47 protein-coding genes and 4 tRNA genes (1 of these 51 only partly in view) are annotated in these 56259 nt (G+C 69.9%); 20 read left to right on the forward strand and 31 right to left on the reverse strand.

The features are described 5' to 3' along the window. The first annotated feature begins 367 nt into the window (after nt 1–367). Nucleotides 368–694 (forward strand): type II toxin-antitoxin system RelE/ParE family toxin, encoded by a 327-nt coding sequence (locus tag GGD88_RS12065; protein ID WP_184435787.1) that lies wholly within the window; start codon nt 368–370, stop codon nt 692–694. 344 nt (nt 695–1038) lie between these two features. Beyond that, the gene (locus tag GGD88_RS12070; RefSeq protein WP_221237128.1) at nt 1039–1314 is read left to right on the forward strand and encodes a helix-turn-helix domain-containing transcriptional regulator; all 276 of its coding nucleotides are present in this window, start codon (nt 1039–1041) and stop codon (nt 1312–1314) included. Between the two features lies 1 nt (nt 1315). Here the strand turns inward: GGD88_RS12070 and recO are convergent, their stop codons facing one another. From recO to GGD88_RS12125, 11 genes are all read right to left on the reverse strand, one after another. Next, on the reverse strand, nt 1316–2068 hold the full coding sequence (recO, locus tag GGD88_RS12075) for a DNA repair protein RecO (protein ID WP_184435791.1): 753 nt from the start codon (nt 2066–2068) through the stop codon (nt 1316–1318). 4 nt (nt 2069–2072) lie between these two features. Next, nucleotides 2073–2246: a hypothetical protein gene (locus GGD88_RS12080; RefSeq protein WP_184435793.1), complete on the reverse strand. Its 174-nt coding sequence runs from the start codon at nt 2244–2246 to the stop codon at nt 2073–2075. Between the two features lie 22 nt (nt 2247–2268). Then, nucleotides 2269–3231 carry a GTPase Era gene (era, locus tag GGD88_RS12085; protein WP_184435795.1) on the reverse strand — a complete coding sequence of 321 codons (963 nt, stop codon included), beginning with the start codon at nt 3229–3231 and terminating at the stop codon, nt 2269–2271. Beyond that, the gene (gene rnc / locus GGD88_RS12090; protein ID WP_184435796.1) at nt 3228–3944 is read right to left on the reverse strand and encodes a ribonuclease III; all 717 of its coding nucleotides are present in this window, start codon (nt 3942–3944) and stop codon (nt 3228–3230) included. The genes era and rnc overlap by 4 nt, the downstream gene beginning before the upstream one ends. Beyond that, nucleotides 3941–4678, reverse strand: coding sequence for a signal peptidase I (lepB, locus tag GGD88_RS12095; RefSeq protein ID WP_184435797.1), 738 nt, complete (start codon nt 4676–4678; stop codon nt 3941–3943). Before lepB ends, rnc begins: the two co-directional genes overlap by 4 nt. Before the next feature lie 115 nt (nt 4679–4793). Further along, nucleotides 4794–5564, reverse strand: a complete 771-nt coding sequence (locus GGD88_RS12100) for a pyridoxine 5'-phosphate synthase (protein ID WP_184435798.1) — start codon at nt 5562–5564, stop codon at nt 4794–4796. Between the two features lie 141 nt (nt 5565–5705). Further along, complete coding sequence (locus GGD88_RS12105) at nt 5706–7862, reverse strand: RelA/SpoT family protein (protein ID WP_184435799.1); 2157 nt, start codon at nt 7860–7862, stop codon at nt 5706–5708. A 163-nt stretch (nt 7863–8025) separates the two neighbouring features. Further along, nucleotides 8026–8472 carry a DNA-directed RNA polymerase subunit omega gene (rpoZ, locus tag GGD88_RS12110; RefSeq protein ID WP_184435800.1) on the reverse strand — a complete coding sequence of 149 codons (447 nt, stop codon included), beginning with the start codon at nt 8470–8472 and terminating at the stop codon, nt 8026–8028. Nucleotides 8473–8644: 172 nt separating this feature from the next. Continuing rightward, nucleotides 8645–10228: a TRAP transporter large permease gene (locus tag GGD88_RS12115; protein ID WP_184435801.1), complete on the reverse strand. Its 1584-nt coding sequence runs from the start codon at nt 10226–10228 to the stop codon at nt 8645–8647. Beyond that, nucleotides 10225–10770, reverse strand: coding sequence for a TRAP transporter small permease subunit (locus GGD88_RS12120; protein ID WP_343056351.1), 546 nt, complete (start codon nt 10768–10770; stop codon nt 10225–10227). The genes GGD88_RS12115 and GGD88_RS12120 overlap by 4 nt, the downstream gene beginning before the upstream one ends. 291 nt (nt 10771–11061) lie before the next feature. Then, nucleotides 11062–12168: a TRAP transporter substrate-binding protein gene (locus tag GGD88_RS12125; protein ID WP_184435802.1), complete on the reverse strand. Its 1107-nt coding sequence runs from the start codon at nt 12166–12168 to the stop codon at nt 11062–11064. Nucleotides 12169–12470: 302 nt separating this feature from the next. On the opposite strand from GGD88_RS12125, the gene GGD88_RS12130 reads away from it, so the two are divergent. Beyond that, nucleotides 12471–13211, forward strand: coding sequence for an SAM hydrolase/SAM-dependent halogenase family protein (locus GGD88_RS12130; protein WP_343056352.1), 741 nt, complete (start codon nt 12471–12473; stop codon nt 13209–13211). Nucleotides 13212–13328: 117 nt separating this feature from the next. Continuing rightward, nucleotides 13329–14156, forward strand: a complete 828-nt coding sequence (locus tag GGD88_RS12135; protein WP_184435803.1) for an MBL fold metallo-hydrolase — start codon at nt 13329–13331, stop codon at nt 14154–14156. Between the two features lie 33 nt (nt 14157–14189). On the opposite strand, the gene GGD88_RS12140 is transcribed toward GGD88_RS12135, so the two are convergent. Together GGD88_RS12140 and GGD88_RS12145 are read right to left on the reverse strand one after the other, a co-directional pair. After that, the gene (locus GGD88_RS12140) at nt 14190–14867 is read right to left on the reverse strand and encodes an OmpA/MotB family protein (protein WP_184435805.1); all 678 of its coding nucleotides are present in this window, start codon (nt 14865–14867) and stop codon (nt 14190–14192) included. Nucleotides 14868–14886: 19 nt separating this feature from the next. Continuing rightward, a complete protein-coding gene (locus tag GGD88_RS12145; RefSeq protein ID WP_184435807.1) occupies nt 14887–15690 on the reverse strand; it encodes a motility protein A in 804 nt (267 codons plus the stop codon). 441 nt (nt 15691–16131) lie between these two features. On the opposite strand from GGD88_RS12145, the gene GGD88_RS19170 reads away from it, so the two are divergent. Beyond that, entirely contained in the window at nt 16132–19374 is a 3243-nt protein-coding gene (locus GGD88_RS19170; protein WP_184435809.1) for an EAL domain-containing protein, read from the forward strand. A gap of 43 nt (nt 19375–19417) precedes the next feature. Here the strand turns inward: GGD88_RS19170 and GGD88_RS12155 are convergent, their stop codons facing one another. Then, a complete protein-coding gene (locus GGD88_RS12155; RefSeq protein WP_184435811.1) occupies nt 19418–19873 on the reverse strand; it encodes a rhodanese-like domain-containing protein in 456 nt (151 codons plus the stop codon). A gap of 128 nt (nt 19874–20001) precedes the next feature. Between GGD88_RS12155 and trmFO the strand changes: the two genes are divergently transcribed. Further along, entirely contained in the window at nt 20002–21378 is a 1377-nt protein-coding gene (gene trmFO, locus GGD88_RS12160) for a methylenetetrahydrofolate--tRNA-(uracil(54)-C(5))-methyltransferase (FADH(2)-oxidizing) TrmFO (RefSeq protein WP_184435813.1), read from the forward strand. Nucleotides 21379–22094: 716 nt separating this feature from the next. Here trmFO and GGD88_RS12165 read toward each other — a convergent pair. The 4 genes from GGD88_RS12165 to GGD88_RS12180 form a co-directional block, all read right to left on the reverse strand. Continuing rightward, nucleotides 22095–24740, reverse strand: coding sequence for a valine--tRNA ligase (locus tag GGD88_RS12165; RefSeq protein WP_184435815.1), 2646 nt, complete (start codon nt 24738–24740; stop codon nt 22095–22097). 126 nt (nt 24741–24866) lie between these two features. After that, the gene (locus tag GGD88_RS12170; RefSeq protein ID WP_184435817.1) at nt 24867–25511 is read right to left on the reverse strand and encodes a DUF2497 domain-containing protein; all 645 of its coding nucleotides are present in this window, start codon (nt 25509–25511) and stop codon (nt 24867–24869) included. Nucleotides 25512–25581: 70 nt separating this feature from the next. Then, nucleotides 25582–27003: a TolC family outer membrane protein gene (locus GGD88_RS12175; protein ID WP_184435819.1), complete on the reverse strand. Its 1422-nt coding sequence runs from the start codon at nt 27001–27003 to the stop codon at nt 25582–25584. 348 nt (nt 27004–27351) lie between these two features. Further along, entirely contained in the window at nt 27352–28005 is a 654-nt protein-coding gene (locus GGD88_RS12180; RefSeq protein ID WP_184435821.1) for a protein-L-isoaspartate O-methyltransferase family protein, read from the reverse strand. Nucleotides 28006–28314: 309 nt separating this feature from the next. On the opposite strand from GGD88_RS12180, the gene GGD88_RS12185 reads away from it, so the two are divergent. Both GGD88_RS12185 and GGD88_RS12190 read left to right on the forward strand, forming a co-directional pair. Next, nucleotides 28315–28388 (forward strand) — tRNA-Cys (locus tag GGD88_RS12185). Between the two features lie 42 nt (nt 28389–28430). Beyond that, nucleotides 28431–28505 (forward strand) — tRNA-Asn (locus GGD88_RS12190). A gap of 303 nt (nt 28506–28808) precedes the next feature. On the opposite strand, the gene guaA is transcribed toward GGD88_RS12190, so the two are convergent. Continuing rightward, nucleotides 28809–30359 (reverse strand): glutamine-hydrolyzing GMP synthase, encoded by a 1551-nt coding sequence (gene guaA / locus GGD88_RS12195; RefSeq protein ID WP_184435823.1) that lies wholly within the window; start codon nt 30357–30359, stop codon nt 28809–28811. Between the two features lie 120 nt (nt 30360–30479). Next, a complete protein-coding gene (gene gloB, locus GGD88_RS12200; RefSeq protein ID WP_184435825.1) occupies nt 30480–31250 on the reverse strand; it encodes a hydroxyacylglutathione hydrolase in 771 nt (256 codons plus the stop codon). Nucleotides 31251–31388: 138 nt separating this feature from the next. On the opposite strand from gloB, the gene GGD88_RS12205 reads away from it, so the two are divergent. Next, on the forward strand, nt 31389–32177 hold the full coding sequence (locus GGD88_RS12205) for a class I SAM-dependent methyltransferase (protein WP_184435828.1): 789 nt from the start codon (nt 31389–31391) through the stop codon (nt 32175–32177). A gap of 17 nt (nt 32178–32194) precedes the next feature. On the opposite strand, the gene GGD88_RS12210 is transcribed toward GGD88_RS12205, so the two are convergent. The 4 genes from GGD88_RS12210 to GGD88_RS12225 all read right to left on the reverse strand — a co-directional run bounded on the left by GGD88_RS12210 (nt 32195) and on the right by GGD88_RS12225 (nt 39065). Beyond that, nucleotides 32195–33664 carry a TrkH family potassium uptake protein gene (locus GGD88_RS12210; protein WP_184435829.1) on the reverse strand — a complete coding sequence of 490 codons (1470 nt, stop codon included), beginning with the start codon at nt 33662–33664 and terminating at the stop codon, nt 32195–32197. A 217-nt stretch (nt 33665–33881) separates the two neighbouring features. Continuing rightward, nucleotides 33882–35798, reverse strand: coding sequence for a glycogen debranching protein GlgX (gene glgX / locus GGD88_RS12215; RefSeq protein WP_246423726.1), 1917 nt, complete (start codon nt 35796–35798; stop codon nt 33882–33884). Nucleotides 35799–35808: 10 nt separating this feature from the next. After that, a complete protein-coding gene (glgB, locus tag GGD88_RS12220; protein ID WP_184435831.1) occupies nt 35809–38046 on the reverse strand; it encodes a 1,4-alpha-glucan branching protein GlgB in 2238 nt (745 codons plus the stop codon). Between the two features lie 566 nt (nt 38047–38612). Then, nucleotides 38613–39065 (reverse strand): DUF2934 domain-containing protein, encoded by a 453-nt coding sequence (locus GGD88_RS12225; protein WP_184435832.1) that lies wholly within the window; start codon nt 39063–39065, stop codon nt 38613–38615. Nucleotides 39066–39509: 444 nt separating this feature from the next. Here GGD88_RS12225 and GGD88_RS12230 point away from each other — a divergent pair, with 444 nt between their 5' ends. From GGD88_RS12230 to GGD88_RS12260, 8 genes are all read left to right on the forward strand, one after another. Next, the gene (locus tag GGD88_RS12230; RefSeq protein WP_184435833.1) at nt 39510–40004 is read left to right on the forward strand and encodes an SUF system Fe-S cluster assembly regulator; all 495 of its coding nucleotides are present in this window, start codon (nt 39510–39512) and stop codon (nt 40002–40004) included. A gap of 86 nt (nt 40005–40090) precedes the next feature. Beyond that, nucleotides 40091–41545, forward strand: a complete 1455-nt coding sequence (gene sufB, locus GGD88_RS12235; RefSeq protein ID WP_184435834.1) for a Fe-S cluster assembly protein SufB — start codon at nt 40091–40093, stop codon at nt 41543–41545. 110 nt (nt 41546–41655) lie between these two features. After that, nucleotides 41656–42420 carry a Fe-S cluster assembly ATPase SufC gene (gene sufC / locus GGD88_RS12240; protein ID WP_184435836.1) on the forward strand — a complete coding sequence of 255 codons (765 nt, stop codon included), beginning with the start codon at nt 41656–41658 and terminating at the stop codon, nt 42418–42420. Between the two features lie 104 nt (nt 42421–42524). Then, on the forward strand, nt 42525–43829 hold the full coding sequence (gene sufD / locus GGD88_RS18860; RefSeq protein WP_246423727.1) for a Fe-S cluster assembly protein SufD: 1305 nt from the start codon (nt 42525–42527) through the stop codon (nt 43827–43829). Then, nucleotides 43826–45154, forward strand: a complete 1329-nt coding sequence (locus GGD88_RS12245) for an aminotransferase class V-fold PLP-dependent enzyme (RefSeq protein ID WP_246423728.1) — start codon at nt 43826–43828, stop codon at nt 45152–45154. The genes sufD and GGD88_RS12245 overlap by 4 nt, the downstream gene beginning before the upstream one ends. Before the next feature lie 50 nt (nt 45155–45204). Next, entirely contained in the window at nt 45205–45603 is a 399-nt protein-coding gene (locus GGD88_RS12250; protein ID WP_184435840.1) for a DUF59 domain-containing protein, read from the forward strand. Nucleotides 45604–45668: 65 nt separating this feature from the next. Then, nucleotides 45669–46052, forward strand: a complete 384-nt coding sequence (locus tag GGD88_RS12255; RefSeq protein WP_184435841.1) for a HesB/IscA family protein — start codon at nt 45669–45671, stop codon at nt 46050–46052. A gap of 111 nt (nt 46053–46163) precedes the next feature. Continuing rightward, nucleotides 46164–46871: a hypothetical protein gene (locus GGD88_RS12260; protein WP_184435843.1), complete on the forward strand. Its 708-nt coding sequence runs from the start codon at nt 46164–46166 to the stop codon at nt 46869–46871. A gap of 152 nt (nt 46872–47023) precedes the next feature. Here GGD88_RS12260 and GGD88_RS12265 read toward each other — a convergent pair whose 3' ends face one another. The 3 genes from GGD88_RS12265 to lipB all read right to left on the reverse strand — a co-directional run bounded on the left by GGD88_RS12265 (nt 47024) and on the right by lipB (nt 48993). Further along, nucleotides 47024–47533 (reverse strand): PaaI family thioesterase, encoded by a 510-nt coding sequence (locus GGD88_RS12265; RefSeq protein WP_184435845.1) that lies wholly within the window; start codon nt 47531–47533, stop codon nt 47024–47026. Nucleotides 47534–47640: 107 nt separating this feature from the next. Then, nucleotides 47641–48138, reverse strand: coding sequence for a chemotaxis protein CheW (locus GGD88_RS12270; RefSeq protein ID WP_184435847.1), 498 nt, complete (start codon nt 48136–48138; stop codon nt 47641–47643). A 144-nt stretch (nt 48139–48282) separates the two neighbouring features. Further along, nucleotides 48283–48993, reverse strand: coding sequence for a lipoyl(octanoyl) transferase LipB (gene lipB, locus GGD88_RS12275; RefSeq protein ID WP_184435849.1), 711 nt, complete (start codon nt 48991–48993; stop codon nt 48283–48285). A gap of 186 nt (nt 48994–49179) precedes the next feature. On the opposite strand from lipB, the gene GGD88_RS12280 reads away from it, so the two are divergent. The 3 genes from GGD88_RS12280 (at nt 49180) to GGD88_RS12290 (ending at nt 50170) form a co-directional block, all read left to right on the forward strand. Further along, nucleotides 49180–49266: transfer RNA gene (locus GGD88_RS12280), tRNA-Leu, on the forward strand. A 116-nt stretch (nt 49267–49382) separates the two neighbouring features. Further along, nucleotides 49383–49459, forward strand: a tRNA-Pro gene (locus GGD88_RS12285). 246 nt (nt 49460–49705) lie between these two features. Next, nucleotides 49706–50170 (forward strand): bacteriohemerythrin, encoded by a 465-nt coding sequence (locus tag GGD88_RS12290; protein WP_184435851.1) that lies wholly within the window; start codon nt 49706–49708, stop codon nt 50168–50170. 32 nt (nt 50171–50202) lie between these two features. Here the strand turns inward: GGD88_RS12290 and GGD88_RS12295 are convergent, their stop codons facing one another. The 4 genes from GGD88_RS12295 to GGD88_RS12310 all read right to left on the reverse strand — a co-directional run. Continuing rightward, nucleotides 50203–51165, reverse strand: coding sequence for an NAD(P)H-binding protein (locus GGD88_RS12295; protein ID WP_184435853.1), 963 nt, complete (start codon nt 51163–51165; stop codon nt 50203–50205). Between the two features lie 116 nt (nt 51166–51281). Further along, entirely contained in the window at nt 51282–52250 is a 969-nt protein-coding gene (locus tag GGD88_RS12300) for a transglutaminase family protein (protein WP_184435855.1), read from the reverse strand. Then, the gene (locus tag GGD88_RS12305; protein ID WP_184435857.1) at nt 52247–54973 is read right to left on the reverse strand and encodes a circularly permuted type 2 ATP-grasp protein; all 2727 of its coding nucleotides are present in this window, start codon (nt 54971–54973) and stop codon (nt 52247–52249) included. The genes GGD88_RS12300 and GGD88_RS12305 overlap by 4 nt, the downstream gene beginning before the upstream one ends. 121 nt (nt 54974–55094) lie before the next feature. Continuing rightward, a protein-coding gene (locus tag GGD88_RS12310; protein ID WP_184435859.1) for a malonyl-CoA decarboxylase crosses the window boundary here: on the reverse strand, nt 55095–56259 show its 3' portion. Its footprint extends 311 nt past the window's final position; 1165 of the gene's 1476 nt are visible here — the last part of the coding sequence; its start codon lies off the right edge, out of view; it ends in the stop codon at nt 55095–55097.

Consider the following 56259-nt stretch of genomic DNA (forward strand, 5'->3'; position numbering starts at 1 on the left):
AGTGGCTGGATGATCGACCATTCCCGGTCGGTGAGTTCGTAGCGTCGGCGCGTCATTCAAGGCTCCCTTCGTTCGGAAGCCTTGAATCATGACACTCCGGAAAAACCAAGCCGATTTATGAGTTTACGCCCTAGAGCCGGTTGCGATCAGTCTCAGTCTGCATCATGCCGATGATCAGGTTGCGCGCGTGACTCCGCCCTCGGAAGGGCAGGTCACCGATGTGACGAATAGCGACCCGTTACATTGGGTACATGAAGACATCTGCATTATACATCATAAGAATATACGGTTTAATCACCGCAGATTCATATTATCGGCAGAATTATGATCGAAATGAATTACGCTCAAGGCGTAAAAGCAAAGCCTCATGGGTTATGAGATTCTGAACTACCTTACGGACCCAAATGGACGTGACCCTTTTTATGATTGGTTCAGTGGATTGAAGGACAGGCAGGCCCAAAAAAAGATTGCACGTCGCCTTAATCGCCTGGAGCTGGGTAACTTCGGTGACTGCGAGCCATGTCGGGACGGTGTCTGGGAACTTCGTTTCGAAGGGGGGTCAGGTTACAGGGTGTACTACGCGATTCCGGAGGCGGGCACGGTGTTGCTCCTTTGCGGTGGTGACAAGTCCTCCCAGGATAGGGACATCGACAGAGCATGCCGATACTGGCGAGAGTGGCAACAGCGCGCGTAGGACGGATCGCACAGACTCAATAGAAAGTGGTTTATGGTTTGCCTTATACTGGCCGGCCTTGTCGCGCCAGCCGGCCGACGGAGAGGTCCGTCCTTCCATCGGCCGGTATTAGCGCTGATCGCTCGAAATCGGAACCACCGGGGTGGGGCCGATTTCGAGCGTGACTCGGCGCGATCTGTTGGTTTCAGAGCGGAACGCCCGAATTCGAAATCACCATGCGATTCCGTATTCGGGCGTTCCGCTCTAGACCCATAAACGAGAATGCCGCCAGCGTCTTTTGTCTGGATCAGTGTACTAGCAGGGTGAGGGAGACCGTGGTGAGAAGCCGACCCCATGACGAGGCCATGGCCGAGATGTTCCGCGCGGACCCGGCATTCGCCGTCGAGCTGCTGAACGATATTTTGGCCGACGGGGATCAGGCCGAGCTGCTGATCACCTTGCGGCAGATGTCCAAGGCTTTCGGCGGTGTGCCCCGGATCGCCGAGCAGGCCGGATTGAACCCGACCCAGCTCTATCGAACGCTCTCCGAGCGCGGCAATCCCGAACTGCGCAGTCTGCAGGCGATTCTGCAGGCCATGGGGCTGCGTCTCGCCGTGCAGCCACTGGACCGCGCTTCTTGACCTATGCGGGGCGCTCCGTGCGCTCCACCATCCGCGCGGCCAGCCGCACCCGGGCTGCCGGCAGCGGCTGGCCGCGCGGGTCGAACACGTGGCGCGCCAGGAAGAACCCGGCGAGGCGCAGCCCGTCCGCGACACCGGCGGGCGTCATGTCGGCGGGGGCTCCCGTGCGCAGGAAGGCGGGCAGCGGCAGCAGGCGGTCGCGATAGGGCTCGCCCGCGGATGCCGAGACCGCCCGCCCGCTCTTGGGCGAGACATAGACGAGATCGTCGTTGGTGCCGGTCGCGGCACAGGCCGACAGGTCGAGCCCGTAGCCCAGATCGGCCAGCAGCCCCAGTTCCCATAGGACGTACGCGGCCTCGCATGGGGTCGGGGCACCCTCGGCCAATCCCGCCAGCAGCGCCACCGTGTCGGCATAGACCTGCGGCACCGCCTCGCGCTCGGGCAGGGTGGCATCGGCGACCGCGCAAGCGGCGGCGAGCACCGCCAGGCGTCCGGGATCGGCCATCACCCGGGCCGCCACGGCGTCCATCATTTCCGCTGTCGACGTGCCCAGGTGGTTGGGCAGGCGTGCCCGCCAGGTGGCGCGCACCCGGTTGCCCGGCTGCCACAGCCCACGCGCCGCCTTGCCGGTGCCGCCGCGCACCAGCCCGCGCTGGCGGCCGTGCGTCGCCGTCAGCACCGCGGCCACCAGGCTGGTCTCGCCGTGGGGCCTCGCGGACAGCACGATGGCCTCGTCGCGCCACTCGACCGCCATGGCCCTACCCGACGACCAGGGCGAGGGCGAACACCCCCATGCCGGCCAGGACGCCGCCGAACCCGGTGAAGATCAGCACCGGCGGCAGCCAGCGCGGCAGTCGCCAGACATGCTGGCCCACCAGCACGACCAGGCTGACGGCGCCAAGGGCGAGCAGGATCAGGGCTGTTGCGTTCATGGGGACCCCCGATGCCGTGCGATCAGGCGTCGTAATCCAGACCCCAGTCGGTGTAGTGGCGCCGGTCCTCCCACAGCCGCTCGTGCACCTTGACGTAGAGGAACAGGTGCACCGGCCGCTCCAGCAGGTCCGCCATCTCCTGGCGGGCCGCCGTGCTGATCGCCCGGATGCGCGTCCCGCCCTTGCCGAGCACGATAGCGCGCTGGGTGTCGCGCTGCACATAGACCACCTGGTCGATGCGCACCGAGCCGTCCGGCCGCTCCTGCCAGGACTCGGTTTCGACCACCGTAGCGTAGGGCAGTTCCTGGTGGAGCTGGTGGAAGATCTGCTCGCGGGTGATCTCGGCCGCCCACAGCCGCTGGGGCAGGTCGGAGACGTCGTCCTCTGGGAACATCCAGGGGCCAGGCGGGACCGTGCGGGCGAGATGGTCCATCAGGTCGCCGGTGCCGTCGGCCTTCAGGGCGGAGAGCATGAACACGGCCGCGAACACGCCGGTGGCGTCCAGGTCCGCGGCGAGCGCCAGCAGCGACGGCCGCTTCACCAGGTCGACCTTGTTGAGCGCCAGCAGGCAGTCGGTGCGCCCCTGGCCGTTCAGGCCCTCGATAATGCGGCGGGTGTCGTCGTCGACACCGCGCTGGGCATCCACCACCACCAGCACCTGATCGGCGTCGGCGGCGCCGTCCCAGGCGGCGGCGACCATCGAGCGCTCCAGGCGGCGCTTCGGCACGAACACGCCGGGCGTGTCGATGAACACGATCTGCGCCGGCCCGTGCAGGGCCACGCCGCGCACGCGGGTGCGGGTGGTCTGCACCTTGGGGCTGACGATCGAGACCTTGGTGCCAACCAGCGTGTTGACGAGCGTGGACTTGCCGGCGTTGGGCGCGCCCATCACGGCGACGAAGCCGCAACGGCTGTCGCCCTCGCGCACGTCGGCGGACGGGCCGGGGGCCTCGGGCGGGGCGGTGGTGCGGTCGCTGTCGGTCATGCGGGGTTCAATCTGTCCATCAGCAGGGCGGCGGCGCGCTGTTCGGCCTGGCGCTTCGACGGGCCGTCCGCCTGCGCCGGCGGGTGTCCCTCCACGCGCGCCGCGACCGTGAAGGTGGGGGCATGCGCCGGGCCGGTGGTCGCCACCGTCTCGTAGACCGGCAAGGGCAGGCCGCGGCCCTGCGCCCACTCCTGGAGGGTCGTCTTGGCGTCCTTGGGCGGCGCCGGGTCCTCGCCCATGAGCGGGGTCCAGCGGGTGCGGACGAAGCGCTCGGTGGCCTCGAACCCGGCATCCAGGTAGAGCGCGCCCAGGACCGCCTCGCAGACGTCCGCCAGCAGCGCGGGGTTGTCGCGCCCGCCCAGGTCCTCCTCGCCTCGCGACAACCGCATGAGGCCGGGCAGCCCCAGGTCGCGCCCGACGCGGGCCAGGGTTTCGCCGCGCACCAGCGCGGTGTGGCGGCGTGCCAGCGAACCCTCGGCCTCGGCCGGGAAGCGGTCGAAGAGAAGATGCGCGATCACCAGGCTCAGCACGCGGTCGCCCAGGAACTCCAGCCGCTCGTAGCTGCGCGGCCCCCCCCCGACGCTGCCGTGGGTCAGGGCCTGGGCCAGCAGGCGGCGGTTGCCGAACCGGTGCCCCAGCAGTGCTTCCAAGGCGGCGGTGTCCTCGGGGGCGGCCGCGGCGGCGCGGTCCCGGGTCACGGCGGTGCCCCTCATTCGACGGTGTTGAACAGACGATCCACGCGGATGGCCAGCGGCCATTTCCACACCTCCCACAGCGCCGCCGAGCCGTCGGTGGAGAAGAACAGCAGATCGGCGCGGCCGACCAGGTTCTCGAACGGCACGAAGCCGACATCGGCGCGGCTGTCGGCGGAGTTGTCGCGGTTGTCGCCCATCATGAAGTAGTGCCCCTCGGGCACGGTGAACTCGCGGGTGTCGTCCAGCGGGCCGGTGTCGCGGCGGTCCTCCAGGATGACGTGGCTGCGGCCGTTGGGCAGGGTCTCGCGGTAGCGCGGCGAGCGGTGCACGCTGCCGGCCTGATCGTGCCAGACCGCATCCTGCAGGCGCTCGCGCGGGGCCGGCCGACCGTTGATGTGCAGCACACCGCCGACCATCTGGATGCGGTCCCCGGGCAGGCCGATGATGCGCTTGATGTAGTCGACGGAGGGGTCGGACGGCAGCTTGAACACCGCCACGTCGCCCCGCTCGGGCTCGGACGCAAGGATGCGGCCCGAGAACGGCGGGAAGCTGAAGGGCAGGGAGTGCCGGCTGTATCCGTAAGAGAACTTCGAAACGAACAGGTAGTCGCCGATCAACAGGGTCGGCACCATGGACGCCGACGGGATGTTGAAGGGTTCGAAGGCCACGGTGCGGATCACGATGGCGATCAGGACGGCGTAGATGACGGTCCGGATCGTCTCGCCGAACCCGCCGGTCTTCTTTTTCTGCATGAAGACGCTCGTGTAACCCTGACAGGAAGAGGACGCGCGAAAGACCGCACGGGGAAGGCGGGCCAGCGTGCAGGGATCAAGCCAGCCCGCCCCGGGTAAGTCAAGACGGGCGACGTCAGGACGGCCCCGCCGCGGCCTGGCGCACCTGTGGCGTCGGCCGGACCTCGTCCATCAGCGCCCGCATGCGCCGGATCGACGCCTCCAGGCCGACGAAGATGGCCTCGCCGATCAGGAAATGGCCGATGTTCAGTTCGCGAACGACCGGGATGGCCGCCACCGGCTGCACGGTGTCATAGGTCAGGCCATGGCCGGCGTGGATCTCCAGTCCGGCCTCGGCGCCAAGGCCGGCGGCGGTGCGCAGCCGGTCCAGTTCGCGGGCGCGGGCCTCGCCCTGGACCTCGCAGAAGGCGCCGGTATGGAGTTCCACCACCGGGGCGCCGAGGGCCACGGCGGCCTCGATCTGGCGCGGGTCGGGCTCGATGAACAGCGAGACCCGGATGCCGGCGTCGCCCAGGGCGCCGACGACGCGGGCCAGGTGGTCGCGCTGCCCGGCCACGTCCAGGCCGCCCTCCGTGGTCCGCTCCTCGCGCCGCTCGGGCACGATGCAGGCCGCGTGGGGGCGGTGGCGCAGGGCGATCTCCAGCATCTCGTCGGTGGCCGCCATCTCCAGGTTCAGGGGCAGGGCGATCTCGCGGCTCAGGCGCACGATGTCGTGGTCGGAGATGTGACGCCGGTCCTCGCGCAGGTGGGCGGTGATGCCGTCGGCATCGGCGGCGGCGGCGATGTGCGCGGCGCGCAGGGGATCGGGGGTGAGGCCACCGCGGGCGTTGCGGATGGTGGCGACGTGGTCGATGTTGACGCCGAGGCGGAGGGGGCGGGAGGTCATCGCGGATTGGCCTTCTTGCTTGTTATGGGGCTTCATGTCGTCGGGTGTCGCGGCGCGGGCCGTCGCGCGGCGGCGCGACAGCCTGCTTGGCATATAGGGCGCCGGCGCGGCCCTGTCGCGGTGGCGGGCATGGAAACGGGGTTATCGGCGGGCGCGTTCGACCGAATTCACCGCGTTCGAGGCGCGCAGGGCGGCAATGATGTTGGTCAGGTGGCGGACGTCGCGCACCTCCACGTCCACCACCATGTCGAAGAAGTCGGCGGTGCGGCCGGTGATCTTGAGGTTGGTGATGTTGCCCATGTTCTTGGCGATGACCGTCGACAGCTCCGACAGCGAGCCCATCTGGTTTCCGACCACCAGGCTCAGGCGGCCGGTGTGCAGGTCGATGGAGGCGTCGTCGTCCCAGCTCAGGTCCAGCCAGCGTTCGGGCTGGTTGGCGTACTGTTCGAGCTGGTCGCAGTCGATGGTATGGATCGTCACCCCCTTGCCCGTGTTGACGATGCCGACGATGCGGTCGCCCGGCAGCGGGTGGCAGCAGCGCGCGTAATGGATCGCCATCCCTGGGATCAGGCCCTTGATGGGGATCGGCCGGCCGGTGCTGTCGGCGCGCGATTTGCTCCAGGGCTTGCTCAGAGGTTGCAGGGCGCGGGCGATGCGCGGCACCGCCTTGATGCCCGGGTAGACGGCGGTGACCACGTCGCGGGCGCTGGTGGTGCCGGCGCCGACCTCGGCGCACAGGTCCTCGACGGTGGGCGCGCGGAAGCGGGTGATCACCCCCTCCAGGCCCTTCTCGGTGAACTGGTAGCCGGCGCGGCTGAACTCCTTGACCAGCATCTGGCGGCCCAGGTCCAGATACTGCTCGCGCTGCTTCAGGCGGATCCAGCGCCGGATCTGCGCCCGCGCCTTGCCGGAGACGACGAAGTGTTCCCAGTCCGGCGAGGGTGTCTGCGTCTTGCTGGTGGCGATCTCGACCTGATCGCCGTTCTTCAGGACGTGGCGCAGCGGCACCAGGCGGCCGTTGACCTTGGCGCCGGCACACTTGTTGCCGACATCGGTGTGGACGGCATAGGCGAAGTCGACCGGCGTGGAGCCTGCGGGCAGGTTGATGACGTCGCCCTTGGGGGTGAAACAGAACACCTGGTCCTGGTACATCGCCAGCTTGGTGTGTTCCAGGAACTCGTCCGGATTGCTGGTGTGTTCCAGGATCTCGATCAACTCGCGCAGCCAGCGGTACTGGGTGCCGTCGAGGGTTTGCCGGGCGCCCTGTTTGTACGACCAGTGCGCCGCCACGCCGCGCTCTGCCACCTCGTGCATGGTGTGGGTGCGGATCTGCACCTCGATGCGCTGGTTGCGCGGCCCCATGACGGCGGTGTGGATGGACTGGTATCCGTTGGCCTTGGGGGTCGAGATGTAGTCCTTGAAGCGGTCGGGCACCATCCGGTAGTGCGCATGGATGACGCCAAGCGCCCGGTAGCAGTCCTCCAGCGTCTCGACCAGCACGCGGAAGGCCATGATGTCGGAGAGCTGCTCGAAGCCGACTTCCTTGGCCTGCATCTTGCGCCAGATGGAGTAGGGGCTCTTCTCGCGCCCCGAGACCTGGGCCTGGAGACCCTGTTCGGCCACCACCTGCCTCAGTTCGTCGAGGATCACCGGCACCAACTCGCCGCCCTGCTCGCGCAGGTAGTCCAGGCGGGCCAGGATGGAATCGCGCGCTTCCGGGTGGAGCTGCTTGAAGGCGAGATCCTGGAGTTCGTCCTTGATCTCGTGCATGCCGATGCGCTCCGCGAGGGGCGCGTAGATCTCCATGGTCTCGACGGCGATGCGCTGGCGCTTCTCGGGCTTCTTGATGAAGTGCAGCGTGCGCATGTTGTGCAGGCGGTCGGCCAGCTTCACCAGCAGCACGCGGATGTCGTTGGACATGGCCAGGACAAGCCGGCGGAAGTTCTCCGCCTCGCGGGTGGTGCCGTCGGCCTGAAGCTTGATCTTGGCGAGCTTGGTGACGCCGTCGACGAGGGTCGCCACCTCCTCGCCGAACAGGCGGGTGACGTCCGCCAGCGTGGCCGAGGTATCCTCGATGACGTCGTGCAAGAGCGCCGTGATGATCGAGGCGCTGTCGAGCTTGTAGTTGGTGAGAATGCCGGCGACCTCGACCGGATGCGAGAAGTAGGGGTCGCCGGAGGCCCGCATCTGCGAGCCGTGCATCTTCATGGCATAGACGTAGGCGCGGTTGAGGACCGCCTCGTCGGCGTTGGGATCGTAAGCGCGGACGCGCTCCACCAGTTCGAACTGTCGCATCATGGCGCGACCCTCCGCCCGTCCGGTCCCGCCGGGTCCACGACCGAGCCGTGGCGGGGCCGGTGCCGTTCGGGAGCGGTGTCGCGCCGCCTGATCCTTGTCCGTCTTCGACCGACCGCTGTCATCCTATCTGCTGTCGCACCTCTGCCGAGCGCGGCACCGCGCCTCAGCGGTCCTCGCCGTAGGCCGGGGGATTGTCCGGATCGTACTCCTCCACCGAGGGCGCCTGCTCGGCCGCGCTCTCTTCGGCCTCGCCGCCGTCGCCGTGGACGGTCAGACCATCGGCGAATACCTCCTCGGCTTCGTTCGCGGCCTCGCGCACGTCCACCGGGATCTGGCGCTGGGCGGCCAGGGCGTCGAACTCGTCCTCTTCGGGTTCATCGGATTCGACGTGCTTCTGCAGGCCCTGGATCAGCTCGTTGGTCACCTGATCGGGTTCGACCATGCGATCGGCGATCTCGCGCAATGCGATGACCGGGTTCTTGTCGTTGTCCTTGGTCACCGTCAGGGGGGCGCCGGCGGCGATGTCGCGCGCCCGCTGGGCGGCCAGCAGCACCAGTTCGAAACGGTTTGGAATGCGTTCAATACAATCCTCGACGGTCACACGCGCCATGTCTGTCTCCCGACGACAAAAACCCAAATGAACCAGACTATATAGCGGCCCGGGCCGGCAGCCGCAAGGCACCTGTTGCGGCGCTCGAAGGGGCGACGCCCGGCGCGCGGCTGCGATCGACCCCGCGGTTCGGAACGGCCTGGACGTCCGTCCGCGTTATCCGAACATCACGTCATCCGAAGATCACGTCCGGCAGCCAGGTCGCCAGCTCCGGCCACATGGCGAGCACGCTCAGCCCCACAAGCTGGATCAGGATGAACGGCGCCACGCCCTTGTAGATGGACATGGTGCGGATGCTCGGCGGCGCCACGCCGCGCAGGTAAAACAGCGCGAAGCCGAACGGCGGCGTCAGGAACGAGGTCTGCAGGTTCATCGCGATCATCACCCCGAGCCACACCGGGTCGACGTCCATGCGCAGCAGGACCGGCCCCACGATAGGCACCACCACAAAGATAATCTCGATGAAGTCCAGGAAGAAGCCGAGGATGAACATGACCAGCATGACCACCAGCATGGCGCCGAACACGCCGCCGGGCAGGTTGGTCAGGAACTCGTGCACCATCTCCTCACCGCCCAGGCCCCGGAACACCAGCGAGAACAGACCGGCGCCCACGATGATGATGAACACCATCGAGGAGATCATGAGCGTCTGCCGCATCACCTCGTTGAGGATGCCCATGCGCCAGACCCGACGCAGGCTCTCGCCGATCCCCAGGAACACGACCGCGGTGCAGGCGATGGCCACCGCGATGCCGATCATGTCGCCGCCGCCGATGGTGTCGCGGGCGACGCGCAGGTCGACCACGCGCGCCAGCACCAGCATCAGCACCAGGGCGCCGAAGGTGGCCAGGATCGGCCAGCGCGCGCTCGCTTCCAGCTTCAGGCCGCCCAGCAGCAGGGCGCCGACGGCGCCCACGGCGGCCGCCTCGGTCGGCGTCGCCACCCCGGTCAGGATCGACCCCAGGACCGCCACGATCAGGATCACGGGCGGCAGCAAGGCGTTGGCGAGGGTGCGGATGGTCTGCCAGGCGCTGCGTTCGTCGTCGACCGCATCGTGGATCGCGGGCGCGGCCTGGGGCCGCAGCCAGGCGTTGGCCGCGACATAGGCGATGTACATGATCACCAGCCCCAGACCCGGCAGCAGCGCGCCCGCGAACAGGTCGCCGACCGAGACCGGCTCCGGTGACCAGTTGCCGAGGGCGCGCTGGGCGTCGGTGTAGGCGTTCGAGATCTGGTCGCCCAACAGCACCAGCACGATCGACGGCGGGATGATCTGGCCCAGGGTGCCGGCGGCGCAGATGGTGCCGCAGGACAGCGCCGGCTCATAGCCGCGGCGCAGCATGGTCGGCAGCGACAGCAGGCCCATGGTCACCACGGTGGCGCCCACGATGCCGGTGGAGGCGGCCAGCAGCGCACCCACGATGCACACCGAGATGCCCAGGCCGCCGCGCAGGGTGCCGAACAGCTTGCCCATGCTGTCCAGCAGTTCCTCGGCCACGCGCGAGCGTTCCAGCATCACCCCCATGAACACGAACAGCGGCACCGCGATCAGCACCTCGTTTGTCATGGTGCCGAAGATGCGCTGCGGCATGGCCGCGACGAAGCTCATGTCGAACGCGCCGATGACCCAGCCGATGACGCCGAACAGCAACGCAGAGCCGCCGAGCGTGAAGGCCACCGGGAATCCGGCCACCAGGAACAGGCAGGTGCCGGCGAACATGATGAGGGCGAAGATTTCGCGTTCCAGGAGGGTCATCGGGCGGCTCCCCCGGAGGCCGGCGCGGTGTCCTCATGGTCGTAGCCGCCGAGGGTGAGCAGCGACCGCGCGATCACCGACAGACCCTGGAGGATGACCAGGCCGCCGAAGACCAGGATGACGCTCTTCAGGAGGTAGACCCCCTGGATGCCGCTGGTCTCCTTCGAGCCCTCCATGACGCGCCAGGAGTTGGCGACGTAGGGCCACGACACCCAGAGCACCAGGACGCAGAACGGGATCAGGAACAGGACCGTGCCCAGCAGGTTGACGAGGGCCTTCCGGCGCGGCGACGCCTCGCGATAGAACACGTCGACGCGGACATGGCCGTCCTGCAACAGCGTGTAGCCGGCGCCGACCATGAACAGCAGGCCGTGCATGTAGGTGATGCTCTCCTGCATCCAGATGAAGCCGAGCCCGAAGACGTAGCGCAGGACGACGACCAGGAACTGCACCAGCACCATGATCAGCGCGAGCCAGGCCGTCGCCTGCCCGACGGTCCCGTTGATGCGGTCGATGGTGCGCGCGAACGCGTGAAGCGACACCCCGGACTCCTCTTGAACCTGGAGATCTGTTGAAGCGGGAGGTCTGACCCAGGACACCGGGTGCGATCCGCACACCGGGCGCCCCTGGTCCGCTGTTCCGGGGACGCCGCGGGGTGCGGCAGACGAGGGACGTGTATGGGGGGACCGGCCGCCGCTTGGCAAGTCCGTCCGACCGGTCCGGACCCACGCTCCGACGCCGGCCGAGATCCGCGATCCCCTCGGGGCGCGGCGGCGGGCGCTGTCAAACGGAACGGGGGTCCCCGCTGGGGACCCCCGGGCCGACGGGCCGCGCTACTCCTTGGCGGCGTAGGTGTAGGGCAGCTCGCGCGCGTTCCAGTAGGCCTGGTCGGCGATGCGCGCCCAGCCGATGGCCTTGGAGCGGAAGTCGACGAAGGAGTCGTAGACCTTCTGGGTCATCGCGTCGCCGGCGGCGACCTCGGCGACCACCTCGCCGGCGGCGGTGCCGATGGCGGTCAGCACATCGTCGGAGAACCGCCGCAGTTCCACGCCGTGCTCGTTGATGAGGGTGGCGAGGGCGTCGCCGTTGCGGGCGTTGAACTCGGCCAGGGTGTAGTCGTTCTCGGCGGCGGCGGCGGCCTCGATGATGGCCTTGTCTTCGTCGCTCAGGCTGTTCCAGACGTCCAGGTTGACGCCGCCGGACAGCGCCGTGCCGGGCTCATGGAAGCCGGGATAGTAGTAGTACTTGGTGACCTTGTAGAACCCGAAGGCGAGGTCGTTCCAGGGGCCGACCCACTCCGTGGCGTCGATGGCGCCGGACTGAAGGGCCGGGAAGATCTCGCCGCCGGGCAGCGAGACGGCGGCGGCGCCGATGCGGCGCAGCACCTCGCCGCCGAGGCCCGGCATCCGGATCTTGAGGCCCTTGTAGTCCTCCAGGCTGTTGATTTCCTTGTTGAACCAACCGCCCATCTGGACGCCGGTGTTGGCCACCAGCATCGGCTTGATGTTGAACCCGGCCGACAGCTCATCCCAGAGCTGCTGCCCGCCGGCGTGGTAGATCCAGGCGTTGATCTCGGTGGCGGTCAGGCCGAACGGCACGGCCGCGAAGAAGTTGAACGCCTTCGACTTGCCCTGCCAGTAATACTCCGCGCCGTGGTACATATCGGCGGTCCCGGCGGACACGGCATCGAACGCCTCGAACGCCGGCACCAGCTCTCCGGCCGCGAAGACCTTCACGGTCAGACGACCGCCCGACATGGCGGTGATGCGCTGCGCCCACCGTTCGGCGCTGGTGCCGAGGCCGGGGAAGTTCTTCGGCCAGGTGGTCACCAGCTTCAACTCGCGCCGGTCCTGCGCGATGGCGGGCGTGGCGAGGCCGGCGGTGGCGGCGGCGCCCACGCCGGTGGCGGCGGCGCCGGACAGGAACTCGCGACGTTTCATAAGCCGTTTACTCCCTCTTTTCCTTATCCGTGTGATGGCCCGGTTCTGCCGGTTCTGCCTGCCCTGTCCAAGGCCCGACCCGGACCCGGACGAGGCCGGTGTCACTCGTTCATGCGCCACCACGACCCGGGTCTTGCGGTTCCAGGCGCGCGACCCCGAATGAGGGACAATGAGTAGACCAAGACTGCCAGGAACGGAAGGATCATTTCGGTCAGGTATTTTGACGCAATGTTGCGCCTCGGTCGCCCCCGCGGCACAGTCGCCGCCGCGCGCTCCGGGACAGCCGGGATGGGGAGGACAGGATGCTGGTGGCGGTGTTCACGGACTTCGGCCTGGAGGGGCCGTACACGGGCCAGATGAAGGCGGTCCTGCACCGCGACGCGCCCGGTGTGCCGGTCGTCGACCTGCTGGCGGACGCGCCGGTGTTCGATCCGCGCGCGTCGGCCTACCTGCTGGCCGCGCTGGTGCCGGCCCTGCCCGCGGGCAGCGTGGTTCTGGGTGTGGTCGATCCGGGGGTGGGGTCGGATCGCGGCGCGGTCATGGTCGAGGCCGACGACTGCTGGTACGTGGGGCCGGACAACGGACTGTTCGCCCTGGTGGTGCGGCGGGCGCGGACGGCGCGGGCGTTTCCGGTGTTCGAGGCGCCGGGGGCCGTCAGCGCCAGCTTCCACGGCCGCGACGTGTTCGCGCCGGCGGCCGCCCGCCTGGCGTGCGGTGAGCGCCCCGAAAGAGGCGCCGCCCGGGCTCCGGCGACGGTTGACCGGCCGGACTGGCCGGACGACCTGGACCGGATCGTCTACATCGACCGCTACGGCAATGCCATGACCGGTTTGCGGGCCGGCCGGCTCGACCCCGGGGCCGAGCTGGTGGCCCATGGCCGTCCGGCGCGGCGGGCGCGCACCTTCTCCGATGTGCCGGTGGGCCAGGCGTTCTGGTACGAGAACGCCAACGGTCTGGCCGAACTGGCCGTCAACCAGGGCCGGGCGGCCGATGCCCTGGCCTTGCGCCCCGGCGACGCCATCGGCATCCGCGACCCGCGGTGACGGCCGGCGGGCGCGGCAACGCTGGTGCCATCCGGATTGGCATTTCCGCGTGTGATCGCGTACGGTTCCGATCTGGACCGTGGCGCGTCGGGCGCCGACCGGAGACGGAACCGTCGGATGGGGTGCTGGCTCAAGTTCTGGGGGGTGCGCGGCAGCGTGCCCTGTCCGTCGCCCGCCCACGTGATCTACGGCGGCAACACGAGCTGTGTGGAGGTCCATCTGGACTCTCAGCACATCATCCTCGACGCCGGCACCGGGATCCGCGCCCTGGGCAAGGCCCTGCTCGCCGCGCGGGTGGAGCGGGCCACGCTCCTGATGACGCATACCCACTGGGACCACATCATCGGGTTCCCGTTTTTCGCCCCGGCCTACCGCCCGGACTTCGCCCTCGACATCCTCGCCGGGCACGTGGCCCACAACGGCGGCATCCGTCGCCTGTTCTCCAGCCACATGTCCGACCCGATGTTTCCGGTGCCGCTGGAGGCGATGAGCGCGCGGATGCAGTTCCGTGACTTCCGTCCGTGGGACACCTTCCACCTGGGCGAGGCGGTGCGGGTCGTGACGGCGCCCCTGAATCATCCCAACGGCGCCACCGGCTACCGGCTGGAGTACGACGGGCTGGTCGTCTGCTACGTCACCGACACCGAGCACGTCCCGGGCCAGCCCGACCGCAATGTGCTCGGGCTGATCGACGGGGCGGACCTGGTGATCTACGATTGCACCTACACCGATGAGGAGTTTCCGGCCAAGGTCGGCTGGGGCCACTCCACCTGGCAGGAAGGGGTCCGGTTGTGTCGGAGCGCCGGGGTGCGCCAGCTCGCCGTGTTCCACCACGACCCGGATCACGACGACGCCATCATGGGCCGTTTGGAAGACGAGGTGCGCCAGGTCTGGCCCAGCGCCCTGGTGGCCCGGGACGGCATGGAACTGACCCTTCGGGCGTGAGGGCGCGCCGGGGCGCCTCCGTCCGCGTCCCGCTCAGCGCGGCATGACGCGGATGGAGACGCGCCGGTTGATTTCCTGGTTGTTGGGCAGCGCGGTGCCGTCGGGGGCGCGATTGGGCACCTTCGGGACCGTATCGGCATAGCCGACCGCCCGCATGCGCTGGTCCGCCACGCCGTTCTCCGCCAGCAGGCGCACCACCCCGGTGGCCCGGGCCGCAGACAGCTCCCAATTGGACGGAAACCGCGGCGTGCTGACGGGCTGGTCGTCGGTGTGACCCTGCACCTCGATCTGGAAGTTGCGGTACTTGGGCGAGTCCAGGGTGACCGCGACCCGCTCGAACACCGGAACGGCCTCCTCGCGGATGGCGGCCGAGCCCGGCCGGTAGAAGGCGGCGCTGGCGAACTCGATGACCAGGCCCTGCTGGTCGACCCCGAGCCCGACCACGTCGTCCACCTTCATCAGCTCGATGGCGGCCGTGATGTCGTTGCGCAGGGCCTCGATGGGGCGTTCGATGTCGCGCTGACCGATCCCCTTGGCCATACCGGCCTTGACCTGTTCGAACAGAACGGGGTCGACCCTGGAGATGGCGGCGAGCAGGATGAAGAACGCCAGCAAAAGGGTCGCCATGTCGGCAAAGGTGGTGACCCAGTCGTCCTCGCGCTCCTGCCGCGTCGCCTTGTGTGTCCAGCGCTGGCCCAGGTTCTCGAACATGGCCGGGTCCTCCGCCGTGTCATGGTCTGCTGCGCATCATGCTGTCGATGCTGAAATGCAGGGTCGGATCCAGGAAGCTGTTCATCTTGTCCTGAATGTAGCGCGGGCTCTTGCGCTCGGCCAACAGCGCCAGGCCCTCCGCCAGCAGGTAGTTCCGGAACCGCACGATCTCCTCGCGCTGCTGCACCTTGTTGGCCGCCGGCAGGAAGATGAGCCGCGCGGCCAGAACCCCGTAGAGCGTGGTCACGAGGGCCACCGCCATGCCCGGGCCGAGCGAGGCCGGATCCTCGCCCATGTTGTCCAGCATGATGATGAGGCCCACGAGGGTGCCGATCATGCCGAAAGCCGGCGCCGTCGAGCCCATGTTGCGCAGGATGTCGGAATACACCGTGTTGCGCTGGAACGTGGTCTCGACCGTGTTGGCGAGGATGTCGCGCACCTCCTGGCCGGTATAGCCCGTGACGACCAGGTCGATGCCGTAGCTCAGGAAACGGTCGAGCTTGCGCGCCCGCGCGGCATCGCCCTCCAGTCCGGCCAGTCCGCCCTTCTGGATCACGTAGCCCCAGCGGATCACCCGCCCGACCTCGTGGGTGAGGATGGCACGCGTGACCTCGTTGGTCAGCAGAATACCCATCATCACCCGCAGGGAGTGGATGACGAAGCGCGGTTCGAACGAAATGAAGGTGGCCGCGAGGGTGCCGCCCAACACCATGATGAAGCTGGGCAGGTTGAGGAAAATGAAGACGTTGTCGGTGCTCAGGATGACCGAGCCGACGAACAGACCGAAACCGAAGACGACGCCAAGGATGGTGGCGATGGACATCCGGGCAGAGTCTCCCCCCAGCGAACCGCGCCCTCCGAAAGCGCGCCGTCCCGCAGGCGCGACGGGCGCTCTGAAGCGCCCCACCTCCGGCTTGACTTCGGGGCCATCGGTGCGATCCCGTCCGGGCCGGCAGGCGCGACCAGCGGGCACTCTAGCACGGGCCGTGCGCCGCAGCGCAAGCGGTGAACCGGGGCGGCGCCGACCGTTGCGCGGCCGGTTGGATCGCGCAGGCGCGTTGCACTGGAACCCTCATGGGAGCAATATCGGCATGCCCTGGCCGGCGCCGCGGCGGACTCCGTCCGGCGCCGGTGCCGATCACGGGCCGGGCGGGGGGATGCTGCGCCGGGACTGCCACGCGGTGCCGGCTCCCTGTCGCAGGACCGAACACCTCCCCTGCGGCCGCTCTCGCGCCAGGCATTCACTGGATACGGGTCCGGCCGGATGGACGTTGCCCTCCTGTTCCACCTTGGGTTCGCCCTGACCGGGCTGATGTTCGTGCTGGCCTTCGTATGGGCCGGGCACCGGGACGTCGTGCCGCCGGGCATGGCCGGATGGATCGCGGCGGCCTTCGGCCTCGACCTCGTCGGATCGCTGGTTCTGCTGGTCGGCGCCGCGCCACCGCAGGCCGGGACCTTCCTGAGCGCGTCGCTGCATGCCCTGGTGCCGGTCATGCTCCTCGGTGGCCTGCGCAGCGGCGGCACCAGCGGGGACCAGAGCGGTATGCTGCTGTCGCTCGTCGCGGTCACCCTGGGATGGACCGGCGCGGCGATGACGGCCGGCTTGGGGCCGCTTTGGGTCGACATGCCCGTGCATCTCTTCCGCGGTCTGCTCTTTCTGGCCTGCGCCTGGGTGGCGTGGCACCGATTCCGCGGTCGCGGCACCCTGATCGTTGCGCTCACCCTGGCCTCCGCCGGGGTGGCGTTCATCGGACCGCCCGCGTTGCTCCTCACGGATCCCACGGCCATGCCCTTCGCCCTCACCGCGGAACGGGTGCTGCTGTACGGGCTCGGCCTGGCGATTCTGGTCACCCCCTTCGAGGCGGGCGGGCGCAGCGACCGGCAACGCAAGCTGACGGCGGTGCAGGGAGCGCTCATGGAGGCCGTGGACCAGGCCGCGCTGGTGTTCGGACCGGACGGGTGTGTGTCCTGGGCCAACGCCGCGGCCTGTCGGCTGTTCGGTGCCGAGCCTGACGGGCTGACGGGCCGCGAATGGCGCCGCCTCCTGACCGGACTGGTGGAACGCGGCGCCGATCTCGACGCGCTGCCACTCGTGGGCGAGGGCATCGGCGGCGGGGCGGCGCCGGCCCAGACGGTCGTTGCCCGCTCGATGGACGGCGCCGAACTGCTGCTCGAGGTGGCCCGCGTTCCGCTGGCCGAGGCGCCGCCGGGGGGGGTGCCCCGGCGGGGGCAGGAGGGCGAGTCCGACATCGCCGTTCTGGCGGTCAGCCATTCCGGCATCGGGCATCTCACCGCCATGGCACGGCTTTCGCTTGAGATCGACGCCGACGTTCTGGGCGGGGTGGGGCGCGATCGGACCTGCGACCTGGTCTGCCGGCGTATCGCGGAGATCGAGGACGCATCCCTGGTCTGGGTGGCGCTCCGGGACCGGGCCGGTGTCCTGACCCTGACCGCCGCGGGCGGGGTCGATGCGACCGTGATGCAGGCGGGAGTCGGGGCGGCGCTGCCGGGGTGGCTGAGCGAGGCCGTCGAACCGGCCGTGGCCTTTCGGGCGCCGCGCCTGCTGTCCGAACCGGCCCGGGGGATCGGGCCGGCGGCCGTGCCCGATGCGTTCGACGACGCCATGCTGGACCTCATGACGCGACGGCCCAGCGGCGCGGTGTTCCCGCTGGCCTCCGGGGACACCGTCCTGGGCGTGCTGGTGGTCCATCCTGACAGCGGGACCATGGACAGAGGGGCTCGCTTGAGATGCGACGTCGTGGCCCGCCGCCTCGGCAACGCGCTGCGTCTGGGGCGCGAGACCGGGTTCCTGCGCTTGCAGGCCGCCGCCATGTCGGTGGCCGCCAACGCGATCTTCATCACCGACCGGGACGGTCGCATCGAGTGGGCCAACGAGGCCTTCACGGCGCTGTCCGGTTTCAGCACGGACGAGGTGCGCGGCAAGACGCCGCACATCCTGTTCTCCGGCCACCAGGATCCCGCGACCTATGAGGATCTGTGGGAGACCATCAAGACCGGCGACATCTGGCGCGGCGAACTGGTGGAGCGGCGCAAGGACGGCAGCCTCTATACGGTTCAGCAGACCATCACGCCGATGCGCGGTCCGGATGACGACGCCATCCATTACGTCGCCGTGCACGAGGACATCAGCGAGCGCAAGCGGGCCGAGGAGCGGATTCGCTACCTGTCGAACTACGACACCCTGACCCGGCTGCCGAACCGCACCCTGTTCCGCGACCGCCTGCACCAGGCGGTGCAGCAGGCCCGCCGCGTCCAGGGCACGGTCTCGGTGCTGTTCGTGGACCTGACGCAGTTCAGCCGCGTCAACGACACCCTGGGTCACGACCTGGGGGATCAGATCCTGATGACCGTGGGCTCGCGCATCAATGCCGCCGTCGCCGAGGAGGTGGATACCGTGGCCCGCATGGGGGGGGACGAGTTCGCGATCATCCAGAGCGGCCACAGCGGGGCGGAGGCCGCGGCCACGCTGGCGCGACGGCTGGCGCGCATCATCGAGACGCCGGTGGAGGTGGGTGAGAACACGGTGAACCTGCGGGCGACCGTCGGTATTGCGATGTATCCCGGCGACGGAACGGATCCGGACAATCTCATCAAGAACGCCGATCTTGCCATGCATCGGGTCGCCCGCGCCGAGGGCGAGGACTACCGGTTCTTCTCCAACGACATGAACAACGAGGCTCGGATTCGCCTCGACCTGGAGGCCGATCTGCGGCGCGCGCTGGAGCGCGGCGAGTTGGAGAACTACTATCAGCCTCAGTACGACATGAGCGGCGCCCTGGTCGGCATGGAGGCGCTGGTGCGCTGGCGCCATCCGATCCACGGCCTGGTGCCGCCGGGGCAGTTCATCACCGTAGCGGAGGAATCGGGGCTCATCATGCCGCTGGGCGAGGGCGTGCTCAACCGCGCGCTGTCCGACCTGGCCGGCTGGCGTGCCGCGGGACTCCCCTTGATTCCGGTGGCGGTCAACATCTCGGCGGTGCAGTTCCGGGACGCCGGGCTGGTGGACCGCATCTGCCAGGCGCTGGAGTCCCATCGGCTGCCGCCGGACGCGCTCGATCTGGAACTGACCGAGAGCATGCTGATGGGCGAGCATGCCGGGGCCGTCGCCTTCCTCAGTCAGCTTGCCGCCGAGGGCTTCCGAATCGCCATCGACGACTTCGGCACCGGGTATTCGTCGCTGAACTACCTAAAGCGATTCCCGGTGCACAAGCTGAAGATTGATCAGTCGTTCGTCCAGCACCTGCGCGAGGACACCAACGACACCATTCTGGTGCGCGCCATCATCAACCTGGGTCACAGCCTGGGCATGACGGTCATCGCGGAAGGTGTGGAGACCGAGGACCAACTCGCCTATCTGCGCCAGGAGGGGGCCGACGTGGTCCAGGGCTACCTGTTCAGCCGGCCGGTACCGCGCGACGAGATGGACCTGCTGCTGCGGGCGGAGGCCGGCGTGGGCGTGGCCCGGGGGGCCGGATCCCGCCGGTGAAGTGACGCGCGCCGCACGCCATACCGGCCAGCCGGTCGCGGCGTCAGGCGTCGGCGGTGTCCTGGCGGGTGGGGTGACCCTGGGCGCGCCACGCCGACATGCCCCCGCCCATGACCGACAGGTTGCGAAAGCCTGCCTTCTTGAGGATGCGCGCCGCATGGGCGGCCCGGCTGGAGGTCTGGCAGACCACGAACACCGGTGTCTCGAGGGTGTCCCCGAGGTCCGGCCCCAGGGCCTTGAGCCGCTGCCCCAGTTGATCCAGCGGCAGATTGAGCGCGCCCGGGACATGGCCCCCACGGCCGGCGAACTCGCGCGGCGAGCGCACGTCGAGGACCAGCATGTCGTCGCCGCTGTCGAGCCTGGCGCGGACCTCCTTGGGACTCACGAACGGCACGCCGGAGGCCAGCAGGCGCGGCATCAGACGGAACAGCAGAACCGCGCCCATGCCGATCAGGACCGGCAACAGGATGTCCATCGAGAAGAGATCGGTGCCGTCCACGAGCCGGTATCCTTTGCGGTAGAGGGTCTCGCGGAGGTAGCCGCCCGGTCGGGACCTGTCAAGCGGGCCGCCGGGCCGGGCGCACACGGCCATGGACAGCGCGGCCCGCCTCGCCTACATCCAGCGCCATGACACAGACACAGCCCCCCCGCGTCCGGATCATCGGCGGCGGCCTCGCCGGCAGCGAGGCCGCCTGGCAGTGCGCCCGCCGCGGCCTGACGGTCGAGCTGGTCGAGATGCGGCCGGTACGCGGTACCGACGCCCACGTCACCGACGGCCTGGCCGAACTGGTGTGTTCGAACTCGTTCCGCTCCGATGATGCCGAGGGCAACGCGGTCGGCCTGCTGCACGAAGAGATGCGGCGGCTGGACTCGCTGGTGATGGCCAGCGCCGACCGCCATCGGGTGCCGGCCGGGGGCGCGCTGGCCGTGGACCGCGAGGGCTTCTCCCGGGCCGTCCAGGAGGCCCTGGAGCAGCACCCCGCCGTCACCCTCACGCGGCGCGAGATGGCGGCGCTGCCGGCGGCGGACGACGGTCCAACCCTCGTCGCCACCGGGCCGCTGACCTCGTCGGCGCTGGCCGAGGCCATTCGCGCCGAGACCGGGGAGGATCAGCTCGCGTTCTTCGATGCCATCGCGCCCATCGTCCACAGGGACAGCATCGACATGGACGTGGCGTGGTTCCAGTCGCGCTACGACAAGGGCGAGGGGGCCGACTACATCAACTGCCCGCTGGACCGCGACCGGTACGAAGCGTTCATCGACGCCCTGCTGGCGGCCGACACGGTGGCGTTCAAGGAGTGGGAGGGCACGCCCTACTTCGAGGGCTGCCTGCCCATCGAGGTCATGGCCGCGCGCGGCCGCGAGACCCTGGCCCACGGCCCGATGAAGCCGGTTGGCCTGACCAACCCGCGCGCCCCCGACCGCAAGCCGCACGCGATCGTGCAGCTCCGCCAGGACAACGCCCTGGGCACGCTCTACAACATGGTCGGATTCCAGACCAAGCTGCGCTACGGCGAGCAGGCCCGCATCTTCCGCCTGATCCCGGGCCTGGAGGCGGCCGAGTTCGCCCGTCTGGGCGGCATCCACCGCAACACCTTCCTGAACAGCCCGCGCCTGCTCGACGGCACCCTGCGCCTGAAGAGCCGGCCCTGGGTGCGCTTCGCCGGCCAGATCACGGGCTGCGAGGGCTATGTGGAAAGCGCCGCCGTCGGCCTGCTGGCCGGCCTGTTCGCCGCCGCCGAGGCCCGCGGCGAGACGGCCGTGCCGCCGCCGGGGGTCACGGCGCTGGGGGCGCTGCTCAACCACATCACCAATCCGGCGCACGCCGAGACGTTCCAGCCCATGAACGTCAACTTCGGCCTGTTCCCGGAGCTGCCGGCGGACATGACCCGGGTGGGCAAGCGCAAGCTCAGGGGCCGGGAGCGTAAGGCGCTGTACGGCCAGCGGGCCTTGCCGGCCCTGGCGGACTGGATGGCCGGCCCGGCGGTGGCGGCGGCGGAGTAGGGGGCGGTCCAGGGGCGCCCACGCGGGAGCGTGGGCGCGAGGTAGCCTCGTCTTTCTGGGTCCCACGCTCCGGCGTGGGACCCCGCGCCACATGGCGCCCACGCAGGAGCGTGGGCGCGAGGTAGCCTCGTCTTTCTGGGTCCCACGCTCCGGCGTGGGACCCCGCGCCACATGGCGCCCACGCAGGAGCGTGGGAGCGAGTCCCTCTTTCTGGGTCCCACGCTCCGGCGTGGGACCCCGCCCCACATGGCGTCCACGCGGGAGCGTGGGCGCGAGTCCCGCTTTCTCGGTCCCATGCTCCTGCGTGGGACCCCGCGCCACATGATGGCGCCCACGCGGGAGCGTGGGCGCGAGTCCCGCTTTCTGGGTCCCACGCTCCGGCGCGGGACCCCGCGTCACATGATGGCGCCCACGCGGGAGCGTGGGCGCGAGTCCCGCTTTCTCGGTCCCACGCTCCGGCGTGGGACCCCGCGTCACATGATGGCGCCCACGCAGGAGCGTGGGCGCGAGTCCCGCTTTCTCGGTCCCACGCTCCCGCGCGGGACCCCGCGCCACATGGCGCCCACGCAGGAGCGTGGGCGCGAGTCCCTCTTTCTGGGTCCCACGCTCCCGCGTGGGACCGCGTGACACATGATGGCGCCCACGCAGGAGCGTGGGCGCGAGTCCCGCTTTCTCGGTCCCACCCTCCCGCGGGGGACCGCGGGACGCGGGAGCCGCTACCCGATCCGGGCCAGCGCCTCCTTGAGCCTGTCCCGCGTGGCTTCGAGGTCGGCCAGGCGCTCGCGGTTCTCGGCCACCACCTCGGCCGGGGCCTTGGCCAGGAACCCTTCGTTGGCCAGCTTCTTCGCCAGCTTGGTGATCTCGCCGTCCTGTTTGGCGACGTCGCGGGCCAGGCGCTTGCGCTCGGCCTCCAGGTCGATCACATCGGCCAGCGGCAGAATCACCGTCGCCTCGTCCACCACCACCTGGGCCGCGCCGCTGGTCGGTGCCTCGTCCACCAGGGTCACCGCGTCCAGGCGGGCCAACGTGGCCACCAGCGCGCGGTGGGTCTCCAGCCGGGCTTGCGTGGTGGCGTTGGCGTCCTTGATCTGCACCGGCAGGCGGGCGCCCGGCGGCACGTTCATCTCGGCCCGCACCGACCGGATGGCGGTGATGAGCCCGACCAGCCAGTCCATCTCCGCCTCCGCCGCCGGGGCGGCCAGGTCGGCCCGGTCCTCGGGCCAGGGCGCGGCGATCAGCGGGTGCGGCCGGCTGTCGGACAGGGCATCCCACAGTTCCTCGGTCACATAGGGCATGATCGGGTGCAGAAGGGTGAGGATCCGGTCCAGCACCCAGGCCGCCGTCGCCCGGGTCTCGGCCTGCGCGGCGGTGTCCTCGCCGTTGAAGACCGGCTTGGCGAACTCCAGGTACCAGTCGCAGAAGGTGTTCCAGGTGAACTGGTAGGCGACCTGGGCGGCCTCGTTGAAGCGATAGGCTTCGATCGCGGCACCGACCGCGCGCGCGGTGGCGGTGGTGCGCGCCACGATCCAGCGGTTGAGGGTGGACGTGACCGCGGCCGGATCGTAGTCCGCCCGCGGGATGCAGCCGTTCATCTCGCAGAAACGGGCGGCGTTCCACAGCTTGGTGGTGAAGTTGCGATAGCCCTGCACCCGGCTCTCGCTCATCTTGATGTCGCGGCCCTGCGCCGCCATCGCGGTGAGGGTGAAGCGCAGGGCATCGGTGCCGTAGGTCGCGATCAGGTCCAGCGGGTCGATGACGTTGCCCTTGGACTTGGACATTTTCTGGCCCTTGGCGTCGCGCACCAGGGCATGGATGTAGACGTCGCGGAACGGCACGTCGCCCATGAAGTGATGCCCCATCATCATCATGCGGGCGACCCAGAAGAAGATGATGTCGAAGCCGGTGACCAGAACGTCGCCGGGGTAGTAGCGGGCCAGCTCTTGGGTGTCGTCGGGCCATCCCAGGGTTGAGAACGGCCACAGCGCCGACGAAAACCAGGTGTCCAGCACGTCGTCGTCGCGGCGCAACGCCACGGCGTCGTTGTAGTGCGCGTGGGCGGCGGCCTGCGCCTCCTCCTCCGTCTCCTCGACGAAGATGGCACCGTCCGGTCCGTACCACGCCGGGATGCGGTGGCCCCACCAGATCTGGCGGCTGATGCACCAGGGCTGGATGTTGCGCATCCACTCGAAGAAGGTATTGGCCCAGTGCGCCGGCACGAAGCGCGTGCGCCCCTCCTCGACCGCCTGGATCGGCGCCTGCGCCAGCGTCTTGGCGTCGACGAACCACTGGTCGGTCAGCCAGGGTTCGATGACCACGCCGGAGCGGTCGCCGTAGGGCACGGTCATCGGGTTGGGCTCGACCTTCTCCAGCAGCCCCAGCGCCTCCATGCGCTCGATGACGCGGTCGCGGGCGACGAAGCGGTCCAGACCCTGGAAGTCGGCCGGCACGGCCTCGTTCAGGCGGGCGTCGCGATCAAGCACGTTGATCATCGCAAGGTCGTGGCGGCGGCCGACCTCGAAGTCGTTGAAGTCGTGGGCCGGGGTGATCTTGACCGCGCCCGATCCCTTCTCCGGATCGGCGTAGTCATCGGCGACCACGGGGATGGGGCGGTCGACGATCGGCAGGATCACGGTCTTGCCGACCAGATCACGGTAGCGGTCGTCGTCGGGATGGACCGCCACGCCGGTATCGCCCAGCATGGTCTCGGGCCGGGTCGTGCCGACCACGATGAACCGGTCCGGCGCGCCCTGTACGGGATAGCGGAAATACCACATCTGGCCGTCGGTCGGGCGCTGCTCCACCTCCAGGTCGGAGATAGCGGTGTGCAGCTTGGGATCCCAGTTGACCAGCCGCTTGTCGCGGTAGATCAGGCCCTCCTTGTGGAGCTGCACGAACACCTTGGTGACGGCGCGGGACAGGCCGTCGTCCATGGTGAATCGCTCGCGCGGCCAGTCGGCCGACGCACCCAGGCGGCGCAACTGGCGCTGGATGGTGCCGCCGGAGTGGGCGCGCCACTCCCAGACCTTATCCACGAATGCCTCGCGGCCGAGGTCGTGGCGGGTCTGGCCCGTGTCGGCCAGGTTGCGCTCGACCACCATCTGCGTGGCGATGCCGGCATGGTCGGTGCCCGGCTGCCACAGCGCATCGCGCCCCTTCATGCGGAAGTAGCGGATCAGCACGTCCTGGAGCGTGAAGGTGAGCGCGTGCCCCATGTGCAGGCTGCCGGTCACGTTGGGCGGCGGCATCATGATGGTGTAGGGGGCGGCGTTGGAGTCAGGGGCACAGCCGAATACGCCGGACTCCTCCCATGCGCGGTAGCGTCGCTCTTCGATGTCCTGGGCGTTGTAGGTCTTGTCCAGCATGGCTGAACCCGGTCCCCTTTTCCTGAGTGTGCGTCGACGCCGGCGCTGGCGCTGGTGGCTGCCATGAAAAAACCGGCCGGGAGCGCCCCGGCCGGTTCCTTGTCCTGAGCGCTCGGCCCGCGTCTTCTACCGTCTCCCGGCCTGCTTGGAAAGGCGTTCGATCTCGCGCTGAACCAAGCGTTCGGTAATCTGCGGCAGGTTTTCGTCCAGCCAGTCCTTGATCAGTTCGCGGGCCACCTGGCGTACGATGGTCTCCAGGGTCAGCGCGCCGTCGCCGATCGGGAGATCGTGACCACGCATGGAGTGCGTCAGTTCGGTGAGGTAGCGTGACGAGACTTCGGCTACGGACGGCGCCACGAGCGGGCCATCATCGTCGTCGTCGGGTCGCGACACGAGGGAGGGCGCGGGTTCGGGGTCGGCCGGCGGCGGCTGCCACACCGGTTCCGGCTCGGGCTCCGGTGCCGGCGGCGGTGGGGGCTCGGGCTCCTCCTCCTCCACCATGTCGTCGGTCAGTTCGAGGACGTCGTCCTCCGGGGGCTCGGGTTCGGGCTCCGGCACCGGTTCCGGCTCGGGCGGCGGCGGCGGGGTGCGTGGCGGCTCGGGCGGCGGCTTCGGCGCCGGCTGAGCCTTGGGCGGCGCCGGTCGCGGCGGCTCCGGTTCCGGGGCCGCGGGCGCCGCGTCGTCGTCCTCGTCCTCGGACAGGATCTTCCGGATCGAGGCCAGGATATCCTCCATCGAGGGTTCCTGGGTCGACGCGTCCTTGTCGGTCATGGCCCGTCCTATCGCTGGCGGGGTTGCCGAAGGCCCGGTGGCGTCCTGCCCGGGTCCCGGCTGCCGCGGCTCAGTACGTGGGGCTGGTTCCCTCAAGGCCGAGGGCGGCGTCCGCGTCGGCCGCCGCGGAGCCACCGAACCACTGATCCTGCACGTCCTCGTAGTTCTGCGTGGGATCATACGGTTCGACCGGCAGGTCGAGTTCCGGCACGGTCATGCCGCCGATCGCCGAGAGCAGGTTGAACCCGGCCACCAGCTCGTCGCGCTGGGCGCGGACCAGATTGACCCGGGCGTTGAGCAGTTCCTGTTCGGCGTCCAGGACATCCAGCACGGTGCGGGCGCCCACCTGGGCCTCGCGCTGCACCCCCTCCAGCGCGATCTCCGCAGCCTCGATCTGGTCGCGCAGGGACTCGATACGGGCCTGGGTGGCCACCATCTGCTCCCACGCCTGCTGGGCCTGCTCGCGCACCTGCGTGCGGGCCTCGTCCAGTTCCAGCCGGCGCTGGCCGGCGCGGTGCTTGGCCTCGCGCAACTGCGCATACACGGTGCCGCCCTGATAGATCGGCACGGTGACGTTCAGGGTGGCGGCCAGGGTTTCCTGCTCGGAGTCCTCCAGGTTGCCCTGCTCCCAGCCCTTGAAAAACGAGCCCTGGACCGAGACCTCCGGCAACAGGCGGCCCCGCTGGTTGCGAATCTCGTCCTGCGCGGCGCGCCAGCCGTATTCCGCCGCCAGGATGGACGGGTTGGCGGCCAGGGCCCGGTCGATCGCGTCCTGGAGCGTGGCCGGCAGTGCCGCCATGTCCTCCGGCGCGGCGACCTCGCCGGCCGGCTCGCCCACCACACGCAGATAGTTGGCGCGCGAACTCTCCAGCGCCGCCAGGGCGTCGGCGGTGTCGGCATAGGCCCCGGACAGGCGCGCCTCGGACTGGGCGACGTCGGTGCGGGTGATCTCGCCCACCCGGAAGCGGTCCTGCGTGGCCTCCAACTGACGGGTCAGCACGTCCTCGTTGTTGCGGTTCAGGTCGACCACGGCGGTGTCGCGCACGACGTTGAGGAAGGCCACCGCGGCGTCAAGCAGGACCTGCTGCTCGGTGGCGGTGAGATTGGCGCGCTCGGCCAGGACGTTGTTTTCGGCCTGGTCGACCTGGGCGGTGGTGCGGAAGCCGCGGAAGATCGGCTGGGTCACGCTCACCGTGACGGCGGTCGGGTTGGTGTCGGTGGTCTGCTCCCGGCCGGTGCCGAGATCCCGGGTGGTGGTCTGCCAGCCGGTCTCGCCGGTCACCGAGACCTGGGGCCGCCAGCCCGACTTGGCCAGCGGCACGCCCTGGTCGACCGCGCGCAACTGGGCGCGCCGCGCCTGCAGGCCGGGGTTGTTCAGGTAGGCGGCGACCAGCGCCTCCTCCAGGCTTTGGGCCCGGGCACCGGACACCGGCGCCAGGACGAGCCCGCACACAGCCACGAGGGCCAGGGCCAGGAGACTGAAAGGTTTCATGCCGCGTCCACCATCCGCTGAGACCAGGGTCGGGCGTTCTTGCCGTTCGCACCGCCACCACGCCCGACCGTTGCACCCGTGCACCGGGTCGTTCCAGCCGCCTCGGCGAGACACCCGTGCCGGCCCGTGCGGCCGGGACGACCCTATTTGAGTCAGGGACCTTACTCGCCCGACGCCGCCCTGACAATGGAGCGAAGCCCCCCGGCTGCGGGGGCTTGGGAGGTGCGGCGCCGGTGCCGCATCGCGCCGAACGGGCGGTGGGTCGGCGCCTCGGCGTCCAGAGATACGGCCCCCTTTACGACGACAGCTTAGCACCGGGCTGCCGTCCCGGGAACCGGCCGGTGTGGTTCAGAACTCGAACACCTCGGCGCGTTCGAAGCCCGGCAGCGGCGGTGTGGCGGCATCGAACAGGACGCGGTGGCCGAAGGCGTCACCGTGGCGCTCGATGACCGTCAGCTTGCTGTTCCAACCGCCGTCGCCGATGACGGCCACGAGGCGCCCGCCCTCGGCGAGTTGCTGGCGCAGTCCGTCCGGGACCTCCGGGACGGCGCCGCCCAGGACGATGACGTCGTAGGGCGCCTGCTTGGGACAGCCGTCGGCGAGGGAGCCTTCCACCACCACCGCGTTGTCGAGCCCCAGGTCGGTCAGCGTGCGCGTCGCCCGCGTCGCGAGGTCGGAGTCCACCTCCAGGGCCACCACGGTGCTGGCGATGTGGGACAGGACCGCGGCCGAGTAGCCGGTGGCGCAGCCGACGTCCAGGATGACGTCGGTGGGCTGAACGGCGGCGGCCTGGATGAGCCGCGCCAGCACCAGTGGCTCGATGAGATACCGGCCGTCGTCCAGGGGCAGATCCTCGTCGACGTAGGCGATGCCGCGCAGGGCCTTGGGCACGAACAGTTCGCGCGGCACGCGCTCCATGGCCTGGATCACGGCCGGGTCGGTGACCCGGTTGGCGCGGATCTGGTTCTCCATCATGTTGAAGCGGGCCAACTCGAAGTCCATCGCGGCGTCTCTCCGGTGGGGGAGGGAGGGGGGCGCACGGACCGGCGCGCCGCCGGCCGTCGGACCCGGATCGGTCGAGCTTATACCCAGGCGACCGGGTGAAGACAATGAAGACAATGAAGATGATGGCGGCGATGGCGGCCGGTGCGTCGGGTCGGTGCGGCGGTTCGGTGCGGCGGGTCGGCGCGTTGGGGGCGGATGACCCGAAAAAACTCGCGTCGGGGTGCTTGACCGGTCCGCGGCTTGTGCGTATAAAGCCGGCCTTCCGACGACGCGGCGCCCCGGACGGGCGGCGCGGACAGACCCAGGGGCCGGGTGGCAGAGTGGTCATGCAGGGGACTGCAAATCCCCGTACGTCGGTTCGATTCCGGCCCCGGCCTCCATAGGGCGGTCTGCCTCGGCAGCGTCGCTCCCGACATGGCTGATCCGGCGTAGCTCAACGGTAGAGCATGCGGCTGTTAACCGCAGGGTTGTAGGTTCGAATCCTACCGCCGGAGCCATATCGGGCTCTGATGCTTAGATTTTCCTTACAAGATTGAACAGCGGGCCAGTGCGCCCGCCTGAACGCCAGCCTACGGGAACGGGGTGGCGTGTCCGGCTGCGCGACGGGGCGGAAAGCCGGGGCGGCTCGGCCCTGGGCTTTGCATTACGGGCTATGCACAAACCCGCCCAATTGGCCGCTCCGGCATCGCCGGGGCGGGCGAATCCAGCACCGGTATGGCCTTGATCCCGAGGAGTCAGGATCAAGGCCGGCCAGAATGAGAGTTTTCCGATCGCTGCCCATCGTCTCCGGACCCTCGGACTCACTCCCACTCGATCGTTCCCGGCGGCTTGGACGTCACGTCGTAGACCACCCTGTTCACCCCGCGCACCTCGTTGATGATGCGGCTGGCCACCCGGGCCAGGAAGGCGTGGTCGAAGGGATAGCTCTCGGCCGTCATGCCGTCGGTCGCGGTCACCGCGCGCAGCGCCACCACGTGATCGTGGGTGCGGCCGTCGCCCATCACGCCGACACTGCGCACCGGCAGCAGCACCGCGAACGCCTGCCAGATGGCGTCGTACAGGCCGGCGCGACGGATCTCCTCCAGGTAGATCACGTCGGCCTTGCGCAGGATGTCCAGCTTGTCGCGCGTCACCGGCTGGTCGGGCAGGCGGATCGCCAGCCCCGGCCCGGGGAAGGGGTGGCGGCCGACCATGGCCTCGGGCAGGCCCAGTTCACGGCCCAGGTCGCGCACCTCGTCCTTGAACAGCTCGCGCAGCGGCTCGACCAGTTTCATGTCCATGCGCTCGGGCAGGCCGCCGACGTTGTGATGCGACTTGATGGTCACCGACGGCCCGCCGGCGAACGACACGCTCTCGATGACGTCGGGGTAGAGCGTGCCCTGGGCCAGGAAGTCGGCGCCACCGAGCGTCTTGGCCTCGGCCTCGAACACGTCGATGAACAGCTTGCCGATGGTCTTGCGCTTGACCTCGGGGTCGCTGACGCCCTCCAGCGCCGTCAGGAACACGTCGTCGGCATGGCGCACCACCAGGCGGATGTTGAAGCGGTCGCGGAACACGGCCTCGACCTGCTCGCTCTCGCCCTGGCGCATCAGGCCGTGGTCGACATAGACGCAGACGAGTTGGTCGCCCACCGCCTCGTGCACCAGCGCGGCGGTGACCGCGCTGTCGACCCCGCCCGACAGGCCGCACAGCACCCGGCCGTCGCCCACCTGGGCGCGGATGCGGGCGATGGCCTGGTCCTTGAACGCCGCCATGGTCCAGTCCCCGGCGCAGCCGCAGACCTCGTGGGTGAAGGCGCGCAGCAAGGCCGCCCCTTCCGGGGTGTGCACCACCTCGGGGTGGAACTGGACGCCATAGAAGTGACGGGTTTCGTCGGCGATGGCGGCGTAGGGCGCGCCCTCGCTGGTGCCGACCACGTGGAAGCCGGGCGCCAGGTGGTCGACGCGGTCGCCGTGGCTCATCCACACCTGATGGCGCTCGCCCACCGCCCAGACGCCGCGGAACAGCGCGCAGTCGCCGCTGACCTCCAGGAAGGCGCGGCCGAACTCGCGGTGGTCGGAGGTCGCCACCCGGCCGCCGAGCTGTTCCACCATGGTCTGCTGGCCGTAGCAGATGCCCAGCACCGGCAGACCCATCTTGAACAGGTCCTGGGGCGCGCGCGGCGTGCCCATGGCGGTCACCGACGCCGGGCCGCCGGACAGGATCACGCCCTTGGGCGCGAACGCTCGGATGGCCGCCGCGTCGACGCGGTTGAACGGCTGAATCTCGCAGTAGACACCGGACTCGCGCACCCGGCGCGCGATGAGCTGGGTGACCTGGCTGCCGAAGTCGATGATGAGGATACGGTCCATGGGCGGGCGGGCTCCGGGCGGTCGGATCGAGCGGTCAGTTGGACAGGGCGCCCGCTTATATCAGGCCGGGCGTCGCGATGGCAGCGCGAAAACCCGGCCCGCCCGGTCGTGGCGACGGCTTCAGAACCGGTCCTTGCGGCCGCGCACCTCGGCGAACACCGTCACCGGATCGGCCCCGGCCAGCCCCAGCCGCGCCGCCAGCGCCGGGTCGTCGGCGCGCAGGAAGGGGTTGGCCGCCCGCTCCTCGTCCAGGCGCGACGGCACCGTGGGTGCCCCGGCCTCGCGCAGACGGGCCACCGCGTCGGCCCGCGCCGCGAGCGCCGGATTGTCCGGATCGACCGACAGCGCGAAGCGTACGTTGGCCTGGGTGTACTCATGCGCGCAGTAGACCCGCGTGTCGGGCGGCAGATCGCGCAGCTTGGACAGGGAGTCCCACATCTGCGCCGGGCTGCCCTCGAACAGGCGCCCGCAGCCGATGGAAAACAGGGTGTCGCCGCAGAACAGCGCGGCCGACTCCCGGAACCAGTAGGCGATGTGGCCCCGGGTATGGCCGGGGACGTCGAACACCGTCGCGGCCTGGTCGCCGAGCTGCACGGTCTCGCCCTCGACGACGCCCACGTCCAGCCCCGGGATGCGGGCGGCATCATGCCGGTTGCCGATCACGGTACAGCCGGTGGCGCGCTTGATCTCCAGGTTGCCGCCGGTGTGGTCGCCGTGATGGTGGGTGTTGAGGATGTGGGTGATGCGCCAGCCCAGGCGCTCGGCCGCCGCCAGCACCGGCGCGGCCACCGAGGGGTCGATCACGGCGGTCGCACCGCTGTCCGGCTCGTGGACCAGGTAGACGTAGTTGTCCGACAGGACGGGAACCTGTTCGATTCGCAACGTCGCCATGGCGGGCTCCTCTCCGGAAAGACGGGGTGGGTCTCGGTGGTGGCGGCAGCACGCGAACCCATATAGACTGCCCCCGTCGTGGTCGCCACCCCGCGCGGTGGCGGCGCGGCCTTTGTCCGCCAAGCGGAGGCCCGTGCCATGCGTGCCGACGTTATCGACCTGCGCGACTTCTACGCCAGCCCGCTGGGCGAGTCCGCGCGGCGCCAGATCGGTCGCCGCGTGCGCGAGATGTGGCCGGACACCCGGGGCGAGCGGGTGCTGGGTCTGGGCTACGCGGTGCCGTACCTCGCGACGTTCCTCGGCGAGGCGGACCGCGTGCTGGCGGTCATGCCGCCGTCGCAGGGCGTGCTGCGCTGGCCGGCCCGGGGTCCCAATCTGGCCATGCTGGCGGACGAGACCGAACTGCCGCTGCCCGATCAGTCCATCGACAGAATCCTGCTGGTGCATGGCCTGGAGGGGCTGGAACAGACCACGGCCGCGCTGCGCGAGATCTGGCGGGTGCTGACGGATTCCGGCCGCCTGCTTATCGTGGTGCCGAACCGGCGCGGCCTGTGGGCACGCCTGGAGCGCAGCCCGTTCGCCAGCGGCCGGCCCTATTCCAGCGGCCAGCTCGACGCCCTGCTGCGCGCCAACCTGTTCACCCCGGGCGCGCGCGCCGGCGCCCTGTTCATGCCGCCCTCGCGCTCGACCATGACGCAGTCGGCCGGCGGCGTGATCGAGCGCGTCGGTCCGCGCTGGGCGCCGGGACTGGCGGGCGTGCTGCTGGCCGAGGCGAGCAAGCAGATCCATGCCCTGCCGTTGAGCCGCGAGGCCCGCCGCGCCCGCCTGAAGGCGCCGCAGGTGGCGTTGCCCGGCCTGCGTCCGGGGGCGGTGGCCGCGGAGCACCGGCGCCTGGGTCTGGAGCCCGGGCCGCGGCTGGTGCGCTGAAGGCGGGGCCGCGACGCTCAGTCCCGCCAGAAGCGCGGCACGAACAGCACCAGCACCGTGAACAGTTCCAGGCGGCCCAGCAGCATGCCGCCGGCCAGCAGCCACTTGGCGGTGTCCGGCAGGGTGGCGAAGTTGCCGGCCGGGCCGATCACGTCGCCCAGGCCGGGGCCGACGTTGGAGATCGCCGTGGCCGCCCCCGACAGCGCGGTGACGTGGTCCAGCCCGGTCAGGCCCAGCAGGATGGTGAGGAAGGCCACCGACAGCGCATACATGAAGAAGAACGCCATGACCGCTTCGGCCACGCCCTCCTGGATAGGCTTCTTGTTGTAGTAGGGGATGAAAACACCGTTCGGCTGCAACAGCCGGCGCAACTGGATGGCCGCCATGGCGCCCAGGATCTGGAACCGGAAAACCTTGATCCCGCACGAGGTCGAGCCGGCGCAGCCGCCCACGAACATGAGGCAGAACAGCACCGCCACGGGCGCCCCGCCGACCACGCCGCCCCACTGCCAGTAGTCCGCCGTCGCGTAGCCTGTGCCGGTCATGACGGACGTGGTGTTGAACGCCGCGTAGCGCAGCGCCTCCAGCGGGGACATGCCGCCGTCCTGCCACAGCCACCAGGTGACGGCGGCGACGCCCACGACGACGGTGCCCACGAACCATTGCACCTGGGTGTCTCGGATCAGCGCCAGCGGCCGGCCGCGCACGGTCTGGAAATAGAGCAGGAAGGGAATCGACCCGACGATCATGCCGGCGACGATGATCCAGTCCACCACCGCCGACCGGAAATGGCCGACCGAGGCGTCCTTGGTCGAATAGCCGCCGGTGGCGATGGTGGTCATGGCGTGCACCGTCGCATCGAGGGCCGGCAGGCCGCCGAACACGGCCAGCATGACGGCCCAGGCCAGCGTGAGGCCGACGTAGATGCCGGCCAGCCAGGAGGCCAGGCTGGCGGCCCGCGGCACCACCTTCTCCTGGGCCTCGAAGGCCTCGACGCGGAACATCTGCATGCCGCCGACACGCAGCATCGGCAGCACGGTCAGCGCCATGATGATGATCCCGATGCCGCCCAGCCATTGCAGCAGACCGCGCCACAGCAGGATGCCGGGCGGCATCAGGTCCAGGCCCGTCATCACCGTCGAGCCGGTGGTGGTGATGCCCGACATGGCTTCGAAGAAGGCGTCGGTGTAGCCCATGTTGGGGTCGGCCAGGACGAACGGCAGGGCGGCGAACCCGGGCAGCACGATCCAGCTCGCCGTGGTCATCAGGAACGCCTGGCGGAGGCTGAACTTGAGCTGGCCGGAGCGGCTGGAGAGGATCAGCAGGACCCCGATGAACAGGGTCAGCGCCGAGGAGATCAGGAACACCAGCCAGTCCGGGTTGCCGTACATGAAGTCCACCAACGCCGGGATCAGCATCCCCAGCGCCAGGATGGACAACAGGAAACCGATGATCAGAAGAATCGGGCGTCGGTCGAACACACGCATATCCCCGCGGGACGAGAGGCGTCCCGGTCATGGCCGGCAACGGGCCTCTCACCATGGCCCCAAGGCGGCCCCGGCGCAACCGGCTGCGGCTGCGGGTGTGCGGGCGGGACCGGGCGGCGGCGGGGCGGGGCCGGGCTCACGCGAACAAGGGGGGTATCGTCGGCGACGATGCCGAGGCGGCCGTCGGCTGCGTCCGAGTCGGCGAGGCGGTGCGGGATCAGCGGCGCGGCGCGCGGAACATCAAGGGCGCGGCGTCGGGCGCCGCCCCGAACGCCACGCCGAGGGCGTCGAGGTCGCGCGCCCAGTCCTCCCCGGTCCGGCGCGGCTGCCCAGAGGCGTCCAGCCAGGTGACGTCGGGCCGGCCGGTGTCCGGGTCCGGCGCGCCGGTGAAGAACGCCGTGCGGCGGACGGCCGGGGTCGCCTTGCGCCAGGCGATGAGATCGCGCACGACGTCGCGGAAGGTCCAGTCCGCGCGCTCCCAGTCCAGCCAGGTGATGTCGTTGTCCTGACTGTAGGCGTTGTTGTTGCCGCCCTGGGTGTGGCCGATCTCGTCCCCGGCCAGGATCATCGGCACGCCGAGGGCGGCCATCAGGGCGGTCATCAGGCCGGTCCGGCGGGCGTCGCGGTCGGCGCCGATCGCGGCGGTGTCGGTCTCGCCCTCGACGCCACCGCTCCATGAAAGGTTGTGGTTGGTGCCGTCGCGGTTGTCCTCGCCGTTGGCTTCGTTGTGCTTGCGGTCGTAGGAGACGAGGTCGCGCAGCGTGAAGCCGTCGTGGGCGGTGATGAAGTTGACGCTGGCCTGCGGGGGCCGGCCGCCGGGCGCGAACAGGTCGCTGGAGCCGGCCAGGGCGCTCGCCAGGTCACCGGGACGGCCGCGGCCGGCGAAGAAGGCCCGCACGCTGTCGCGGAAGCGGTCGTTCCACTCCACCCAGGGCGCCGGGAAGCGGCCGGTGTGGTGGCCGTCCTGGCCGATGTCCCAGGGTTCGGCGATCAGCTTCACCCGGCTCAGAACCGGATCCTGGGCGAGGGCGGCCAGGAACGGCCCGGTCGCGTCGAACCGGCCGTGATGGCGGGCCGGCGTGACCGCGAGGTCGAAGCGGAAGCCGTCCACGCCCATCTCGGTGACCCAGTGGCGCAGGCTGTCCATCACCAGCCGCAGGCACAGCGGGTCCTCCAGCCGCAGCGTGTTGCCGCAGCCGCTGTCGTTGGCATAGCGGCGGCCGCCGTCTCGGGTGCGGTAGAACGTGCGGTTGCCGAGCCCGCGCAGGCTCAGGGTCTGGCCCAGTTCGTCGCTTTCGCTGGTGTGGTTGTAGACCACGTCCAGGATCACCTCGATGCCGGCGCCGTGCAGCGCCGCGACCATGGCGCGGAAGTCGTCGGGCGTGCCGTAGCGCGGGTCCGGGGCCAGGAAGGCGTAGGGGTTGTAGCCCCAGTAGTTGCTCAGACCCAGGTCCGGCAGGTGGCGCTCATCGGAGAACGCGAACACCGGCAGCAGTTCCAGCGCGGTGATGCCCAGGTCGGTCAGGTGGCTGAGGATGGCCGGATGGCCGATGGCGCGGAAGGTGCCGCGATCCTGCGGCGCGATGGCCGGGTGCCGCATGGTCAGGCCCCGGACGTGCGCCTCGTAAAGGATGGTGTCGGCCCACGGCGTGTCGGGACCGGGGGGCGGCGGCTTGGCCGGCCGGCGCACCACGCCGCGCGGCACGACCGGGGCGCTGTCGCGGGCGTCGAACCCCAGGTCGGCCGCGGCCGCACCACGCGGGAAGCCGAAGGTGGCATCGTCCAGGCGCACCGCCCCGACGACCTCGCGCGCCCAGGGGTCGACCAGCAGCTTGTGGGGATTGTGGCGATGCCCCTCGGCCGGCGCGTACGGGCCATGCACCCGCAGGCCGTAGAGCTGGCCGTCGCGCAGGCCGCGCACGTGGCCATGCCAGATGCCGCGCGGATCGCGCGCCGGCAGGGCGATGCGGGCCGTTTCCGGCCCGTCCACGGTGTCGAACAGGCACACCTCGACCGCCTGGGCCGCCGGGGCGGGGACCGCGAAGTTGGTGCCCGTCCGGGTCACCGTCGCCCCCAGTGGATCGGGGCGCCCGGCCTCAACCGCGGCGGGAGCGCCTGCCCGGATCGCCGTCATCGCCCCGGCCCTACGACGCGTCTGGATCGGGGCGCAGGATGACCGTTGCCAGCGGCGGCAGGGTCAGCAGCAGGCTCTGCGCGTGACCATGGCTCTCCTGCGGCAAGGTGACCACCCGCTCGTTGACCACGCCTGAGCCGCCGAAGGCCGGGCTGTCCGTGTTCAGGACCTCGCGGTACCACCCGGCCTGCGGCACGCCGAGCCGGTAATCCTCGCGCACCACCGGGGTGAAGTTGCACACCACCATCACGAACGGCGCGTCCGGCTCCCCGCTCTCGCGGCGCAGGAAGGCGATCACGCTGTTCTGGTAGTCGGTGCAGTCGATCCAGGTGAAGCCGTCGCTCTCGCAGTCGTGCACGTGCAGCGCCGGGATCTCCCGGTACAGGCGGTTCAACTCGGTCACCAGGTCGCGCATGTTGCGGTGCCAGTCGATGTCCAGCAGGTGCCAGTCCAGACTAGTCTGGTAGTTCCATTCCCGGCCCTGGGCGAACTCGGTGCCCATGAACAGCAGCTTCTTGCCCGGATGCGTCCACATGTAGGTGAGGTACGCGCGCATGTTCGCGAACTGCTGCCAGCAGTCGCCGGGCATGCGGCCCAGGATGGAGCGCTTGCCGTGCACCACCTCGTCATGGGACAGCGGCAGCACGAAGTTCTCGTTGAAGGCGTAGATGAGGCTGAAGGTCAGGTCGTTGTGGTGGTAGCGGCGGTGGATGGGATCCTCGCCGATATAGCTCAGCGTGTCGTTCATCCACCCCATGTTCCACTTGAAGCCGAAGCCGAGCCCGCCGAGGTAGGTCGGGCGCGAGACCATGGGCCAGGCCGTGCTCTCCTCAGCCATGGTGATGGCGCCCGGGAAGTGGCCGTAGATCAGTTCGTTCATGCGACGCAGGAAGTCGATGGCCTCCAGGTTCTCGCGACCGCCGAACTTGTTCGGAATCCAGTCGTCCGCCTCACGGCTGTAGTCCAGGTAGAGCATCGACGCCACGGCATCGACGCGGAGCCCGTCGATATGGAACTTGTCCAACCAGAACAGCGCGTTGGCGAGCAGGAAGTTGCGCACCTCGGTGCGGCCGTAGTTGTAGATCAGGGTGCCCCAGTCGCGATGGCGGCCCTGCCTCGGGTCGGCATGCTCGTAGAGGTGGGTACCATCGAACCAGACCAGGCCGTGCGCGTCCTCGGGGAAGTGTCCGGCCACCCAGTCGATGATGATGCCGATGCCGGCGGCGTGGCAGCGGTCGACGAAATAGCGGAAGTCGTCGGGCGTGCCGAAGCGGCTGGTGGGCGCGAACAGGCCGATGGGCTGGTAGCCCCAGGAGCCGTCGAAGGGGTGTTCGTTGACCGGCAGCAGCTCGATATGGGTGAAGCCCAGCTCCTTGACGTAGGCCGGCAACGCCTCGGCCAGTTCACGGTAGGTCATGGGGCGCTCGGCGCCGGTCTCTTCGTCGATCACGCGCTTCCAGGAGCCCAGGTGCACCTCATAGATGGACACCGGCGCCGAGCGCTCCACGCTCTCGCGGCGCGCGTCCATCCATGCCTGGTCGGTCCAGGCATAATCGCCCAGGTCGTAGACCACCGACGCCGTGGCCGGCGGTACCTCGCAGTGGAAGGCATAGGGATCGGTCTTGAGCGGCAGCAGATGGCCGCCGGCGCCGACGATCTCGTACTTATAGCACGTGCCCTCGGGCACCTCCGGCAGGAATATTTCCCAGACGCCGCAGTTGGGGTGTTTGCGCATGGGATGCTGGCGGCCGTCCCAGCCGTTGAACTCCCCCACCACGCTGACGCGCTGGGCATTGGGGGCCCAGACCGTGAAGGCGACCCCGCGCACGCCGTCCAGCGTCGCCATGTGGGCGCCCATCTTCTCGTACAGCTTCAGGTGGGTGCCCTCGCCGATGAAATAGGTGTCCAGTTCGCCCAGGACCGGCGGAAAGCTGTAGGGATCCCGCAGGTCAACCGTGGTGTCGGCGGTCGCCACCCGCAGCTTGTAGGGAAACGCCGCCGTCGCCGCGGGGAAATCCGCCGTGTACAGCCCTGCGGCGTCGGTGCGCGCGGCCTCGGCCAGAACCGCGCCGGTCTCCGGGTCGATCACCTGCACGCCGGTCGCCCAGGGCAGGAAGGCCCGGACGCAGCGGCCGGTCGTCGCGGTCCCGTCGGCACTGCCCACGTGTTGGCCAAGGAGGGCGAAGGGATCGCCGTGCCGCGCCTCCACGAGGGCACGAACGGCGGCGGCGATGGGGCTGGTCAACATCAGGCTGCGGTCTCCAGGTTGTGGGGCCGGACGATGCGCGTGCGGGGAAAGGGAGGGGCGCCGCCACGGGAACTCCGGAGCGACGGAGCCATGCCACGAGACGACCGGACCGGCTGGATTGGCCCGCCGACGCCACGACCAGCGGTGCGGCGACCGCCATCACGACGGCACCGCCCCTGGTCGCAGGTCCGATCGCACCGGTCACACGGCGCCCGCACGGGCGTCCGCGACGTCGCCGCGCCTCGCTCCCGCCCGCCGGGTCCCGGATCGGATCGCGCGGGCAAGACGGTGTCCCGGCGCGGACAGTGGCGGGCGGCGCCCGCATCCGGACGGCGCCCGGATGGCGCCCACCCGAGACGCTGCGCGCCGGTGGGCCGACAAGGGGACGGGGACGCGCACACGGTCGGGGCGTCCTCCGCTGGGGTTCGGTCCGTAGAGGGTGGGAGGATGGGCGCCGTCCGTCAAGTGAAGGAAGCGGGCAAGTGAAGGAAGCGGGGCGGGCCTGCTCGCGCGCGCCGAACGCCGGCGTGCGGCGGCGCCGGTTGCACGGACCGAGCCCCGGGCGGTCAGCCGTCGTCCGTCTTCTTGCGACGCGTCGTCCGCGTCGCGGTCTTCTTGGTGCCGGCGCTGGCCTCGCCGTCGGCTTTGGTGGTGCGCTTGCGGGTCGCCTTGCGCGGCGCGGGGTCGGTGCCCGCCTCGGCCGCCTGGGCCGCCTGGGCCGCGGGCGCCGCCTCGTCGCCCTTCTTGGTCTTGCGGGTCGTGCTGCGCTTGCGCTTCGCCGGCGCTGCGGGCTCCTCGGCCTCCTCGGCCGCCTGTGCCGCGGCACCGTCCTCGGGGGCGGCGGGGGCCGCGGTGGCGAGGAGCGGCGCGGCCTCGGGGGCCACCGGGGCGTCGGTCTCTGCCAGCACCTCGGTGCGGGCGCGCTCCCAGTGCTCCTGGTCGCGGCCTTCGGGCTGGCCTTCGTTCAACCAGATCAGATAGGCGCGCTGCCGGATACGATCCTCGACGTCTTGCTGCATGGCCTTGCCTCGGTCTTGGGTCTCGGACGGGGACGGAGACGGGTCTGACGCGGACGATGACAGGGTCAACGGCACCGAGGACCCGCCGCGACGGCAGAGCGGGACCGCGCGATGCGCAGCGGCGCCGAACACAGGCCGGGACCCGGGGGCCGGCTTGCCGGCCGACCGGCCGGTGCTTCAGTCTTATCCTTAGCCGGTCGGGGGTTTGCAACGGGATATTGGCGAGCGCGGTGATCGGGCATCCACTCCGCCGGGGGGCATGGCGCTTGGGTCACACCGCGCCGTCGATCGCCGCGCGCAACATTCCGGGCCGCGACACCCATGCGGCCCTTGAAATTCGGTCCGGCGGTGATTATTCCAATCGGGACTGAATTGGTCCCCTATCGTCCACGTCGGCGGCGTGCCGGTGGGTACCAGCGCCACAGAACCGGGAAAAGGTGTTCCATGTTCCGGATCAACAAGCTGACGGATTATGCCGTCGTTCTGCTGGTGGACATGGCCCGGTCGGACCGGGTGCGGGCCGCCCATCAGATCGCGGCCGACACCGGCGTGCCGGTGCCGACGGTCGCAAAGGTCATGAAGGCGCTGGTGCGCAGTGGCCTGGTGCGCTCCACGCGCGGCGCCGCCGGAGGCTACCTGCTGGCGCGGCCGGCCGAGCGGATCGCCGTCGCGGACATGATCCAGGCCCTGGAAGGGCCGATCGCGCTGACGGCCTGCGTCGAGGATGCGGACGAGACCTGTGACCGGGAGACGTTCTGCCCGATGGCGGGGCACTGGAACCGCGTGAACGCGGCCGTACGCCGGGCCCTGGAGGGCATCACGCTGGCCGACATGGCGGCCGAACCGGCGTCCCCGCATTGGTCGACGACCGCGCCGGCGAGCCGGGCCGCCGGCGGCGGAGAGGCCGGGGAGCGGCGGGTCTCGATGGCGTCATCCTGACCGCAGACGGACCGAACGAGACAGGCGACTCGTCCCCTGGACGGGCGGACAATGAGCTTCCAGGCTCAGGCACGGAGTGGAACACGATGGCGGCAACCCAGGACACGATCGACCGGATCGCCGAGGTCTCGGGGGCGTACAAGTACGGGTTCGTCACCGAGATCGAATCCGAGAAGGCGCCCAAGGGCCTGAACGAAGACATCATCCGCTTCATCTCGGCCAAGAAGGCCGAACCCGAATGGCTGCTCGACTGGCGCCTGAAGGCCTATCGTTTCTGGCTGACCATGTCGGAGCCGGACTGGGCCAAGGTCGGCTATCCGCCGATCGACTACCAGGACGCCTACTATTATGCGGCGCCCAAGAGCAAGGACGACGCCCCGAAGAGCCTGGACGAGGTCGACCCGGAACTGTTGCGCACCTACGAGAAGCTGGGCATTCCCTTGAGAGAACAGGAGATGCTGGCCGGGGTCGCGGTCGACGCGGTGTTCGACAGCGTGTCGGTGGCGACCACCTACAAGAAGAAGCTGGAAGAGATGGGCGTTATCTTCTGTTCCATCTCCGAGGCCGTCCGGCGCTACCCGGATCTGATCCAGAAGTATCTGGGGTCGATCGTGCCGTACTCCGACAACTTCTTCGCCACCCTCAATTCGGCGGTGTTCACCGACGGCTCGTTCGTCTACGTGCCGAAGGGCCTGCGCTGCCCCATGGAACTGTCCACCTACTTCCGCATCAACGAGCGCGACACCGGCCAGTTCGAGCGCACCTTGATCATCGCCGACGCGGGCAGCTACGTCAGTTACCTGGAGGGCTGTACGGCGCCGCAACGCGACGAGAACCAGCTCCACGCCGCCGTGGTCGAGCTGGTGGCGCTCGACGACGCGGAGATCAAGTATTCTACGGTGCAGAACTGGTATCCCGGCGACGCCGAGGGCAAGGGTGGCATCTACAACTTCGTGACCAAGCGGGGCGCCTGTCGCGGCCGCAACTCCAAAATCTCCTGGACGCAGGTGGAGACGGGCTCGGCGGTGACCTGGAAGTATCCGTCCTGCGTGCTTCAGGGCGACAACTCGGTCGGCGAGTTCTATTCGGTCGCCATCACCAACAACGCCCAGCAGGCCGACACCGGCACCAAGATGATCCACATCGGCAAGAACACCCGCTCGCGGATCATCTCCAAGGGCATCTCGGCCGGGCGCGCCGACCAGACCTACCGCGGCCTGGTGCGCATGATGCCGAAGGCCGAGGGAGCGCGGAACTACACCCAGTGCGACAGCCTGCTGATCGGCGATCGCTGCGGGGCGCACACCGTGCCCTACATCGAAAGCCGCAACCCGACCGCCCAGGTGGAGCACGAGGCCACCACCAGCCGGATCAGCGACGACCAGCTGTTCTATTGCCTGCAACGGGGCATCCCGGAGGAGGACGCGGTCGCCCTGATCGTCAACGGCTTCTGCAAGGAGGTCTTGCAGACCCTGCCGATGGAATTCGCCGTGGAGGCCCAGAAGCTGGTCGGCATCAGCCTGGAGGGCAGCGTGGGCTGACGCCCCGCCTCCGCTGGCCGCCGCCCCCACGCCCCGAACGCGACCCAGCGACGCGACCCAGAGACGCGACCCAGAGACGCGACCAGGACCCGAGAAGGAACCGAAGCGACATGGCCCTGCTCGACATCAAGGACCTTCACGCCACCGTCGAGGACGACACCAAGGCGATCCTCAAGGGCATCAGCCTGACCATCAAGCCGGGCGAAGTTCATGCCGTGATGGGGCCGAACGGCGCCGGCAAGAGCACGCTGTCCAACGTCATCGCCGGCCGGCCCGGTTACACCGTCACCGGTGGGTCGATCACCTACGACGGCCAGGACCTGCTGGCGATGGAAGCGGACGAGCGCGCCCGCGCCGGCGTCTTCCTGGCCTTCCAGTACCCCGTCGAGATCCCCGGGGTGGCGACGGCGACGTTCCTGAAGACCGCCCTCAACGCCCGGCGCAAGGCCAACGGGGAGCCGGAGATCGAGGCGCTGGACTTCATGAAGATGATGAAGGCCAACGCCAAGCGCCTCGGCGTGCCCGACGACATGCTGAAGCGCCCGGTCAACGTCGGCTTCTCCGGCGGCGAGAAGAAGCGCGCCGAGGTGTTGCAGATGGCCATGCTGGAGCCGCGCCTGTGCGTGCTGGACGAGACCGATTCGGGGCTCGACATCGACGCGCTCAAGGTGGTGGCCGATGGCGTCAACGCGCTGCGCACGCCCGAGCGGGGCATGCTGGTCATCACCCACTACCAGCGCCTGTTGAACTACATCGTGCCGGACGTGGTGCACGTGCTGGCCGGCGGCCGCATCGTGAAGAGCGGCGACCGGACGCTGGCCGAGGAGCTGGAGGCCAAGGGCTACGGGGCCTTCACCGAGGCCACCGCGGCCTGAGCGATGCGGCTTCGCATCGGCATGACGCGCCACCAGGAGGGGCCGACGCCATCATGACACAGACCCGGATGACAGACCCGACGCGGGCAGAGACGACGACCGAGATGAGTCCCCTGGCGCCGGATCCGGGCGCCCTGGCGGCCGACGAGCCCGGCTGGCTGGCCGATCTGCGGCGGGCCGGGCTGTCGGTGTACCGCGCCCGCGGCCTGCCCACAGTCAAGGTCGAGGCGTGGAAGTACACCAACCTTGCCGGCCTGAAGAAGATCCCGTTCGTCCTCGACGACGGCAGCCTGCCGGCGGCCGCCGGGCGCGGCGCGCTGGCGCTGGCGCTGGCGGACGCGCACGAGATCACGCTGGTGAACGGCCGCCCGGTCGCGGTTCCGGACTCGCTGCCGGCCGGCGTCCGGGTGGTCAGCCTGGCGCATCTGTTGGAGACCGAGCCGGCCGCCGTCGAGCCCCACCTGGGCCGCCTGGCCGACCTGTCCGATGCGCCGATGGGGTCACTGAACGCGGCCCTGATGGCGGACGGCGTGGTGATCCAGGTCGACGCCGGCGTGGCCCTGGACCGGCCCCTGCACCTGGTCACGGTCACGGCGGCGCCCGATCAGGCCCGGCACATGCACCCGCGCCATCTGGTGATCCTGGGTGAGGGGGCGGACGCAACGCTGGTCGAGAGCCGGGTGACGGCCGCCGGCGCGGCGGAGACCCTGTCCAATGCGGTCACCGAGATCCGCCTGGAGGCGCGCGCGCGCCTGCGCCATCTGCGCTTCGTGAACCCGGGCCCGGATGCCGTGGACCTGGATCTGACCGAGGCCGTGCTCGCCGAGCAGGCGCACTACGAGGCCTTCGGGCTCACCCTGGGCGGCCGGCTGGTGCGCAACGAGAGCCGGGTCCGGCTGCGCGGCAGCGGGGCGGACGCGCGCCTGCACGGAGCCTATGGGCTGCGCGCGGGCCAGCATGCGGACACCACCCTGATCGTCGACCACGCCGTGCCCGACACCACCTCGGACCAGCTCTACAAGGGTGTGGTCGACGAGGGCGGCAAGGGCGTGTTCCAGGGCAAGGTGATCGTGCGCCGCGATGCCCAGCGCAGTGACGGCAACCAGCTTCACAAGGCGCTGTTGCTGTCGCGCAACGCCGAGGTCTACACCAAGCCCGAGCTGGAGATTTACGCCGATGACGTGAAATGCAGCCATGGCGCCACGGCCGGCGAAATGGACATGGACCAGTTGTTCTACCTGATGGCCCGGGGCCTCGCCGAGGCCGACGCCCGCGCGCTGCTGGTCGAGGCGTTCCTGGACGACGTGGTGGAGTCCGTGCCCGAGGGTCCGGTGCGGGACGCGTTCCTGTCCGCCGTGCGCGCCTGGCAGGCCGGCCGCCACGCTGTCACCTGGGAGGGCTCAGCATGACCGCGACACTCGCACCCGACTCGGCCGCCGGGGCCGCCGGGGCCGCCGGGGCCGCCGGGGACACCGTGACGCCGACGCACAGGACACCGGGCGGTCCCGCGGCCCCCTACGACGTGGAGGCCGTGCGCACCGATTTTCCGGCGCTGGGCCAGATCGTGCACGGCAACAAACCGGTCGTGTTCCTCGACAGCGGCGCGTCGGCCCAGAAGCCGGTGGCGGTGCTGGAGGCGATGGACCGGCTGTACACCGAGTGCTACGCCAACGTGCACCGCGGCACCTATGAATTCTCGGCCGAAAGCACCCGTCGCTACGAGGACGCGCGCGAGGCCGTGCGGGGCTTTCTGAACGCGGCCGACGCGCGCGAGATCGTGTTCACCGGCAACGCCACCGAGGCCATCAACCTGGTGGCCTATACCTGGGGGCGGACCCATCTCGGACCGGGTGACGCGATCCTGATCACGGAGCTGGAGCACCACGCGAATATCGTGCCCTGGCAGATGCTGCGCGACGTCACGGGCTGCGAGCTGCGGGTGGCGCCGATCACCGACGACGGCGCGCTCGACATGGCGGGCTTCGCGCGCCTTCTGGACGAGCGGGTCAAGCTGGTCGCGGTCGCCCATACCTCCAACGTGCTCGGGACCATCCTGCCGGTGGCCGAGATCGCCCGCCGCGCCCATGCCGTCGGCGCGCGGGTTCTGCTGGACGGCTGCCAGGCGGTGGTGCACGGGACCGTCGATGTCCAGGATCTGGACTGCGACTTCTATGTTTTCTCGGGCCACAAGCTGTACGGCCCGACCGGAATCGGCGTGTTGTACGGCAAGCTGGACCTGCTGGAGGCCATGCCGCCGTTCAAGGGCGGCGGCGACATGATCGAGTCGGTGACCTTCGCGGAGACCGTGTTCGCCCCGCCGCCGGCGCGGTTCGAGGCCGGGACGCCGCCGATCGCCGAGGCGGTCGGCCTGGCGGCGGCCATCGCCTACGTCCAGGGCCTGGGCATCGAGGCGATCGCGGCCCATGAGGCCGACCTGCTGCGCTATGCCATGCAACGCCTGTCCGCGATCGAGGGCCTGACCATTCACGGCACCGCCACCCCCAAGGCGGCGGTGATCTCCTTCAGTATGGCCGGGATCCATCCCCAGGACCTCTCGATGGTGCTGGACCGCTCCGGCCTGGCATTGCGGGCCGGGCACCACTGCGCTCAGCCCCTGATGGCCCGGCTGGGGGTGACCGGCACCACGCGGGCGTCGTTCGGGCTTTATTCCAGCCGGGCCGACGTTGACGCGCTGGTGGCGGCCCTGGAGCGCGCCCGCACCATCCTGTCCTGACCCATACGCTCGTGTTGCATGACCGGAACCAGTTGAGGGGACCCCACACCATGATGCCGCCCTATGCCATGCCCGCCGCCACCGAGCCGCCGCCGGAGGAGGGCTTCACCGCGACCGCCGGCGCGCCCCTGGTGAACGGCACCGCGCCGGTCGGCGAGGATGCGGTGGTCGAGGCCCTGCGCACCGTCTACGATCCGGAGATCCCGGTGAACATCTATGACCTGGGCCTCATCTATGAGGTCGAGGGCGACGGCCAGGGCAACTGGGACATCGTCATGACGCTGACCGCGCCGGCCTGTCCGGTGGCGGGTGAACTGCCCGGCCAGGTGGCCGAGGCGGTGGCCGCCACCGAGGGCGTCGGCGAGGCCAAGGTGACGCTGACCTGGGATCCGCCGTGGACCCCGGCCAATATGTCCGAGCTGGCCAAGGTCCAGCTTGATATGTACTGAGGCGGCCGGGATCCGGTGCCCTCAAGACGCCCCTGTGGAAGATCTGACGATCGGGAGGGAGCCCCATGGCGACCACGACCACCGACGCCCCCCGCGACGGTGCGAGCCGGCCGACGCCGCCGCCGCCCGTCACCCTCACCGACGCCGCCGCCGCCCGTGTGCACGCCCTGATGGCGCGGGCGACGACGCCGGTCCTGGGCATCCGGGTGGGTGTCAAGAAAGCGGGCTGTTCGGGCCTGCAATACCAGATCGAGTATGTCGAGGAGGCCAAGCCCTTCGAGGACGTCGTAGAGTCCAAGGGCGTGCGGGTCTACATCGACCCCATGGCGGTGATGTACCTGCTGGGATCCGAGATGGACTACGAGGAGACGAAGATGCACAGCGGGTTCGTCTTCCGCAATCCGAACGAGAAGGACCGCTGCGGCTGCGGCGAGAGCTTCACGGTCTGAGGCCCGCCGGCGGCGGTTCGGGCACGGTCTTCCGCCGTCGCCGTTTGGGTCTGCCCCCGCGCCCGCGATTTGATGCACAATGGCATCGACATCGAGGACAGGGAGGGGGGCATGCGGGCGTTGGACCAGTACCAGCAGCGGGGCCTGCGTGAGCCGATCCGGGTCTATCCGGGGTTCCGGTTTCATCTCCTGCTGTGGGGCGGCGGCGGCTTTCTGCTGACCGGCGCGGTGCTGATGATGGACTCCGGCACCGGCATCGAGCCGCTGGTGGGCCTGTTCGGCTTGGTGTTCTTCGGGTTCGCCTGCACGGTCATGCTGATCGCCGCCCTGCGGGCGCACCGTCGCGGGGTGTTCGAACTGTCCGAGGCCGGCCTCTACATGGCGCACCTGGGGATCGTCCTGCCCTGGGAGGATATCGGTCCGGCCTACATCCAGGCCGTCCGGGTCAAGGGCTTTCAGCTCGACGACGTGTGCTTCGTCGTGCGCCACGCCAGCCGGCACATTGCCCGGGTCGGGTCGGTCGGACGGCTGCTGTTCAAGGTGGCCAAGGCCGTCTCGCACAGTCGCAAGGGCGGTGCCATCGAATGGGGGCTGCGCGCCGGCCTGGCGTTGACCGAGGCCGGGCTGGGCACGCATCGGCAGATGGGATCCATTCTGGAGCGCATGCGCCAGGCGGTGCTGGCGGAACCCGATTCACTGGTGTTCAACGTGCCGATGGCGTTGCGGTTCGGCGTTCCGGCCGAGGACCTGCTGGCGATTCTGAATGCCGAGGTCCTGCGCCGGAGCGGAGAGGTCATCCCGTCTCACCCGGCGGCCTAGAGCCGATTGTTCGAAATCGGAACCGCAGATGCGGTCCGATGTCGAACGTGACTCGGCTCTACATTATTGATTCTAGAGCAGAGTCACGCACCAAAAAGGGGACCGCGGCGCGCGTCCATTATGGCGCGATCTGATCCAGGCCAGCGGGCTCGTCAGGAGCCGGCGTCCTCCATGATCCGCGCCGCCGGCCCCGCCGTGGCGCCCATCGTTTCGGGCATGCGCACCGCCACCACGCGACCCCGGGCGCAGACGGTGCCGTCCGCGATGACGGAGACGGCGACCACGGCCTTGCGCGCGGTCAGAGTCTCGACCTGACCACGCACTTGCAGTGGTCCGCCCAGGGGAGTCGGCCGCAGGAAGTCCACGTGCAGCGAGGCGGTCACGAACCGCAGCGTCTCGTCCGGTCCCATCGGCCGGCCCTCGGCCCGATGTGACGCGGCGGCGGCGGTGGCCGTGCCGTGGCAGTCCACGAGGGAGGCGATGAGCCCCCCGTACACGAACCCCGGCGTGGCGGTGTGATAGGGCTCCGGCCGGAACCAAGCGACTGTCTCGTCTCCGTCCCAGCGGCTCTTGAGCTGGTGGCCGTGGTCGTTCAGGCGGCCGCAGCCGAAGCAGTGGCTCACGTCGTCGGGGTACTGGTCCTGAAACGCGGGCTCGGTCATGCCGTGGTCGCCTCCTCCCTCCGGCGCCGGGCCATGGGACCACTGGTCGGGTCGCGGGGCCACGAGCCGACCAGAGGCCGGCGCTCGCCGGTATCGTCGTGTCCGGCTCACTCGAACTTGAGGAAGGCGTCCACGTCCATGACGACCATCAATTCACCCTCCAGGCGCACCACGCCCAGGGAGACGCTGCGCCAGCGCGGATCCAGGGTGGAGGGGTTGGGTTCGATGGCGCTGAGCGACAGGCTGTGAACGTTGCCGACCGAGTCGACCATCATGCTGTACAGCTCGTGGCCCTGCTCGACGGTGACGCACATAACTTTCTTCTGGTTCTTCGGCTCCGGCAGGCCCAGGCGTTTGCGGACCTCGATCACCGTGACGATGCGGCCGCGCAGGTTGATCGCACCGGCGACCTCGTTGGGTGCGAGCGGGATTCGCGCCACCTTCTCGGGAATGAGAATGTCCTGAACCCGCTCCACCGGGATTCCGAACAGCTGGCCGTGGACGTAGATGGTCACGAAGACCTGTTCCTCGGAAACCGTCGCGAGGCCGGCGCCGGCGCGCGGCGCGACTGCCCGGTCCTGTGACATGGTGGCGAGCTGATTCATGGCTGACGTATCCGCTGTGTGGCAGGGGCGGCAAAGGACGGCGCAACGAACCGAAACAGTGCGCGCGAGCCGCCGAGGCTGTCAAGCTGGCGGAAAGGCCTGGGCAGGGTTGGGGCAGGGTCCACGCGTGTTGTCTTGGAGGCGTCACCGGGTCGGACAAGGGACGGAGCCCGCGAACACTTCCCCGAAGGTTTCCCGCAGCACGACATCCACTTCGGGCGGTGCCGGGGTGACGCCGAGATCCCACAGGCTGGTCACGCCGTGGTCGCGGACGCCGCAGGGCACGATGCCGGTGTAGTGGCCCAGGTCCGGATTCACGTTCAGGGCCACGCCGTGGTAGGTGACCCAGCGCCGCACCCGCACGCCGATGGCGGCGATCTTGTCCTCGCGACCCCCGCCGCGGTCGACCCAGATGCCGACCCGTCCGTCCCGGCGCTCGCCGGAGACGCCGAACCGGGCCAGGGCGCGGATCATCCATTCTTCCAGGCGGTGCACATGGCAGCGCACGTCACGGCCGCGCGTGGTCAGGTCCAGCAGGACGTAGGCCACCCGTTGTCCCGGGCCATGATAGGTGTACTGGCCGCCGCGTCCGGCCTGGTAGACGGGGAAGCGTTCGGGCGCCACCAGGTCCTCCAGGCGGGCGCTGGTGCCGGCCGTGTACAGCGGCGGATGCTCCAGCAGCCACACCAGGTCCGGCGCGGTGCCCGCCAGGATGGCGGCGGCGCGCGCTTCCATGGCGTCCAGAGCGTCCGGGTAGGAAACCGGTTGCTCGCTGACGCGCCAGTCGAGGGGCGATGTGGTGTGCGGTTCCGGGGCGTATGCGGCGGACTCCGAGGGGCGGGGGGCGCTGGGCATGGGCTGGACCGGTCGGCTGGGTGGCGCGGTCCCTCGACATAGGCGACGCGGACAGCGGCGGCAAGAGAGGGCCGGCGCGCCGAGCCGCGGGGCCGATGCTGGCGTGAAATGCCGGCTTGATGCCCGGGCCGCTTTCTGGTACGTCACTCCTCCCTCGCAGCCCGCGACGGGATCCCCCTGCGATGTGCGGTCGTGGCGGAATTGGTAGACGCGCAGCGTTGAGGTCGCTGTCCCGGAAACGGGGTGGAAGTTCGAGTCTTCTCGACCGCACCATTGCCCGACGGCCGCAAGGGTCGCGCCCGAAGGGATCGCGGCTGTCGGCCGTAGGGTCGCGAGACCGGGTTGCGGGTCCGCGTCGGTCCGGTTAGTCTTGAGGGCTGCATTGGCAACGGAGAGTGGCGCAGTCTGGTAGCGCACTTGACTGGGGGTCAAGGGGTCGTGGGTTCGAATCCCGCCTCTCCGACCAAACGGCTCGACAGAGCTGTATCGGTAATACCGTACGAAAAGTACCGTACGAAAAAAGCGCTTCAGGGGTGCCTGAAGCGCTTTTTTCGTCGGGTGAAGGCCGTGCGGTCGGGCGGCCGGGCATGGTCGGGACGGGACGATGGTGCTAGTCTTGGATCCACAAACGCGATGGTTGGGGTCCGGTGGGACACGTGGACAGGCCCACGACCACCGGTCGCAAGGTAGGGGCATGATGGAACGCGGTCCCATGGAACGCCTGCATTGGCGCACGTGGTTCGAGGTCGGCCATGACACCATCGACTTCGAGCACAAGACGTTCTTCAGCCTCATTCACAAGCTTCAGTCCCTGGTGGAGGTCACGCACGATCGCGAGGGGGCGCAGCGCGCCCTGGAAGAGACGTACAAGTACGCCGACTTCCACTTCACCAGTGAAGAAAACATCATGATCGAGGCCGGCTATAAGGACTTCGAGCGGCATCATGAGTTGCATCAGAAGCTTCTGAAGAGGCTGCGCCAGAATATAGATGACATGGAGTCGGGCCTCATATCAGGCTCGGAAGTCGTGACCTTCCTGTTCATGTGGTTCGTCGAACACACCATTGCCGAAGACCTGGAGCTGTCGACACAATTGAAAAAGCGACAGCTGCGGCAGTTTTTCCAAGCCCCGACTCAGCATGACGAGTCGCCCGAGGGGGACGTCGGTCGCCCCTGACCGGCTACACCCCTGGCGCGTCCCGGGCCGGTCTACGCCAGGGCGTACTCGGGCACCGGTTCGGCCACGTTTGCCGCCAGCCAGTCCAGCGTGGCCGGGATCGCCTGCGTGTAGGGCGTCATCCGTGGCGGCCCCAGCAGCGCCTCCAGCTTGGCGCCACAGTAGGCGATGGGTCGGCAGTAGTCCGGCACCAGCGGCAGGAAGTCCTCCAGGGCCTTCACCGCCAGGGCGGCCAGGCGGATCTTGGTCGGGCCGGCGGTGTGGACCGGCACCCAGCGCCCCAGGTGCGCGTCCACCAGGTCGGCCAGCAGGCGCGCGGTCAGCGGCCCGCTGCCCGGCAGCAGCCAGCGTTCTCCGAACGCCGCCTCGCGCGTCGTCAGGTCGGCGATCAGGCGCGCCGCGTCGGGCACAAAGGCGTACTCCCGCGCGACCGAATCCGGCCCGACCCAGGGCATGGGCTCGTGCACGGCCGCCTTGCGCAGGGCCGCCTGCAACGGGCTCAGGTACACATCCGGACCGAACAGGTCGGGGACGGCCACGATGGCGGCGCCGGTGTCCTGGAGGATGTCCTCGGCCTCGCGCCGCCGGCGCGCCGGGGCCGGGCCGCTCGGACGCGGATGGTCGGCGGTGACCGGCAGCGCCGGCGCCGGCAGGTATGACCAGGTGCTGGTGACGTGCAGCAGGCGGCAGCCCGCGGCATGGGCCGCCGAGGCCAGGGTGCGGGAGAGGTCGGGCAGGGCCGCGAAGTCGGCCGCCGTGCGCGGGCCGACGCAGTCGATGGCGGCGGCGCAGTCCGCCAGCGCGGCGACCGCCGCCGCCGGGTCGCGCAGATCGGTCGCATGACGTTCCACCTCGGGGGCCGCGCAGGCGCGCTGCAGGCGCGCGGCGTCGCGGCCCACCAGGCGCAGGCGATGCCCGCGCGCCCGCAGGGTGGCGGCGAGGTGGCGGCCGACGGGGCCGCCGGCCCCCAGGATGGCGATGCGACTGTCTGTCATGGCGGTCGGGCTCTCGTGCGTCGGTGCGATGGCTGTGCGCACGCTACCGCCCCCGGCGGGGAAGGCAATCCCGTTCGGCGATCGCCCCGCCGGGTCGCGCCGGGCCGCGACCGTTTTCACCGATCGGTCATGGGGCCGCCGCCCCCCGGCGGCGGGTCCCGCATCACCGAGCCGTCCGGGTTCAGGGGTGTGACGTCCACCGAAACCGATGGCGCGGCGTTACCGCCGCCCAGCATCACGCCCTTGATGGGCGAGACGTCGTCGAAGTCCCGGCCCCAGGCGACGACGACGTGTTCGTGGGTGACCAGCTTGTCGTTGGTGGGGTCGACGTCGATCCAGCCGCCGTTGGGCGCTCCGTCCACGGGCACGAACACCGAGAGCCAGGCGTGCGAGGCGTCGCCGCCCTCCAGGCGGTCGCCGTCGCCCGGCATGCGGGTCAGCACGTACCCGCTGACGTAGCGGGCCGCCAGCCCGAGCGACCGAAGCGCGCCGATCATGACGTGGGCGAAGTCCTGGCACACGCCGCGGCGCTCTCGCATCACCAGCGCCAGCGGGGTGGCGATGGTGGTCGCCGCCGGGTCGTAGGCAAAGGCGGTGTGGACGCGGTGGCACAGGTCCCGCACCCCGGACAGGATGGGCCGGCCCGGCGGGAAGCTGGGCGCGGCGAAGTCACGCAGGTCCGCGGAGGCGGCGACCAGCGGACTGTCGAAGGCGTACTGACCGGCGTCCACGACGTCGGCGCCCAGGCCGCCGGCGAGGCGGTCCGCCACCTGTTCCCAGGGCGGTGTGTGGATGGCTTCGGGCAGGCGCGGCGGCTGTACCGAGACGTGGGACGTCGCGGTCACGGTCAGCGCCCGGTAGGGCTCGGCGAGGGTGAAGGTGGTCAGTGTGTTGCCGAAGAAGTCGCGGCGCTCGCGCCGATGCGATGGGACCGGCGCGATATGCAGTGCGCTGTCGTGCACCTTCTGGGTGTCGAAGTGGCGCGGCCGGAGGCGGCCCGCATGATGACTGATGGTGACCGGGGTCGCGTAGTCGTACACCGTCACGTGGCGCACGCGGTAGTCCATCGGGCGCGGCGTGCTCATGCGCCCGACTCCGGGTGGTCGCGGGCCGGCCGGACCCGGCCGCCGGCGCTGCCGTGGCGGGTCTCCACGGCGTGCGCGAAGTACTGGCGCGCCAGCGATTCGGACAGGGCGTTCAGCAATCCGCGCAGCAGCCGCAGCAGGGTGGGCAGGTCCGCCGGCGGCGGCATGGCGGCGTCGGGCTCGTCCCCGGCCTCGGCACTGGCCGGTGCCGGGGCGGACCCGCCGCCGTCGACCGGCAGCCGGTTCAGGTCGACGGTGCGGGTGATGCCCAGCAGGCGCACGGTCAGACGCTGTTCGTGGCTGCGCAGCCCGAACGCCTGGTCCGGTGCCAGGCTGTCCATGTGCAGGCCGAGCCGGACCAACTGGTAGGCCAGGGAGCGCGGGTTGCTCTCGTCGGCGAGCAGCACGTCCAGGACCGGCACGGTCTGCGGCGCTTCCAGGTAGCGCGCCCGATAGGTCATCTGACTGTCCGCCACCTCCAGCGCCGCCTCCAGGGCCGCCTCGCGGGCCGCGCTGTCGGTCCGGGCGACCCCCTCGAACAGGGCCAGCATATGCAGCGCGCGCTCGATGCGCCGCCCGGTGTCGAGGAACCGCCACCCCAGGCCGCGCGTCATGTTCTCGTTGGCGAGCCCCGTGATCACCTGCACCGGCATCAGCACGGCCGACAGGCGCGGGCCGGCGTCCTCAAGGGTAAGCGGCGGCGGCGCGCCCGGCGCGGGCGTCTGCGGGACGCCCGGCTCGCTCGGGACCGCGCTGGTGTAGGCGCCCAGGCCCAGGGCGTCGATCAGGGCATTGATGGCGCGCCAGGTGTCGATCGAGAGGCGGTCGCGCACGCGCACGCCGACGCGGTGGACGTTCAGCGCCAGCGCCGCCAGCCCGCGCGGGTTGGATGGGTCCATGTTGGCGTCGAGAATGGCCCGCACGGTGCGGTCGTGCTCGGCCGCGCCGGCGCCGGCCGGGCTGGTGAACGGCGGGTGCCCCATCGGCCACAGCATGCCCAGGATCACGGCGACCTCGCCCGAGCCCGCGCCGGTCTCGGCCAAGCGGCCGATCAGGCACCGCAGCAGGCGGGCGGTGTTGTCGCAGCGCTCGACGTAGCGGCCGAGCCAGAACAGGTCGTCGGCCACCCGGGACGGCAGGTCGCGCACCCCGCGTACCACCGTCGGCACCTGCTCGCCGGGGCGCGGGCGGGGCGGCAGGCCGACAGGCCGCTCCGACAGCACCCAGGCGTCCTTGCTGCCACCGCCGCGTTGCATCGACACGCTTTCGTCGTCGGCGGCGCCGGACACCCGGGCGAGGCCGCCCGGCATCACGCTGTATCCGCCGTCGTGGGCACAGACATGAACGCGCAGCACCAGGGGGCGGGGCTCCAGGCGGCCGTCGGTCCAGACCGGCGCCGTGGAGGGCGAGACGGCTTCCTGACCGACCCAGGCGTAGGGGCGGTGCTCGATATCACGCCGCAGGGCCGCGCGAGACGCCGGGTCCATCAGGGCCCCGCGGCTGATGGGGCCGGTGGCGTGGAAGGCGGAGCGCACCGCCAGATCGGGCATCTGGTCCAGGACGTAGCCGCGCTCGCGAGGCTGGCCGCACCACCAGGTGGCGACAGAGGGCATCAACAGCTCCTCGCCCAGCAGGCGGTGGCACAGCGACGGCAGGAACGGCATCAGACCGGGGCTCTCGGCGAGGCCGGCCCCGAGGGCATTGGCCAGGCTCACCGTGCGCTCGTGCGCCGCCTCCACCAGGCCGGGGGCCCCGAGGGTGGACTCTCCCTTCAACTCAAGCGGGTCGCAGAAGCTGCTCTCGTTGCGCCGCAGGATGACGTCGACCGGCTGAAGACCTTCCAGCGTCTTCAGGAACACGCGGCCGTCGCGCACCGTCAGGTCCTCGCCCTCGACCAGGGTGAAGCCCATGTAGCGGGCCAGATAGACGTGTTCGAAATAGGTTTCGTTGAATGGGCCCGGTGTCCACAGCACGACGCGCGGGTGTTCGCGCGTCGGCGGAGCGCGCCGGATCAGGCTGTCGCGGACCTCGGTCAGATGCTGGGCCAGGCGGTGCACCGGTAGGGCGCGCAGCACATCCGGCAGCACCCGGTTCATAATGACCCGGTTTTCCAGCGCATAGCCGATGCCCGAGGGCATCTCGGATCGCGTGTCCACCACCCACCAGCGGCCGTCCGGTGCGCGCGCCAGGTCGACGGCCAGCAGGTGCACGAACACGCCGCCGGAGGGACGCGCCCCTACCAGCGGTCGCAAATAGGCCGGGTTGGCGTGGACCAGGGCCGCCGGCAGGATGCCCTCCGACAGCAGGTGGCGCGGTCCGTACAGGTCGGCCAGGACCGCGTTGAGAAGCTGAGCGCGCTGCACCATGGCACGCTCGATGGACAGCCAGTCCGCTTCGTCGATGAGCAGCGGCACCGGATCCAGCGACCAGGCCCGGTCCTGGCCCGCTGGATCGCCGTAAACGTTGTAGGTCACGCCGTTGTCGCGGATCAGCCGCCGGGCCCGGTCGGCGCGGCGTCCGATCTCCCCGGCCCCCAGGGCGTCCAGGTGCGCCACCAAGTCGCGCCAGTGCGGCCGTACCGTGCCGTCGGCCGCGACCATTTCGTCGTACACCCCGGGGCGCGACTCGTAGCACAGCCACGACGACCCGGGCACCGCCGGCGTCTCCGCCCCCGCCCCCGCCTCCGCCTCCGCGTTCGCGGATGTGTTCAAGGGTGTGACCATGCCCAGCCGCGACTCCCCGGCCCCCGTGGTTCCCCATGGAACGGCCAGGAGGGGCCGAAGTCAAACCACAACGACGGGGCCGGGCGCGAAATGACGGGCGGACCCTGGACAGATCGCGATCTCAGGCGCGCGCAAGGCTGCGGATGGCGGTCGAGGTCGCAACCTTGCCCTGTCCCTGGTAGGCCTCGTGATTCCGTTCGATTTCGTTCAGCTTGTACAGATAATTGACCATCATCCCGGCGGACTGGGCCATGCCCTTGGCCGACCGGTCGCCCAGCCAGTTCAGGCGCTCGACCCGGGCGCCGTTGGTCAGGTGGAAATGGGCCACCGGGTCGAGCACGGTGCCGGCGCGGCCCTCCTGGCGCGGCGGGCGGCGCTCGTTGACCAGGTAGCGGGCGCACAGCCGGGTCAGCGGCCCCTTGAGCGCGTTGGCCACCGGCTCGCGCCCGGGCCAGTCCGGTTCGGCGATCAGGGCCTTGAAGCTGCCCTTGCTGCCGCTGGTGGCCTTGGCGGCGTCGCTGTCGCCGTTGCCGGCCACCACCTGGGCGAGGGTCTTGCGCTCCGCGGGCAGCAGCAGGCCGGGCTCGCCCTCGGCCAGCCGCCGGTCCAGCCAGGGCCGGAACCCCGGGATCGGCGACAGGGTGGAGTAGGTGTTCACCTTCGGGAACGAGTGGCTGAGGCGCTCCACCACCTGCTTGATGAGGAAGTTGCCGAAGCTGATGCCCGCGAGGCCGGCCTGAGCGTTGGAAATGGAATAGAAGATGGCGGTGTCCGCCTCCTCCGGATCCAGGGCCGGCGCCGACAGGTCCAGCAGGTCGTGGACGTTGCTGGCCAATCCGTTGACCAGTGCCACCTCGACGAAGATCAGCGGTTCCTCCGGCATGTTGGGGTGCACGAAGGCGTACAGGCGGCGGTCGTGGTCGAGGCGGTCCTTGAGGTCGGCCCAGCTCTGGATCTCGTGCACCGCCTCGTAGGTGATGATTTTTTCCAGGAACGCGGCGGGCGAGTTCCAGGTGATGCGCTGCAACTCCAGGAATCCGATGTCGAACCACGAGGCCAGCAGATCGCGCAGGTCGCGCTCCAGGCCGCGCAGGGCCGGATTGTCGCGCGCCAGCCGCATCAGCTCGGCGCGCATGTCGACCAGGAACTTGATGCCGCGGGGCAGGGCATTGAACTGGGTCAGCAGACGCAGCCGCGGCGGCACCAGCACGTCGCGCATGCGGCCCTCGGCGGCCTGGAGGGTGGCGAAGTCGTCGCGGTCCACGTCCAGAAGTTCCGCCGCCGTA

It is taken from the genome of Roseospira goensis (genome assembly GCF_014197795.1).
GTDB classification, from domain to species: Bacteria; Pseudomonadota; Alphaproteobacteria; order Rhodospirillales; family Rhodospirillaceae; genus Rhodospira; species Rhodospira goensis.

What these genes read in the sequence shown, in the direction of transcription:
- GGD88_RS12065 (WP_184435787.1), top strand. Translation starts at nt 368, where the DNA reads ATGGGTTATGAGATTCTGAACTACCTTACGGACCCAAATGGACGTGAC.
- GGD88_RS12070 (WP_221237128.1), top strand. Translation starts at nt 1,039, where the DNA reads ATGGCCGAGATGTTCCGCGCGGACCCGGCATTCGCCGTCGAGCTGCTG.
- recO (WP_184435791.1), bottom strand. Translation starts at nt 2,068, where the DNA reads ATGGCGGTCGAGTGGCGCGACGAGGCCATCGTGCTGTCCGCGAGGCCC.
- GGD88_RS12080 (WP_184435793.1), bottom strand. Translation starts at nt 2,246, where the DNA reads ATGAACGCAACAGCCCTGATCCTGCTCGCCCTTGGCGCCGTCAGCCTG.
- era (WP_184435795.1), bottom strand. Translation starts at nt 3,231, where the DNA reads ATGACCGACAGCGACCGCACCACCGCCCCGCCCGAGGCCCCCGGCCCG.
- rnc (WP_184435796.1), bottom strand. Translation starts at nt 3,944, where the DNA reads ATGAGGGGCACCGCCGTGACCCGGGACCGCGCCGCCGCGGCCGCCCCC.
- lepB (WP_184435797.1), bottom strand. Translation starts at nt 4,678, where the DNA reads ATGCAGAAAAAGAAGACCGGCGGGTTCGGCGAGACGATCCGGACCGTC.
- GGD88_RS12100 (WP_184435798.1), bottom strand. Translation starts at nt 5,564, where the DNA reads ATGACCTCCCGCCCCCTCCGCCTCGGCGTCAACATCGACCACGTCGCC.
- GGD88_RS12105 (WP_184435799.1), bottom strand. Translation starts at nt 7,862, where the DNA reads ATGATGCGACAGTTCGAACTGGTGGAGCGCGTCCGCGCTTACGATCCC.
- rpoZ (WP_184435800.1), bottom strand. Translation starts at nt 8,472, where the DNA reads ATGGCGCGTGTGACCGTCGAGGATTGTATTGAACGCATTCCAAACCGT.
- GGD88_RS12115 (WP_184435801.1), bottom strand. Translation starts at nt 10,228, where the DNA reads ATGACCCTCCTGGAACGCGAAATCTTCGCCCTCATCATGTTCGCCGGC.
- GGD88_RS12125 (WP_184435802.1), bottom strand. Translation starts at nt 12,168, where the DNA reads ATGAAACGTCGCGAGTTCCTGTCCGGCGCCGCCGCCACCGGCGTGGGC.
- GGD88_RS12130 (WP_343056352.1), top strand. Translation starts at nt 12,471, where the DNA reads ATGCTGGTGGCGGTGTTCACGGACTTCGGCCTGGAGGGGCCGTACACG.
- GGD88_RS12135 (WP_184435803.1), top strand. Translation starts at nt 13,329, where the DNA reads ATGGGGTGCTGGCTCAAGTTCTGGGGGGTGCGCGGCAGCGTGCCCTGT.
- GGD88_RS12140 (WP_184435805.1), bottom strand. Translation starts at nt 14,867, where the DNA reads ATGTTCGAGAACCTGGGCCAGCGCTGGACACACAAGGCGACGCGGCAG.
- GGD88_RS12145 (WP_184435807.1), bottom strand. Translation starts at nt 15,690, where the DNA reads ATGTCCATCGCCACCATCCTTGGCGTCGTCTTCGGTTTCGGTCTGTTC.
- GGD88_RS19170 (WP_184435809.1), top strand. Translation starts at nt 16,132, where the DNA reads ATGGACGTTGCCCTCCTGTTCCACCTTGGGTTCGCCCTGACCGGGCTG.
- trmFO (WP_184435813.1), top strand. Translation starts at nt 20,002, where the DNA reads ATGACACAGACACAGCCCCCCCGCGTCCGGATCATCGGCGGCGGCCTC.
- GGD88_RS12165 (WP_184435815.1), bottom strand. Translation starts at nt 24,740, where the DNA reads ATGCTGGACAAGACCTACAACGCCCAGGACATCGAAGAGCGACGCTAC.
- GGD88_RS12170 (WP_184435817.1), bottom strand. Translation starts at nt 25,511, where the DNA reads ATGACCGACAAGGACGCGTCGACCCAGGAACCCTCGATGGAGGATATC.
- GGD88_RS12175 (WP_184435819.1), bottom strand. Translation starts at nt 27,003, where the DNA reads ATGAAACCTTTCAGTCTCCTGGCCCTGGCCCTCGTGGCTGTGTGCGGG.
- GGD88_RS12180 (WP_184435821.1), bottom strand. Translation starts at nt 28,005, where the DNA reads ATGGACTTCGAGTTGGCCCGCTTCAACATGATGGAGAACCAGATCCGC.
- guaA (WP_184435823.1), bottom strand. Translation starts at nt 30,359, where the DNA reads ATGGACCGTATCCTCATCATCGACTTCGGCAGCCAGGTCACCCAGCTC.
- gloB (WP_184435825.1), bottom strand. Translation starts at nt 31,250, where the DNA reads ATGGCGACGTTGCGAATCGAACAGGTTCCCGTCCTGTCGGACAACTAC.
- GGD88_RS12205 (WP_184435828.1), top strand. Translation starts at nt 31,389, where the DNA reads ATGCGTGCCGACGTTATCGACCTGCGCGACTTCTACGCCAGCCCGCTG.
- GGD88_RS12210 (WP_184435829.1), bottom strand. Translation starts at nt 33,664, where the DNA reads ATGCGTGTGTTCGACCGACGCCCGATTCTTCTGATCATCGGTTTCCTG.
- glgX (WP_246423726.1), bottom strand. Translation starts at nt 35,798, where the DNA reads ATGACGGCGATCCGGGCAGGCGCTCCCGCCGCGGTTGAGGCCGGGCGC.
- glgB (WP_184435831.1), bottom strand. Translation starts at nt 38,046, where the DNA reads ATGTTGACCAGCCCCATCGCCGCCGCCGTTCGTGCCCTCGTGGAGGCG.
- GGD88_RS12225 (WP_184435832.1), bottom strand. Translation starts at nt 39,065, where the DNA reads ATGCAGCAAGACGTCGAGGATCGTATCCGGCAGCGCGCCTATCTGATC.
- GGD88_RS12230 (WP_184435833.1), top strand. Translation starts at nt 39,510, where the DNA reads ATGTTCCGGATCAACAAGCTGACGGATTATGCCGTCGTTCTGCTGGTG.
- sufB (WP_184435834.1), top strand. Translation starts at nt 40,091, where the DNA reads ATGGCGGCAACCCAGGACACGATCGACCGGATCGCCGAGGTCTCGGGG.
- sufC (WP_184435836.1), top strand. Translation starts at nt 41,656, where the DNA reads ATGGCCCTGCTCGACATCAAGGACCTTCACGCCACCGTCGAGGACGAC.
- sufD (WP_246423727.1), top strand. Translation starts at nt 42,525, where the DNA reads ATGAGTCCCCTGGCGCCGGATCCGGGCGCCCTGGCGGCCGACGAGCCC.
- GGD88_RS12245 (WP_246423728.1), top strand. Translation starts at nt 43,826, where the DNA reads ATGACCGCGACACTCGCACCCGACTCGGCCGCCGGGGCCGCCGGGGCC.
- GGD88_RS12250 (WP_184435840.1), top strand. Translation starts at nt 45,205, where the DNA reads ATGATGCCGCCCTATGCCATGCCCGCCGCCACCGAGCCGCCGCCGGAG.
- GGD88_RS12255 (WP_184435841.1), top strand. Translation starts at nt 45,669, where the DNA reads ATGGCGACCACGACCACCGACGCCCCCCGCGACGGTGCGAGCCGGCCG.
- GGD88_RS12260 (WP_184435843.1), top strand. Translation starts at nt 46,164, where the DNA reads ATGCGGGCGTTGGACCAGTACCAGCAGCGGGGCCTGCGTGAGCCGATC.
- GGD88_RS12265 (WP_184435845.1), bottom strand. Translation starts at nt 47,533, where the DNA reads ATGACCGAGCCCGCGTTTCAGGACCAGTACCCCGACGACGTGAGCCAC.
- GGD88_RS12270 (WP_184435847.1), bottom strand. Translation starts at nt 48,138, where the DNA reads ATGAATCAGCTCGCCACCATGTCACAGGACCGGGCAGTCGCGCCGCGC.
- lipB (WP_184435849.1), bottom strand. Translation starts at nt 48,993, where the DNA reads ATGCCCAGCGCCCCCCGCCCCTCGGAGTCCGCCGCATACGCCCCGGAA.
- GGD88_RS12290 (WP_184435851.1), top strand. Translation starts at nt 49,706, where the DNA reads ATGGAACGCCTGCATTGGCGCACGTGGTTCGAGGTCGGCCATGACACC.
- GGD88_RS12295 (WP_184435853.1), bottom strand. Translation starts at nt 51,165, where the DNA reads ATGACAGACAGTCGCATCGCCATCCTGGGGGCCGGCGGCCCCGTCGGC.
- GGD88_RS12300 (WP_184435855.1), bottom strand. Translation starts at nt 52,250, where the DNA reads ATGAGCACGCCGCGCCCGATGGACTACCGCGTGCGCCACGTGACGGTG.
- GGD88_RS12305 (WP_184435857.1), bottom strand. Translation starts at nt 54,973, where the DNA reads ATGGTCACACCCTTGAACACATCCGCGAACGCGGAGGCGGAGGCGGGG.